This window comes from Acaryochloris sp. IP29b_bin.148 (assembly GCF_028285565.1).
In the GTDB taxonomy this organism is placed as follows: domain Bacteria; phylum Cyanobacteriota; class Cyanobacteriia; order Thermosynechococcales; family Thermosynechococcaceae; genus Acaryochloris.
Genome location: NZ_JANQOY010000157.1, coordinates 1 through 57,671, shown reverse-complemented (window position 1 = coordinate 57,671; position 57,671 = coordinate 1). Strand labels below are relative to the sequence as shown.

The following is a 57,671-nucleotide window of genomic DNA, read 5'->3' as shown; positions in this document are numbered from 1 at the left end:
GACCAGTGGGGTGGTTTTCTCAAAGGTATCGATCAATTTGATGCAGAACTCTTCGGGATTACACCCCGAGAAGCTGAAAAGATAGACCCACAGCATCGGCTGCTCTTAGAGGTTGCGTGGTCAGCCTTTGAAAGAGCTGGACAGACCCTGGACAGCTTAAAAGGAAGTCAAACCGGGGTTTTTGTTGGCATTAGTAGCAATGACTATGGTCGCAAACTCGCCCAAATCCCCCAAGCTTGGGATGCCTATATCGGCATTGGTAATGCCTTTAGCGTGGCAGCCAATCGGTTGTCCTATCACTTTAATCTGCACGGTCCCAGCATTGCGATTGATACGGCTTGTTCTTCGTCTCTGGTTGCAGTCCATCAAGCCTGCCAAAGTTTGCGGCAAGGGGAGTGCCAGCAAGCCATTGCTGGTGGCGTCAATACAATCTTGTCTCCAGAACTGACGACGGCCTTTACTCATGCCAATATGATGGCGGCAGATGGTCGATGTAAAACCTTTGATGACCAAGCTGATGGCTATGTGCGGGGGGAAGGCTGTGGCCTAGTGGTCTTAAAGCGCCTCACGGATGCTCAACAAGCGGGTGATCGGATTCTAGCGATTATCAAAGGTAGTGCCGTCAACCAAGATGGCCATAGCAACGGCATTACAGCCCCCAATGGACTGGCTCAGCAAGCGGTAATTCAGCAAGCGTTGCGGCAAGGGAAGGTAGAGCCGGAACAGATCCAATATGTTGAAACCCACGGCACAGGTACTCCCCTAGGGGACCCAATTGAGGTGGCGGCACTTCACTCGGTACTCCAGGGGCAACGCAGTCAGCCCTGCTGGCTGGGCTCCGTTAAAACCAATGTGGGACATTTGGAATCAGCCGCAGGCATTGCTGGCTTAATTAAGGTTGTGCTGGCCCTCCAACATCAGCAGATTCCTGCTCATCTGCATTGCCAAACCCTGAATTCTCATATCCAGTTAGATGCAGACCAGTTTGCGATCACAACCCAATCTCAGCCCTGGCCCACCCAAACACAACAACGACTAGCGGGGGTAAGTTCCTTTGGTTTTGGCGGCACGAATGCCCACGTTGTTCTGGCAGAAGCCCCTGCTGTAGCGGCAATTCCCTCTGTTACAGATAAGCGTCCGTCTCATTTACTGGCCTTATCGGCTCATACCTCTGAGGCCCTGCAAGCTAAGTGCCAGCAGTATGCACAGCTAGTCACCGATACTAATTTGGGCGATCTTTGCTATTCGGCTAATGCGTTGCGATCTCATTTGCAATACCGAGTTGCGATCGCAGCCTCCTCTGCTCAAGAATTGCGCGATCAACTCCAAACCCTGCCGACGCAGCGACAGCCCATTCCGGGAGCCAAAACCGTGGCTTTCTTATTTACGGGGCAGGGCTCGCAATATGTGGGCATGGGCAAGCAGCTCTATGACACCCAACCCACCTTCCGCCACGCACTGGATCATTGTGCTGATATTTTAAGGGCGGAACTCGATCAGCCCTTGCTAGAGGTGCTCTTTGCCCAATCGGAGTCATTCATTGATCAGACCGCATATACCCAGCCAGCTCTGTTTGCCTTAGAGTATTCCCTGGCTCAACTTTGGCAGTCTTGGGGGATTCGGCCTCATATTTTACTGGGACATAGCGTTGGTGAATATGTAGCAGCCTGTATCGCTGGAGTCTTTAGTCTGGAAGCAGGTCTAAAGCTGATTGCGGCACGGGGAAGGTTGATGCAGAGCCTGCCTGCTACCGGTGAGATGGTTGCGATCGCAGCGTCTCCAGATCAAGTTGCTCCCTTGCTGACTACCGACACTAATATTGCCGTTTTCAATGGTCCTAAAAGCCTGGTGGTGTCTGGCCGACGTGAATCAGTCCAGCAGATTTCTGCAACCCTGACCGCCCGAGGCATTCGCAACAAAGTTTTGACGGTGTCCCACGCGTTTCATTCCCCTTTGATGGAGCCGATTCTGGATGAATTTCGCCAAGTTGCCGAATCCGTCCAGTTTCACCAACCCAAAATTAAGCTAATCAGCAACCTAACCGGAGACCTAGCGACCTCTGAAATTGCATCTGCAGACTATTGGGTCAAGCATATTCGCGAACCCGTCCAGTTTGCAGCAGGCATTGCTAAAGGGGCTCAAAACTGCCAAGCCTGCTTAGAAGTTGGGCCAAAACCCACCCTCGTTAATCTAGGCCAGCAGTGTGTGGATAACCCTGAGATCCAATGGCTGCAAAGTTTAAACCCCAGGCAAACAGATTGGGATGCAATGCTACACAGCTTAGGGCAGCTCTACGAAGCGGGATTTGAAATTGACTGGCAAGGGTTTGACCAAGACTATGGTTGTCAGTCTATAGCGTTGCCTGCCTATCCCTTCCAACGCCAGCGATATTGGATTGATGAGCCCCAGTTTCCACAGCAATCAATAGGGCCTATCGATCATCCTCTATTAGGACATCGCCTGACACCCCCTGCTCACTGTTCAGATCATTGGTTATGGGAAGTCTCCTTAAGCCCAGATGAAACGCCTTACTTAAATGAACATCGGGTTTGGGATACGCCAGTGCTATTTATGGGCGCTTATCTAGAAATGGCCATGGCGGCCGCCCAAAGGGTTTGGGGAGAAGGTCAATATCCCATTAATGCCCTAGAACTCCATGCGCCACTTTTTCTGGCCCAGCCTAGAGTCGTACAGATTGCTTTAATTCCGGCTGATGGTTCCGCTAAGTTTCAGGTCCATAGCCGTTCCTCAGCCTCTGATCCGTGGACGCTCCATGCGACTGCCACCACCTACCGGGTACAGGTGACGGCATGATTGCAAACGCCCCCAACGCAAGGATCGGTTCGTCCCAGACCCTAGAGCCTCAGTCTCTAGAAGATTCAATGGGAATGAAATTTGGGCTAATGTTCTTTGCCAGTGGTGAAGATGATTTAGGGCATGATCGCTATCGTCTAGTCCTAGAAAGTGCAAAGTTTGCCGATCAACATGGTTTTTCGAGCATTTGGGTGCCGGAACGTCACTTCACGCCCTTAGGGTGTTTGTATCCGAATCCCGCTGTTCTCCAAGCTGCCCTAGCCCGCGAAACGCAACAGATCCGCCTCCAGGCAGGCAGCGTTGTTTTGCCTCTCCATGACCCCATTCGGGTCGCCGAAGAGTGGGCGATGGTGGATAACTTGTCGGATGGACGGGTTGGCATCTCCTTTGCCTCGGGCTGGAATCCGGGGGACTTTGCCTTTTTCCCGGATCACTACGCCCAGCGCTGGCAAATCATGGTAGATGGGATTCAAACCGTCCGTGAGTTGTGGCAGGGGAAGTCCATATCGGTCAAGGGTGGAGATGGTCAGCACCGACAGTTAAGGGTTTATCCCACGCCGATTCAACCTCAGCTCCCGATTTGGATGACGGCTGCCAGCAATCCCCAAACCTTTATTAAGGCTGGAGAAGTAGGGGCCAATCTGTTAACCCATCTCTTCGATCAAGATATCGCTGCCCTGGCAGAAAATATTGCCTTGTATCGGCAGGCGGGTGCTAAAAAGGGCCATCCTCCAGGTCAGGTCACGGTCACCTTACATGCTTATTTAGGGGCTGATTTAGAAACGGTCCGAGAGCAGGTTCGACATCCCTATTGCAACTACTTAAAAGCTAATCTCCCCCTTCTCAAGGGATTGAGCTACAGTCGCGGCTCGGCGGTTGATTTGGCGTCCCTATCCCCGACCGATCTGGATCAGATGACGGAGCGGATTTTTGAAAAATTCTTTAGTGAAGGGCGATCGCTGCTGGGGACACCAGAAAGTTGCCACAGTTTAGTGGAGCAACTCCATGTAAGTGGCGTTAATGAAATTGCCTGTCTGTTAGATTTTGGTCCTCACCCCGATTTGATTCTGCAGACCCTTCCCCATCTCAATCGGTTGCGAGAAGCTTGTTTGACCCTTACTCAACCGTCCCTTCGCGTTCCAGTGCACCTCCCCGATAGAACGGCGTCAAACCCTAGCCCATTTGACAACTCTGTTTCAGACGATTCTGTGGAGGCTATTCAGCACCGATGCCAAAAGGTCACTCGTGAAACGTTTTATCAAACCTTGGCTGCTCGTGGTGTTGCTCTAGATTCCAGTTTTCAAGGCATTGAACAGCTTTGGCGGCGCGAGGGAGAAGCCATTGCCACCCTCCAACTTCCTAAGCATCTGGAAACGACCTCCTACAAAACCCATCCGGCCCTCCTAGATGCTTGTCTGCAAGTTTTTTGGGCAACGTTGCCGGATGCCGAAACGGCTAGTTATCTGCCCGTCGGCTTAGGTGAACTAACCTCCTATGGCACCTTGGCGGGAGAACTCTATAGCCATGCAGTGACGACGTCCCAAAACGACCTGGCTGAATTTACGGGTGATGTCCGGGTTCTAGATGCCAAAGGCACTGTGCTGATGACCCTGAAAGGTATTCAGCTTCAGCAGATAAAGCCGACTCAATCCAGCCATTCAGATTGGTTTTATCAAGTCCAGTGGCAGCCCTACCTTCTACCTGCACCACTGGCTTTTGCGCCAATCGCTGATATTGCCCATCAAGTTCGTCAGCAAACGCCCTTAGAAAAGTTAGGCATCTATCCAGATCTGCTCCCTCAGCTCAATACCCTGAGTCGCGACTATATTCTTTGGGCATTTCAAGCCATGGGGGTTCAGTGTGATCAGCCCTTCGTGCCTCCCCGGATACAATCCCAACACCATCGATTGTTTGAGCGTTTATTGGAGATTCTGAGGGAACAAGATGTTCTTAATCTTCAGGGGCAGTGGCAGCTTCAACAGGCCATTCAAAATCCTGCCCACCAACTTCAGACCTTACAAAATACCTATCCCACCTGCGGCGCGGAACTCAAGCTTTTAGGACGCTGTGGCCAAAATCTGGCGGCTGTTCTCCAGGGCCAAGATCCCCTAGAGCTATTGTTTCCTGACGGTTCAGTCGCCGATGTGGAAGCGTTATATCAGGATTCCCCAGCAGCTCAGGTGGCGAATCAGTGGGTGATGGATGCTATTTCTACCGCCATTGAGTCTCTTCCGGCTCGCCCCATCCGCATTCTAGAAATTGGGGCCGGGACGGGCGGAACCACGGCCTATGTCTTACCCAAACTGCCTGCAGATCGCACCCAATACACCTTTACGGATGTTTCTGTGCTGTTCACCACGAAAGCGGAGCAGAAGTTCGCAGACTATCCCTTTATCAATTATCGACTGCTCGATATTGAACAGTCGCCCCAAGACCAGGGGTTTGAACCCCAGCAGTTTGACATTATCTTGGCGGCGAATGTTCTGCACGCCACCTCGGATCTGCAGCAAACCATTGGCCATATTCATCAACTGCTGGCACCCGGTGGTCTTTTAATTGCCCTGGAAGGTATGGAACCCCAGGCTTGGTTGGACTTGATTTTTGGCTTAACCCCTGGATGGTGGTTCTTTACTGATACTGATCTCAGGCCAAACTATCCTCTGATCAATGGGAAGCAATGGCAGCAGCTATTGCAGGCCAACCAGTTTGAAACTGAGCTTATTTCAGCCAATCGCGAAGGGTTATGCCAACAGGCGGTGATTGTAGCGGTCAAACAGCACAATCAGGATCAGGGAACCTGGATTATCTGTAGGGATCGCTCAGGCATTGGTGATGCCCTAGCCGTGGCCCTCGAATCCCAAGGGGATGTTTGTCATCTGCTGGGCTCATCAGATTCAGCCCTGCTTCCAGATTTGCTGGCTTCTATCAACGCAGATGGCTGTCGTGGCGTTGTGTACCTGTGGGGACTCAACAATCTAGAACAGACTCCCCTGGCAATGCCCTGGCAAACAACGGCTCCCATCGCGTTGATTCAGGCCATGGGGCAACACAAGCTTGACTGCCCCGTTTGGCTGGTGACTCAGGGAAGTCAGGCCGTTGAGCAGCGTCAGGTTGATGCATCTCAATCCATGTTATGGGGGTTGGGCCAAGTATTGGCTGTGGAGCAACCCCAACGGTATGGCGGTTTAATTGACTTGGATCCAACTGCCCCAGCCGACGAATCTGCCCAGGATCTGCTTTGGATTCTTCAGAACAGTGCTAAGCACTCTCCCCCCAGAATATGGCCTTCGGCATACAAGAAAGGGGGGCCGGGGGGGCTAATGCAGGATGGAATGCCTCTTACTCAGACTGTTAGCACTGGAACCTCGCAAGATGAATCTAAGGATGTTGATTTAACTCAGAGTCAAGCTCAAAAAGATTTCGCTGGCCCCCCTAGCCCCCCAATTCTGGGGGGAACACAGAGCAGTTCTAAGGTCTCCGCTACTGATGGTGGGAAGATGCAACGGCACGGGATGGATGCGATGGTCTCCGACCGGCCTATGTCCTATGGACAGCAAGCAACGGTCATCGCATTTCGTAACCACCAAAGCTGGTCTCCGTCCCTTTCTCCATTCACAGTCCCAACTCCACACTCAGCAAAAATCCAAGCCGATGCCAGCTACCTAATTACCGGAGGACTTGGAGATATCGGTTTACAGGTGGCAAATTGGCTGACAGAGCAAGGGGCTAAACATCTTATTCTGTTGGGCCGCACTGCCCTCCCACCTCGTCAGCAGTGGTTGTCTCTCACCGAAAGCGATCAGCGCTATGCTCAAACTCAGGCCATTCTGGCACTTGAGGCTAAAGCGGTTCAGGTCCATCTAGCAACAGCTGATGTTGCCGATCTGAGGCAGCTTACCCAGGCCATTCAATCCATTAATGGTCCCGCCATCCGGGGTGTGTTTCATTTAGCCGTGGTTCCACCTCAGTTTGCAGCCCTAGAGCAGGTAGACACGGATCACTTAGAACAAACATTACGTCCTAAGGTTCTGGGTGCTTGGAGTCTACATCAATATTTCCAAGACAAACCCCTCGACTTGTTTATTCTGTTTTCCTCCTGGGCAGGGCTACTGGGTGCAGTGGGGCAACAGCTCAGTGGGTATAGCATGGCGAATGCTTATCTCGATGGTTTGGCCCATCATCGACAAGCGTTAGGATTGCCCGCTCTAAGTTTGGATTGGGGCGATTGGGCTGAAATTGGATTAAGAACGCGCTCCGTACAGGCTGGACAGCGCCTGCTTCCTGAATCCTGGACACTGACGCCAGAGCAAGGACTCGCAGCCCTTAGCCAGGTTATTGATCAGCAGGGGCAACTGGCGGTTCTCCCCGTTCCCTGGCCGGACTTTTTTGAGCTGTTTCCCCAAGAAAAAGCACGGCCTTTCTTTAAAGACATAACGCCCCAAAGTACCACAGCCGAAAAGCTCTCCCCAACTTCCCTGACGCAAGACTGGGAAGCATTACCACCTTCCACTCGCCTGCAAGCCCTAAAAACGCATGTGCAAGAGCAGGTGGCTCAAGTGATGGGAGTTGCTGATCCTACCTCGATTGATCCAAATCGGGGGTTATTTGAAATGGGATGCGATTCGTTAATGGCTCTGGATATTAAAAGCCGATTGGAAACCAGCTTAGGAAAGACCATTCCTGCTGTTGTCGCTTTTGAACATCCCACGGTCGAAGCCCTGACCACCCATTTGGCTGAATCGATTTTGGATTGGGAGTTGCCCACTAGCGCTCCTGTCAATGAAACCCCCTTAGACAAAATTGCCCAATTATCAGACGACGACGTGGATCGTTTGTTTGAAGAAAAATTTTCAAGGTAAGCCCCACAGTGAGCGATTTTCTCGACCATATCAAAACCTTATCGCCCAAACGGCTGGCGTTGCTGGCCTATGAGCTGCATGAAGAACTAGAAGCACTCAAGCAGTCCGAACCGATTGCCATTATCGGTATGGGGTGTCGGTTCCCCGGTGGGGTGAATGATCCAGATGCCTATTGGCAACTCCTCCAGTCAGGGCAAGACCCGATTACGGAAGTTCCACCGGAACGCTGGGATGTGGAGGACTATTTCAACTCGGACCCCAGTGTGTCGGGTAAAACCTACACCCGCTACGGAGGGTTTATCGACAATGTGGACCAGTTTGACCCCAGCTTTTTTGGCATTAGTCCCCGAGAAGCCACGGCCATGGATCCTCAGCAGCGTTTGCTTTTAGAGGTGAGTTGGGAAGCCCTGGAGAGAGCCGGACATGTTCCCCAGCAGAACAATCAGACCGGTGTGTTTGTTGCCATTGGCACGGCTGACTATGCCAATCTTCAGGCGGGCAGCCCCACTGGGATCGATGCCTATACCGGAACCGGTAGTGGTTTTTGTTTTGCTGCTGGTCGATTGTCCTATGTCTTGGGACTACAGGGACCCAATATGGCTCTAGATGCCGCCTGCTCTTCCTCCCTGATGGCAGTTCACTTGGGATGTCAAAGCCTCAGAAATCGAGAGTGTGATCAGGTCTTGGCGGGTGGTGTCAACTTGATTTTGTCCCCCGAGTCTAATATTGCCTATGCAGCCACGCGGATGATGGCGGTGGACGGTCACTGCAAAACCTTTGATGCATCAGCCGATGGTTATGTACGGTCGGAAGGCTGTGCGGTGGTCGTACTGAAACGACTTAAAGATGCTTTGGTCAACAATGACAACGTCTTGGCTGTGATTAAAGGCAGCGCCTGTAACCATGGTGGCGCGAGTGGCGGACTCACCATTCCCAATGGCGCAGCCCAGCAGACGGTTGTCCGGGCTGCCTTAGCTCAGGCCAATGTCTCTGCCAGTGCGGTGCAGTATGTGGAAGCCCAAGGAACCGGTACCCCCCTTGGAGACACCATCGAGGTGCGGGCGCTCACTCAGGTGTTTAAAGAAGGGCGATCGCCCCAGTCGCCCCTGTATCTTGCTTCCGTCAAAACTAATATCGGCCATACGGAAACCGCCTCGGGAATGGCGAGCTTACTGAAGGTCGTTCTCTGCCTGCAGCATCAGCAACTGCCCCCTCATTTACATCTCAAGTCCCTGAATCCTGAGATTAATCTCGATCAAATTCCCGCTCGAATTCCCACTCAGTTGACGCCTTGGCCTGCGGGACCTCAACTAGCGGGCATTAATTCCTTTGGTATGAGTGGCACCAATGCCCATGCGGTGTTAGAGGCCGCGCCATCCGTCAGTCAGACTACCAGCCAAATCACATCAACTTTGGCCCTGCTGCCCCTCTCCGCCAAAACGCCAGCCGCACTAAAGGAATTAGTTCAGAGATATCTCAAGTTTTTGCAGGTGTATCCTCAAGTCGAGCTTGCCAATCTCTGTTTTACAGCAGGAGTGGGGCGATCGCATTTTCAATACCGCTATGCCTTTGTGGCTGATTCAGTTTCAGAACTGCAGAAAGCATTGGCACGCTATTTAGAATCCGATCGCCAGCCCCAATCGGTCTCTCCGGTTGCTGGTCGTGATACCTCTTCACTTGAGACGGATAGTGACTTGCTGCATTGCCCCCCAATCCTGGGAGGAGAGTGTCCTGAAACTGAGAGTTTTACCACATCAGCTCAAGGAGCACTGGAGCTAATTTTCTTTTTCCCTTCAGAGCAGAGACAAACCTTGGACTGGGGACCAACGCTGTATCAGACCTACTCAGTGTTCCGAGCAACAGTTGACGAAGCCAAAAAAATTCTATCTGTGCTGGGTGTGGAAGCGGCTGCAAGCCCAGATCCAAACGTTGATCATTTTGTGTGGCGCTATGCCTTAGCTCAGCTATGGCAGTCCTGGGGGATTCAACCGACTGGGGTGATGGGATGTCGTGCGATCGCAGCCTGTTACGCCGGATATTTCACCCTGGAAAGTGCACTCCAGTGGTTGGTCAACGGAACCCCCATTCAGCTACAGCCACCGACCACCCTTCTATACGGGGATACCCCCCAACAACTGGTTGATGCTGCAACGGTATCTAGCTGGATAAAAACACCAGAAGAGCCAGCCCTTAAGCCTCTCCAAGGGCCAGAACAGTATTTGATCCTGGGCGAACCCGGATGGGGAACCAGCCATTACTGGACCGCAGCCGCTCGGCCAGATGCGATAGTGCAGAGCTTGGCCCAGCTCTATCAGCGAGGGTATGGGATTGATTGGCAAGGCGTCTATCACGGTTGTCAACTACAGCGGATTGCCCTCCCTACATACCCTTTTCAGAGGCAGAGGTATTGGAGCGATTGGGCATCAGTGCAGCTTCAGCCCTCAAGCCGAAACGCCTCAGAAACGGGGCAATCGCTCCAGGACCTAAGACCCCTTGAACCAGAGCAGCGCCACACCGTATTAGTGGAAGATTTACGCGCTCGCTTTGCCCATGCCCTTGGCATTCGACTCAATCAACTGACAGCCACCACGCCCCTCCAGGACCTGGCTCTGGATTCGATGATGGCGACGGAGATCAAGTTTGATCTAGAGAAGCAATTGGGGTACTCCGTTCCTTTAATTGAGTTTCTAAATAGTCCTACTATTGCTGTCTTAGCGACTCAAATTTTAGTCAACCTGGATCAGCCCATAGCGGTGTTGCCAGAGTTGACGTTAGCCCCTAGCGATCGCCACCAGCCCTTTCCCCTCAATGAGATTCAAACGGCCTACTGGATTGGTCGCAGTGGTGCTTTTGAAATGGGCAATGTGGCGGCCCATGTTTATGCTGAGTTTGCAGGACAGGATTTGGATTGCCATCGCCTTCAGCAGGCCTTCCAAAAAGTCATTGATCGCCATCCGGTTTTAAGAACGGTGGTTTTACCTGATGGCAAACAGCAGGTTTTAGCCGACCTGCCGCCCTACGAGATGTCCTGTCTAGACTGGCGAGGTCTTAATCCAGAAGTGGAAGTGCAGCAGTTGCGCGATCGCATGTCGCATCAGATGCTCGATCCCCATTGCTGGCCCCTCTTTGAAGTGTGTGTTGCCCGGGTTGATCAGCAGAGCGTTCGTATCTTTCTTAGCATTGATAATTTGCTAGTGGATGGAGCCAGCCTGGGGATTATTTGTCGAGAATGGGGACAGTTTTACACGGATTTAGAGACCGCTCTTCCCTCTCTGGATCTAACCTTTAGGGATTATGTCCTTACCCTCCAATTTTTCGAGGCGTCCGAACGTTACCAGCAGTCCCGCGCTTACTGGCAAGATCGCCTGGATCATCTGCCCCCTGGCCCTGCTCTACCGGCGACGCCCAGCCACATTACTCGGCCCCGCTTTGTTCGCCATACTCAACGGTTGGCAGCTCAGCAGTGGCAAGCCCTGAAAGATCAAGCTTCTGGGCTAGGGCTCACCCCCTCGGGTCTTTTACTTGCTGCCTATACGGAAGTGCTAGCTACCTGGAGTCAATCCCGTCAGTTTTGCGTCAACCTCACCACCTTTAATCGGCTTCCCCTCCACCCTCAAGTTCAGGATTTGGTAGGCGACTTTACCGCCTTAACGCTACTCGCGGTGGATTATCGTCAATCTGCCCCCTTTGCCGATCGCGCCCGCCAGCTTCAACAGCAGCTCTGGCAAGATCTAGAGCATAGTTTGGTTAGTGGCGTTAGCGTCCTGCGGGAGATGATGGCCCAGCGGCAAGAGCAAGTCTCCATGCCTGTGGTGTTTACCAGTCTGCTGGCCAACCCCCAACTACAAGAACGCTCCACTTTTAATACGGATTGGCTCGGGGATCTAGTCCATAGCATTGCCCAAACCCCTCAGGTCTGGCTAGATCATCAAGTCTACGAAGAAGCCGGGGAGCTGGTTTACAACTGGGATGTGGTAGAAGGTCTATTTCCCCCAGGCATGATTGAGGCCATGTTTTCGGCTTACCATCAGCTTTTGGTAACGTTAGCGACTCATCCACAGCAATGGCAAAATCATCATCCCCTCCCCCTGGCTGAGCCCTCAGTCCCCTTTACGGAAGCGTCCTTACCGACTGACCTACTACAAGATGGTTTAACCTCCCAGGCCCAACGCCAACCCCAACATCTGGCGGTGATTACCCCAGAGCTGACCTTGACCTACGGAGAACTCTGTCAACGAGCCCAGCAGGTGGGGCAGCGATTGCGGCGGTTAGGCGTCAAGCCCCAAGAACTCGTCGCCATTTCCATGGAAAAGGGCTGGGAGCAGGTCGTAGCCGTTTACGGTGTGTTGATGGCGGGAGCTGCCTATGTTCCTATCGATCCGACTTTGCCTTTGGAGCGGCGCTACCACTTGGTCGAAGCAGGGAATATTCATTGGGTCCTCAATCAACGCCGACTGGTGGATGCCATTGCCTGGCCTGTGCAAGTTCAGATGATTCCTGTCGATGCCCCGGACCTGCTGCAAGAATATGATGCGCCTCTGCCATCGCAACAGCAGCCTACGGATTTGGCCTATGTGATTTACACCTCTGGTTCTACTGGAATCCCCAAAGGGGTGATGATTGACCACCAGGGAGCCATGAACACGATTGCCGATATCAATCAACGGTTTCAGGTGCAGCCCCAGGATCGGGTCTTGGCCCTATCTTCTCTAAGTTTTGACCTCTCGGTTTATGACATCTTTGGCACCCTCTCGGCGGGGGGCACCTTAGTGATTCCGGCAGATCGGGACCGCAAGGAGCCAGCCGCTTGGGTCCAGTTGATTGATGATCACCAGATCACGATTTGGAATAGCGTTCCTGCTTTGATGCAGATGCTGATCAATCATGGTGCCCCAGCCGAATCCTTGCGATTGATTTTGCTCAGTGGTGACTGGATTCCTTTAGGGCTGCCCCATCAGATTTGGAATACCTGTCCTCAAGCTCAACTGATGAGTCTGGGCGGGGCCACGGAAGCCTCCATCTGGTCCATTTTGTATCCCGTTGACGCCGTTGATCCGAGCTGGCGCAGTATTCCCTATGGCTATCCAATGACCAATCAGCGCTTCTATGTGCTGAATGAGCAACTTAATCCTTGTCCTGTTGGGGTGCCCGGACAGCTTTATATTGGCGGTGTGGGTTTGGCTCAGGGCTATTGGCAAGATCCTGAAAAAACTGATGCTAGCTTTCTGACCCATCCGGTATCGGGTGAGCGACTATATCGCACGGGCGACCTGGGGTGTTACCAGCCTGAAGGCTACATCGAATTTTTAGGTCGGAACGATCAGCAGATCCAACTGCGAGGCTACCGAATTGAACTAGGAGAAATTGAGACGGTTCTGGAAGAACATCCTGAGGTGCAACAAGCAGTCGTCACAGTGATGGGGGCAACGGGGCACAATCAGCAACTGGGTGCTCTGGTCGTCCCCTCCTTCATCGCACCTGATACAGCAAAGGTCATGCCTGCTTCGTCTTTGTCCACAGAAGATGATGCCTGGAATGATTTAGTAGAAGCCAGTAGAGTGTGTGCTCAAGCGAGCGTTGATTCCTCGGACTTACAGTGTTTTAAATCGTTTTCACATCATCTCCACCAGCTGTACACCCAGGGAATGAGCGTAGCACTTCATCGTTTGGAGGTATTCCCCTCAACAGGTCTAGGTCTAACAGTGGTGGAACTGCTGGAACGGGGTAGCATTCATCCCCGCTATCAATCATGGCTGCAACGGGCTTGTGATCAGCTGGTGAGTCAGGGCTGGTGCCAGCAGCAAGGGCAATCCTTTACGCTTTTGCGACCGCTACCCACCACTTTAGATGCTCAGCTCATCAGCCAAGTGCGTGAACAGGCTCCCGTTGCTATGGCCCTTACCCCAGCCATGATCACACTCCTGTTGCAAATCGTGGAGAATCTGCCGGACTTGTTAACAGAGCAACAGCATTCAGCAGAAATCTATGTGGGACAAGATATTCCTGAGGTTTACCAAACACAATTCGATAGCTGCAATACCCTGATGGCCAAGGTGGTTGCCCATCTTGCCCACTTGCAGCCCTCAAAGCAACTGCGGATGCTGGAAGTCGGGGCAGGGTTGGGCTCGACCACTCAGCATATTTTGCCCCTTTTATCTGCAACATCCCATATTTCCTATCACTTTACCGATATCTCGACGTATTTCTTGCAGCGGGCAAAGCAGCAGTTTAGTGCTTATCCGTTTTTAACAACTGGATTACTCGATCTAGAACAATCCCCTGAAGCGCAGGGCTACGAGCGCCATTCCTTTGATGTGATTATTGCCTCCAGCGTGCTCCACGCAACCCGTAATGTCAATGAAACCTTAACTCACCTGCGCCAAATGCTGAGTCCGGGTGGCGTTTTACTCTTTTTAGAGGAAACTCAGTTCCATCCCGCTTTTGATTTAACTATGGGACTGCAGCAGGGGTTTGATCGTCGGCAAGATCTGGATCTGCGTCCTAGCCATCCCTTGTTATCCCCACAACAGTGGCAGCAGTGTCTGCAAGCCAACGATTTCCTCCACTCTCAAATTTTGTCTCAACCCAACACGCTAGCGGACTGGCTTGGCTTTGAAGTTTTTGTGGCTCAAGGTCCCTTAAGCGTTCGGACGTTCCAGCCGCAAGTTCTCCAAGCATTTTTGGCTCAGAAACTGCCCGATTATATGGTGCCCTCTAGCCTGAAGACACTAGAAACACTGCCATTAACGGCGAACGGCAAGATCAATCGCCGCGCAGTCGAGTCGTTGTGGCCCCAAGCTGCACGACCTGCAGGACAAATGATTGCGCCTCGCAATGCCTTGGAAGAGGCCATTGTCCAAATCTGGGCTCAGGTGCTAGATACTCCCCATTTGGGCGTAGAGAATAGTTTCTTTGAGCAGGGTGGTGACTCTTTGTTAGCGACGCAGGTGATAGCCCGTGTGCGGGAGACCTTTGGTGTGGACATCTCTTTGCGAGCCCTTTTTCAAGAGCCCACAGTCGCAGCCCTAGCCCAGGAAGTGGCCCAGGCGCTGGCAGCCCAGGTAGACAGTGACCTCCTGGCAGCAATTGAGTCTGACCCCATAATCACAGAGGGAACAGAAAGATGAGTAATCTTACCAATCGGATTACCCAACTCTCCGCGGAGCAGTTAGCATTTCTCACCCAACGGGTAGAGCAGAAGTCTCTGTCAATCCCTGTCCAGCCGCGAGGGGAACAGCTACCCGTTTCCCTGGCTCAACAGCGGCTATGGCTCATCCATCAAATGCAGCCCGACAGTCCACTCTTAAATGTGGCTGCGGCCATTCGTCTGACAGGTCCCTTGTGCAGGTCAGATTTGCAAGATAGTTTTCGGATTCTGTGCGATCGGCATGAACCCTTGCGGACCGTCTTTACGTGCAATGCAATGGGTGAACCCCAGCAAATCATTCTGGCAACGGTAGATCTGCCGATGCCGCTCAGGGACCTCCAAGACTTAAGTCACACTACCCAACAGGCTGAGGTCGACCGATTGACCCAAGCCATGGTTTGTCAGCCCTTTGACCTCAGCCAAGGGCCATTGATGCGGACCACGCTCCTCAAACTGGGGCCACGGTCCCACCTGTTGCTGCTGAATATCCACCACATCATTGCCGATGGCTGGTCCTTGGGGATCTTGAGCCGCGAGTTTGCACGACTCTATGCGGCCCCACCACAATCACGTCGTCAGACCTTACCCTCACTAGCTGTTCAATATGCAGACTATGGGATTTGGCAACGTCAATGGTTACAGGGCTCCACCTTATCTAAGCTGCAAGCGTATTGGCAACGGCAACTCCAAGGCGTCTCCCAGTCACTAGAACTACCAGCGGACCATTTGCGTCCATCCAAACCGAGTGGTTGGGGAGCACGGGAGGCCATTGCTCTCTCTACTGAACTCACCCAACGCTTGCAGGCGCTCGGCCAGCAGGCCAATGCCACGTTATTTATGACGGTTTTAGCAGCCTATTTGATCCTGCTCTATCGCTACACTGGCCGCACCGATTTATTAGTGGGCACCCCCGTTGCCAATCGCAATCGTGTGCAAACAGAGGGGCTCATTGGGGCTTTGATCAACACCCTGGCCCTACGCGTTCCCCTTAACCCCCAGTGGACCTTTCGGCATCTTTTAGACCAAGTGCAAGCTGTGGTGACTGCGGCCCATGATCATCAGGATTATCCCTTCGAGAAACTGGTTGAAACCCTGGTCTCTGAACGTACCCTTAGCCATGCACCGCTAATACAAGTCATGTTTAGCCTGCAAGCAGATCCGAATCAACCCTTTACCAGTGGGGATCTGACGGTTGTGCCTCTGCCAGTTGCTCATCCCACAACCCCATTTGATCTTGTTTTAGATTTGGTCGTCAACGCTCAAGGATTGCACGGCGCTTTTGTCTATAACTGCGATTTGTTTGAGCCGACAACGGTCCAGCGCTGGGTCGGACATTTGCAAGCGATTTTGACGGACATTGTCGACCAACCCGATACTCCCATTGGCCAATTACAGCTGCTCACCCCACAGGAGCAGCAGCAAATACAGCAATGGAATCAAACGGATCTGGACTATCCGCGATTATGTATCCATCAGGTGTTTGAACGGCAGGTACAGGTGAGGCCCAACGCGGTTGCGATGGTCTCCGATCGGCCTATGTCCTATGGACAGCAAGCAACGGCCATCGCATTCCAAAACCAGCAATTAACCTATCAAACCCTCAATCAGCAGGCCAATGGATTAGCTCACCAATTGCAAACCTACGGTATTGGCCCAGGGCAAACGGTTGGGGTTTGTCTCGATCGCTCTCCCACCCTGATATTAGCGATCCTTGCGATTTGGAAAGCAGGGGGTGCTTATATTCCCCTTGACCCAACCTACCCGCCACAGCGACTGCAAATGATGGTGGCTGATACCCAGCCCCAGCTTATTCTCACGCAGCAAACTAATCAGCCGCTATTTCCCCATCAGCCCATCATCGATCTTGAAGCCGTTGAGTGGGACCCGCAGCCAGAGACACCACCTAGTCAGATCTCACCTGAACAGTTGGCTTACGTCATTTTTACCTCTGGTTCTACAGGACGCCCTAAAGGAGTGCCCCTCGCTCATCACGGTTTGGTCAGCCTCTGCGAGGCACAACCCGATCTATTCCCCGTCGATGCAGACAGTCAGATCCTGCAGTTTGCCTCTGTCAACTTTGATGCCTCAGTCTGGGAAATGATTGTCGCCTGGGGAGTGGGAGCAACCCTCCATTTAGGCACAAGCGATCAGCTGCTCCCAGGGCCACCGTTACAGACATTCCTCCAACAGCGGCAGATTACCCATGCCATTTTGCCGCCAACTGCCCTTATGCGGCTAGATCCACAGGCGCTACCTTGCCTGCACACGGTCATTACGGCGGGTGAAGCCTGCCCTGCGGATCTAGTGCGGGCTTGGCGTCCGGGGCGACAATTATTCAATGCCTATGGCCCCACGGAAATCACCATCGTTGCCACCGTCCATCCGATCCAGGAAGATACCCAGCCCCCTATTGGCACTCCCCTTGCCAACGTCACTGCCTATATCTTAGATACCCAACTTCAACCCTTACCCATCGGTATGCCAGGAGAACTCTGTGTGAGTGGCGTAGGCTTAACTCAGGGCTACCTGAATCGCCCTGGACAGACCGCAGCTCGATTTATCCCAAACCCCTTCAGCAAGGTCCCTGGAACACGACTCTATCGAACGGGGGATTTAGCCTGTTATCGGGCTGACGGTACCATCGAATTCTTGGGGCGTCTGGATCATCAGGTCAAGCTGCGCGGTCTCCGGATCGAATTAGGTGAAATCGAAGCTCAATTACGTCAACACCCTGCCATTTCTCAAGCGCTAGTGACCGATGGCTTACAGCCTAATCCTCAGCTAGTCGCCTACTGTATCATGCCTTTAGAAACACGGGTTACCGTGTCTGAACTACGGCAGTTCCTGGAACAAACGCTACTCACCTATATGGTTCCAGGTCAATTTGTCTTTTTAGACTCAATGCCCCTGTTGCCTAACGGTAAGGTGAATCGCCAGGCTCTTCCTGCGCCTGATCCACAACTCAGGGAACGCCAATGGGTGGCCCCTCGGAATGCCCTGGAATCCTCCTTAGTAAAAATTTGGCAGCAGGTTCTGCAACAGGAAGATATCAGTATTGAGGATCATTTCTTCGAGCGAGGGGGGCATTCCCTATTAGCAACTCAGCTAATGACGCAGGTGCAAGCAGAATTAGGCGTCTTACTCCCCCTAAGACAAATCTTCGAAACGCCAACCATTGCTGGGTTAGCGACCTATTTGCAGTCACAGTCTAATGCCGCTGCAGCGGGAACGATTCCTCGATACGATACCCTCCGCTCAGAGGAACGCGATCGCACCCGATCCTTTCCCCTTTCCTTTGCTCAGCAACGCTTATGGTTTTTAGCACAGCTAGAGGCCACTGGAGCGGCCTATCACGTTGCCACTCAACTCCATTTGCAAGGAACACTTAATCTCCCTGCACTCCAGCACAGTTTCGAGCAGATCGTGGCCCGGCACGACATCCTGCGGACTCGATTTGTGGCCGATGAGGGGCAACCCAGGGCCGAGATCGATCCCCCTCAACCGCTGGATTGGGGGGTAACTGATTTACAACAGTGTTCACCCGAAGTGCAAGCAGCAAGCTTAGATTCGCTGATTCAGCACACCGCGCAAGCCCCCTTTGATCTGGCTCAGGGACCGCTGCTCAGAATCAAGCTTGTGCACTTAGAGGTCGACGAAGCTATCCTCCTCGTCACCCTTCACCACATTATTGCCGATGGCCAATCGGCACAGATCTTTCTCCAGGAGTTAATCGTTCTGTATCAGGCTTTTGTTGCGGGACAAGTTCCCCAGCTACCGACTTTGCCAATACAGTACGTGGACTATGCCCACTGGCAACGCCAACTCCTCCAGGATTCTGTCTTACAACCTCAACTAGACTATTGGCGACAGCAGTTGACGCCACTGCCTCCAGTGCTGGAATTGCCGTGCGATTTCCCTCGCCCCGCCGCTCAGACCTATGCTGGAGCCTCTCAACAGTTCACGTTGCCCTCGTCGCTGACCCACTCCCTACGCCAGCTTGCACACTCTACAGACACGACCCTGTTTATGGTGCTGCTAGCAGCTTTTAAGGTCTTGCTCTATCGCTACTCTGGACAAACGGATTTAGCGGTGGGGTCGCCCATGGTTTATCGCAATCATCGTGATCTAGAGGGATTGATTGGTTTATTTACCAATACCTTAGTGTTACGTACCGATCTGGCTGGTGCTCCCAGCTTTCGGGTACTGCTGCAACGAGTTCAGAAAATGGCGATAGCTGCCTATGCTCACCAGGATTTGCCCTTTGATCAGCTGGTGGAAGAACTGCGGTTACCACGGGATCTGAGCCACTCTCCCTTATTCCAAGTGATGTTTGCTCACCAGACGGCTCCCCCCGCCTTGAATTTGCCGGACCTGTCGATTACGCCAGTCGCTTTGGCCACTGAAACCGCTAAGTTTGATTTAACCCTGACGATCACAGAAACAGATGATGGTCTGGCAGGGGTCTGGGCCTACAATACGGACCTCTTCACCCCCACAACAATGGAGCGGTGGATCGGTCATTTTCAGGTTCTTTTACAGGGCATTATTGATAACCCCGATCAACCCATCCAGCGCCTGCCGCTGCTCACATCCGCAGAACAAAACCAGATTCTGTCTTGGTGTCAACACAAGTCCGCGCTCCAGCCCTTAGGTGATCCAATGCTGGATGACCCGATACCTGTGTCTACGGTAGAGACTCAGCCGCTCTTGCTGCACCAGCGAATTGCAGCGCATGCCCAAGCCATTCCTGATGCAATTGCAGTCACTTGTTATCCCCCTGCAACAAACCCTGCATCGTTGACTTACCAGGAGCTAAACCAACGAGCCGATGATCTAGCGGCACACTTGCAGTCTCTCGGGGTGGGACCTGAAGTAATTGTGGGTCTGTGCGCACCTCGTTCTCCTGCAACCCTTGTGGGGCTTCTGGCTGTTCTGAAGGCAGGTGGGGCTTATTTACCGATTGATCCAACCTATCCTTGCGATCGCATCCATTACCTGCTTCAAAACGCTCAGGTTTCTGTCCTACTGACTCATCCCAGTATCGACCTGATCCCAGCCAATCCCCAAACCCACGTCATCAATTTAGAGACTGTATGGGAGGGCGATCTTGGAGATCCTCAGACTCTCTCGTTACCCACACCCCCTTCTCCTAGGCTGGACAGTTTGGCTTACGTGATTTATACCTCTGGGTCGACAGGACACCCAAAGGGGGTGCAAGTTCACCATCGAGCCCTCAGCCATTACCTGCAATGGTGTGAACACCAATATCCCATCATGCAAGGGGGGAGTATTCCGGTTCAGTCTTCTCTCAGTTTTGATGCCACCATTACTAGTTTGTGGGCACCGTTATGGGCGGGCCATACCATTACGCTCTTCCCCGATGGCGATGATATTGAAGCTCTGGGCACAGCCATGCAGCAGGGGTATGCCTTTGGTCTCCTCAAGATTACCCCTGCCCATCTGGACCTCCTCAATAACCAACTGGCCCAAACGCCTGCACTCTATTTACCGAAGGCCCTGATCATCGGGGGAGAAGCGCTTCGGAGTGATCAGGTGGAGTGGTGGCGAACCCATGCCCCTGAAACCCGCTTAATTAATGAATATGGACCCACTGAGACCGTCGTGGGCTGTGGTAACTATGACGTTGTATCCACAACCCCGCATATTGGCGATATCTCCATCGGACAGCCCATTCACAACATGCAAATGTACGTGTTAAATCCTGAGCTGGCCCTGATGCCGATCGGTGTGATCGGAGAGCTATACATTGGTGGCGCAGGTGTGGCTCGGGGATATCTTCACCAACCCGCTCTAACGGCAGATCGATTTATACCCAACCCCTTTTCAACCGTGGCTGGAACACGGCTATATCGGACAGGAGATTTAGCACGTTACTGTCCCGATGGCACCCTTGAATTTATCGGTCGGGCAGATGATCAAATCAAAATTCGCGGTTTCAGGATTGAACCTGGAGAAATTGAAGCCATTCTAAGTCAACATCCTCAGCTCCAATCGGTAGCAATCGTTGACCAGGCTACCCCCTCTGGCCTGCAACAGCTAATTGCGTATGGGGTCCCGGCTGCCGCCTCCCCCCTCACCACTGCCGAGATGCGAGCTTGGTTAAGGGAGCGACTCCCGGACTATATGCTCCCCCATCGGTTGATTGCCTTGGCACAGTTGCCGCTGACCTCGAATGGGAAAGTCGATCGTGCGGACCTCCGTTCGCGAGAGGTATCGCCTGCAACGCCAACACTGGAATATGTTGAACCTCGAACGCCCACCGAGATCCAACTGGCTCAAATTTGGTCCGAGCTTCTGGGCATCACTCCCATCGGCATCCAGGATAACTTCTTTGAGCTAGGCGGGCACTCACTGCTAGCAACCCAGTTGGTGTCACGAATTCGACGCCAGTTCAAGGTAGAACTCTCTTTGCCATCGATATTCCACACCCCCACAATTGCTGAGCTTGTGGTCCAACTCCACCAAACTGGCACATCTCAACCCCCAACGATTCCCGCCGCCACAGATCGTCAGCAACAGTTCCCGCTTTCCTTTGCTCAGGAGCGGCTGTGGTTGGTGGATCAAATGTCATCAGAACAGAGCGCTTACAACATGTCGGCGACGGTTAGACTAGACGGCCGCTTAGATCATGCTGCTTTGGAAGCCGCCCTTAATGCCGTGATCGAACGGCATGAAAGTCTGCGGACTACATTTCCGGTGAAACAGAACCAACCCGTACAAGAGATCGCTTCTGATCTGACTCTTTCCATTCCCATCGTTGATCTGCAAGGGCTACCCTCAAGGCAGCAAAAACAGGAATGGGAGCAGGCTGCAATCGCACATGCTCAGCATTCTTTTGATCTCTCTACTGGCCCTTTACTGCACGCAACCCTCCTGCAATTAGAACCCAAACAGTACATGCTGCTGCTGACAATGCACCACATCATTACTGATGGCTGGTCCAATGGTGTTCTGATTCAAGAGCTATCTCACTGTTATCGGGCCGTGATCACCCATCAGCCACCGTCATTGCCACCGCTGCCCATTCAGTATGCGGACTTTGCGCAATGGCAACGACAACAAGACTTTGAGCCGCAGCTCCATTATTGGAGACGCCAGCTCGGCGGGGATTTGCCCACGCTGCAATTACCGCTGGATGCTCCCCGACCCGAGGTGCGATCACCGAAGGTGGGCCAGAGGCCATCGCAACAGGGAGCCCTCTTCTCTTTTCCCCTATCACCTCAATTATCCGATGCCCTACAGCAGCTCAGTCAACAAGAATCTACAACTCTGTTTATGACGTTGCTGGCAGGATTCAAGCTTCTGCTCAGTTGCCACACCCAACAGCGAGACATAGTGGTGGGCACCGATGTGGCCAATCGCAATCACAGTGAGGTTGAAGGACTCATTGGCTTCTTTGTGAATTTGCTGGTCCTTAGAACCGATCTATCAGGTAATCCCAGTTTTAAGACGCTGCTACAGCGAATCAAAACCGTGGCCTTGGCCGCCTACAACCATCAAGATATTCCCTTTGCCAAGTTAGTCGATGTTCTCCAGCCCCAACGTCAGACGGGGGTCATGCCCTTATTTCAGGTGCTATTCGTTCTCCAGAATGCACCCATGCCTGCCATTGAACTACCGGATCTAACCCTCACCCCTATCCCACTGGATACGCAGACAGCAAAGTTTGACCTGGCTCTGTTTGTACAAGAAACTCCTGAGTCTCTGATCCTTCACTGGAATTACAGCACCGATGTCTTCCAGACTTCCACGATTGAACGGCTCGCCCAGCAATATGTTGACTTGCTCCAGCAAGTGGTGACGGCCCCCGAAACTGCCATTGAAACCATGACCCAGCCGTCAACGCCCAAGCGCAAACGATTTCAGCGGGTTAAGACTCAAGCCGTCGCCCCCACAGAAGTGGTGACCTTTAGCACCCTTGCTAACCAGATGGGTGTTTATCAACCCCAAGTTTTATCTGTGAATCTAGCGGTCTGGGCTAGTGCCCATCGTCAGCAGCTTAACCAGCAGCTAGAACAAAAGGGGGCCTTGCTATTTCGCGGTTTTGATCTGCCTGATGCTCATGCCTTTGAGCAAGTGGCGGGTGCGATCTGTCCCGAATTGTTCGGAGAATATGGCGATTTACCGCGCACGGGGGTGAGTGGCAAGGTCTATGGTTCCACTCCTTATCCCGAAGATCGAGCGATTCTATTCCATAACGAAAGCTCTCATCTGGAACAGTGGCCGATGAAGATTTGGTTTTTCTGTGTTCAGCCTGCTCAGGCTGGAGGAGAAACGCCGATTGTGGATTGTCGGCAGGTCTATCAACGGTTAAGTGCTGAGGTGCGCGATCGCATCTTTCAAAAGCGACTGATGTACGAGCGTCATTTTGTCCCCGGACTCGATGTGGACTGGCGTGATTTCTTCCAGACAGAGGATCCGACTGCCATTGAACAGCGATGCCAAGCCAACGGGGTGGAATGGACTTGGTTAGAGAATGATGGACTTCGAACTCGGCAAGTCAGAGATGCGATCGCACGACATCCCCATACCCAAGAATGGGTGTTCTTCAATCAGCTACAGCTTCATCACTTTTCTTATATTGATGCCGATACCCAAGCTTCAATTCGGTCACTACTAGGGGATAACTGCTTGCCGCGGCAGGTGTATTACGGGGATGGCTCCGAGATAGAACCTGAAGTACTAGCAGAAATTAACGCAGCCTATGATGCCTGTGCCCAGCAGTTTACCTGGCAACAGGGAGATTTATTGATGCTGGACAATATGCTGATGGCTCACGGTCGTCGAGCCTTTCAAGGGCCACGCAAGATTGTGGTGGCATTAGGGGAAATGATGCGCCAGGACCAACTTGAACAGTCCTGCATTGGCCCTCCCAACGCTGGTGGGAGAGTCGCGGAGGATATAGACAAATGTACCTAACACTCTTACAGCCTTTACCACCAACCCTTTGCCCGGTGTGGGTCCCATTGGCAAAATTTACGGCCAGATACATCAGGCAATTATGTCTACGATTTTTATCCTTGCACCCGCCCCCTAAATCCCCCACCCGTGAGGGACTTGACTAGCTTTGCTGCATAGATATTGCCATCAGATTTGAGAGAACCATGCTTAAGATTTTCGGCTCCACTATCCAGTCTGCATACAAGCTCAAAGTCCCCCAGGATGGGGGATTTAGGGGGCTGCGAGAGGCTTCGCAATGTCAACAAATACTGCTTTCAGCATCAGTGTTGACAGAAGGCCGGGAAGTGAGAGCCTTGCAGCGCTTAACCGGATAACCCATCCCTATCAAACCTTGCTCGATTAAGTTCCTACCTAAACCATGCAGTTCCCCACCCTCAGCGGATTTCAACTTTCAGCTCAACAGCGACATCTGTGGTCCTTGTCAGCACAGCAACCCATGCGCCAACTGCTGCTGTCCTTAAGTGGGCCACTCAATTCAGACAAGCTTCATCAGGCCCTACAGATCGTTGTGGAACGCCACGACAGCTTACGAACCCACTTTCGGCAACCGGAAACGCTGACAGTCCCTTTGCAGATGGTTGAGCCTCAAACCACTGTGAGTTGGCAAGTGGCTAATTGGGAAGGACAAGACTTAGAACAAATCATTGCCAGGGCGCAGGAAGGGCCTCAGGATGTAGATCAATTTCCGGTCTTACGAGCTGTTTTAGGACAGCAGGCCACCCAAAATTGGTTGCTGCTTACCGTGCCTGCGCTGTGTGCTGATCGCAAAAGCCTACATCTTTTGGTTGAAGAATTGGCTAAAGTCTACGGAGAGCAAACCTCGGCGCTTGACGATATTGTTCAATATTCTGAATACGAAGCCTGGCAGCGATCGCTCTCGGTAGACGAAGATGCCGCTACCGCCCAAGCCTTTTGGCAAAAGGACCTATCACCTATAGCTGCCCCTTTGCAGAAACGACATCAAACCGCAGCCTTCCAAACTGCTGTTTTCAATATTGATCTTACCGAAGAGGTACAAGCACAACTGAGCACCCTAGAGGACCCTGGAGCACTCTTGCTAGCCGCTTGGCAAGTTGTCCTCTGGAAACATACGGAGCAGACGGACTTCACCCTTGGCGTCGCTCCTCAGCATCGCTCTGATCCAGAACTCGAATCGGGTATCGGCGCTTACCAGCGTTTATTGCCATTTCCGGGAAATTTCTCAGCGTCCATGTCCTGGACTACCCTTATCCAACAGGTTCAGCAGAATTGGCAGCAGCTAGAAGAATGGCAGGACTACTTTGCCAGTGATAAACCTAGCTCAGTCAGTTATACCTATCAAACCTTTTATCCTCCTGTTGGTGGAGATGTTACGTTCAGAATTGAGCGGGAATGGGGGCAGCAGGATACATCGCCCCTTTGTCTAAGCTGTTTGGTACAGGACAAGCAGGTCCAGGCCGAGCTTGATTATGATGCCAGCTTGTTTGCTGAAACTGCAATGGCAACATTAGGCCAGCAATGGCGGACGGTCGTTTGCCATGCTCTATCTAACCCAGACCAACGGTTAGAGAACCTTACCTTGCAGGGAGAAAACCCACTTCAAATTCCCACTACTGCTTCAAGCTGCTGCTTCCATCAGCAATTTGCTCAACAAGCCCAACTGACTCCTGACCACATTGCGGTGGTCTGTGAATCGCAGCAACTCACCTATCAAGAACTTGATCAGCGGGCCAATCAGCTTGCCCATGCGCTGCAAAAGATGGGGGCAGGTCCAGATATCCCCATTGCCCTATACCTCAATCGATCGGTGGAGGCGATGGTGGCGATTCTCGCCATTCTAAAGGCTGGGAGTGCCTATTTACCCCTTGATCCAGCATTGCCCACCGCAGGGATTGCCTATCGTCTTCAGGATGCGCAAGTACCCCTGGTGATCACGCAAATTGAGCTAAGGGAACGGCTGCCTGAAAATGCGCCAGAGATTATCTACGTAGATGAAGGGGAAAAGTCTGGATACCCGACCACTGAGCCTAGCAATTCCGTTAAACCGGAGCATTTAGCTTACCTAATCTACACGTCAGGTTCTACAGGCAAACCTAAGCCTGTGGCAGTGGAACATCAGCAGCTAATGACCTATGTGGAAGGAGTTATCGAGGGGCTGGCATTACCTGCTGGCGGCAGCTATGCCTCTGTTTCTACCCTGGCGGCTGATTTAGGGCATACCATGCTGTTCCCCAGTCTCTGCCAAGGCGGAACGCTGCATTTAATGACAACGGAACAAGTTTGCGATCGCAAAGCCTTCACGGACTATTGCCAACAGCACCCGATCGACTGCCTAAAAATCGTTCCCTCCCATCTGCAAGCACTGCTTAAAGGGGCAAACTCTGGAGAAATATTGCCGCGTCAGCGATTAATCCTAGGTGGAGAAGTCTGTCGCTGGTCCCTAGTTGAAACCTTAATGAAGCTCAATCCTTCAACTGACCTGAAAATTTTCAATCACTACGGTCCAACCGAAACGACAGTAGGGGCGCTTACCTATCCAGTCACTTCAGATGTTTACCAGGAAACGACTGGTGCTACCGTGCCGATGGGCACACCGCTGAATGGGGTGCTGGTTTATCTATTGGATGGTCAGCTTCAACCTGTTGCCACTGGAGTACCGGGAGAAATCTATATTGGGGGGCACACCGTCAGTCGGGGATATCTCAATCGGCCAGATCTGAATGCAGAGCGATTTATTACCTATTCGCATCAACCCTGCATTAGCCCCCCCGGCCCCCCAATTTTGGGGGGAGATCGCGTACAGGCTGGTATGGGTGACCAGGATTTAGTTCCGTCTTCAGGGCAGACATCAATCAGATTGTATAAAACCGGGGACCGCGCCCGTCGGCTTCTCGATGGCTCCCTAGAATTTCTGGGACGGGTCGATCAGCAAGTGAAACTTCATGGCTTTCGGATTGAGCTAGGGGAAATTGAAACCGCCTTAATTCAGCATGACGCCATCAAGGAAGGGGTTGCCGTGGTTCGAGAGGATCAACCAGACAATCCAGTGCTGGTAGCTTATGTCGTCACGACAAATGAGTTACCTGTCGATAGCACTCAACTGCGGCAGTATCTACAAACCCAGTTTCCTGACTATATGATTCCTAGCCTTTTTGTCGGCTTAAAAGCGTTGCCCCTCACTCCCAATGGCAAGGTCAATCGGCAAGCCCTACCTGTTCCCGAAAAGGTGCGGCCTGAGTTAAGCCAGAATTTCGTAGCTCCCAGGACGGATACAGAAGTTGCGATCGCAACCATCTGGTGTGAAATACTCCAGCTCGAAACCGTTGGCGTCACCGATAACTTCTTTGACTTAGGCGGGCATTCTCTGCTGGCTACGCAAGTGCTGTCGCGGCTGCGAGAAGCATTTCAAATTGAGCTACCCCTGCGACGTCTCTTTGATGCGCGCACCATTGCCGATACTGCTGAGGTGATTGAAGAAATTTTAATCGCCGAGATTGAAGCCTTGAGCGATGAAGAAGCGGAGGAACAGCTCCATGCCAGCTAAACTCTCTCCCGCCAAGCAGGCTCTCCTAGCCCAACGCCTCAAGGGAAAGGCTGCCCCACGGATCACCATTCCACGCCGAGATCCCAAGGGACCTATTCCCCTCTCCTTTGCCCAACAGCGGCTCTGGTTCTTGACGCAGCTTGAACCAGACAACCCCTTTTACAACATCCCCACTGCTCTGCGCTTAGAGGGCGACCTTGATATCGGGGCGTTTCAGCAGGCCGTTGACCAGTTGGTGCAGCGTCACGAAACCCTACGCACCACATTCACCACTATTGATGACCAACCACAGCAGATTATTCATCCCAAAATTGCCATTCCTATTGAGCAGGTGGATTTATCAGTGTTGCCTGCTAACAAACAAGATCAGGAAGTGGAACGAGTGGCCATGGCAGCCGCCACCCAACCCTTTGATCTCACTCAAGGACCGCTTCTGCACATTAAGCTACTTCAACTCGCCCCATCCCAATTCGTCCTGCTTATTACGCTCCATCACATTATTTCCGACGCCTGGTCAACTGGCATTTTGATTCGCGAATTAGCTTATTTTTACCAAGCAGTCCTTCAGTCTAAGCCCGCTCATTTGCCAGAGCTACCCATTCAATATGCTGACTTTTCCCATTGGCAACGCCAGCAAACGGATCGCCTAGAACAACAGCTCAACTATTGGCAACAGCAGTTTGCCACCCTACCCCCTGTTCTAGCGCTACCCACTGATCGACCTCGACCAGCGGTACAGACCTATCGGGGCGATCGCTGCACCATTGAACTCTCCACAGTCCTCACGGCACAACTCAAACAACTCGCTCAGGACACCGACAGCACCCTGTTTATGGTCCTATTAGCAAGTTTTCAGGTTCTGCTGCATCGCTACACTCACCAAACCGACATCATCATCGGCACACCCATTGCTAATCGCAACCAAACCGCCGTTGAAGGCTTGATTGGCTTTTTTATCAATTCCCTGGCACTGCGAGCTGACCTATCGGACAACCCCACATTTAGGCAACTTCTCGCCCAAGTCCGAGAGCGAACCCTAGGGGCCTATGCCCATCAAGACCTCCCCTTTGAGAAACTCGTGGACACCCTAGACGTACCCCGCGATCTCAGCTATTCACCTCTGTTTCAAGTGATGCTGATTTTGCAAAATGCGCCGACGACAGCGCTAAATGTTCTGGGCCTAACGCTCACCCCTCTCCAGTTCAATGCCCAGATCACCAAGCTTGATCTAACTCTGATTTGCATCGAGCAGGCAGAGGGGCTGACGGCAGTGATGGAGTTCAACACGGATTTATTTGATGCCGTGACCATTGAGCGGATGATGGCCCACTGGCAAACCCTGCTCCAAGGTTTGAGCACCAAACCCAATACGCCCATTGATACCTTGCCCTTGTGGTCAACGGCATTACCCCCAGAACTTTATCAGTGGAATCAAACCGCGCAGGATGTGCCTCCACAGTTGATTCATCAGCTATTTGAGACCCAAGCCCATCACACCCCTACGGGGATAGCCCTGACCTGTCCACCCGAAACTTTCACCTACCAAGACCTCAACCACAAAGCGAATCAGCTAGCCCGATACCTCAAAACCCAAGGCGTTGGTCCTGAAACCTTTGTGGGCATTTATCTGCATCGGTCTCCAGCATTGCTGATTGCCCTACTGGCTGTTCTCAAAGCTGGGGGCACCTATATCCCGCTAGATCCCACCTATCCAACCTCTCGACTGGCCTATATGGTGGCAGACTCTGGCTTGCAACTGGTGCTCACCCATGGCGATTTATCCTCGCTTATCCCGAATATTCCTTGCCTAAACTTAGATCGCGAGTCCCATCTTTGGGCAGCAGCCTCTGAACAAAATCTTCCCGCTGAATCTCTGGCCGATCAATTGGCCTACGTTATCTATACCTCAGGATCAACGGGCCAACCCAAGGGCGTACAAATTACCCACCCAGCAGTGGTTAATTTTCTGCTGCATCATCGACAGGCACTCAAGATTAGCGCTACCGATCGTTTGTTAGCCGTGACCTCTGTCTCCTTTGATATCGCAGTGTTGGAGCTATTTCTACCGCTGATCGTAGGTGCCCAGGTTATTTTGGTCGATCGAGATAAAGCCACCAATGGATATCAACTGGCTCAACGACTGACCAACGCCACGCTGATGCAGGCAACCCCGTCCACATGGCGGTTGCTTCTCGCCACGGACTGGTCGGGGCAATCTAACCTTCAAATTCTGAGTGGGGGCGAAGCACTTCCCCCGGATTTAGCAGCTCAACTATTGCCGAAGTGTCAGACGCTTTGGAATATGTACGGCCCGACGGAGACCACCATTTGGTCAACCCATGCTCAGATCAAAGCGTCTCTAGAGATTACGATTGGCCACCCCATTGCCAACACTGACATCTATGTACTCGATCACCACCTCAATTCCGTTCCCATCGGGGTTGTGGGTGAACTTTATATTGGTGGTATGGGCCTGGCACGGGGCTATTTAAACCGCCCCAGCTTAACAGCAGAGCGATTTATCCCCCATCCCTTTAGCACGGTACCTGGAGCCCGCCTCTATCGAACAGGGGACCTAGCTCGCTATAGACCGGACGGAACCCTGCAACATCTAGGTCGTGCCGATCACCAACTCAAGGTTCGGGGCGTTCGGATCGAGCTGAGTGAAATTGAATTCCACCTGCATCAGCATCCCCAGGTGCAAGCCGCTGTAGTGGTCGCTCAGGGCCAAGATAACCAGTTAGTGGCCTATTGCGTTCCTAATGCGAACCAATCTCTCACTCCAGAATCTCTGCGGCAGTTCCTGCAGCAACACCTGCCCCTGGCCATGGTGCCCACGCTGTATGTGTCGCTATCGGAGCTTCCCCTGACCCCCAACGGCAAGATTGACCGTCGAGCCTTGCCTGCCCCTACCGCAGAGGTGATTACCCGAGGTCATGCCTTTGTTGCACCTCAATCCACGACGGAACAAGCCCTTGTGGACATTTGGACTCAAATTTTAGGCATCGAAGCGATTGGCATTGACGACAATTTCTTTAATCTGGGGGGAGACTCCATTCGGAGCTTGCAAGTGGTAAGTCGTGCCCATGCCGCCCAAATTCTCCTGACGCCCAAAGATATTTTCCAGCATCAGACAATTCGGGCCTTGGCCCATGCCGCAAAGCCGTTCAGCCCTGAAACACCCCTAACCCTTCACCAACCTTCCCTGCCTCAGCGACAAATTTTACAACAGTTGATTGAGCAACAGTCGATTGAGCAGGAACTGGAAGACATCTATCCCTTAGCACCGATGCAGCAGGGCATGTTATTCCACACCCTCTACCACTCCCAGGGCTTATATGTGGCTCAGTTTTGCTATCGCTTACAAGGCCCTCTCAATATTCCAGCTCTCCAGCAGGCGTGGCAGACCGTCATTCGCCACTACCCTGCCCTGAGAACCGCCTTTGGCTGGGAGGGGCTCGATCATCCATGGCAATGGGTTGCAGCAGAAGTCACCTTCCCCTGGAAAACCCTAGATTGGCGAGGAGAATCAGCAGAACCACATCGCCTTGATGATTTCCTCTACCAAGATCGCGTCCGAGGGTTTGCTGTCCAACAGCCCCCCTTGATGCGCCTAACGCTAATCCAGCTTCAAGACTCGGTCTTTGAGTTTATTTGGAGTGTTCATCATTTGGTTCTAGATGGCTGGTCCTTATCCTTAGTTTTGCAAAATGTGTTTCAGCAATATGCTGCCCTAGAACAAGGACAAGTTGCTCCCCTATCGCCTACCGCGCCCTATCGAAACTATATCGCTTGGCAACAACAGCAGTCTGCCGCCGCCGCCACCCAGTTCTGGCAAGACTATCTGCAAGGCTTTACAGCGCCCCAGCCCATCGCTGCGATGGGGCAGGACCAGGCTGGTAGCCGTGCCGATCGGCAGCAGAGTTATATTCATCTGCGTCATCCCCTCTCTGCCGCTGTGACTTCAGCTTTACAGCAACAGTGCCATCACCATCGCCTAACCCTCAACTCCTTGATTCAAGGGGCCTGGGCTCTTGTCTTAAGCCATATCACCCAAACGAGTGACGTGGTGTTTGGGGCAACCACAGCGGGTCGTCCCCCCCAACTCCTCAAGGCAGAGCAAATGGTAGGTGTCTTTATCAACACTCTGCCCGTGCGGGTGCAGATTGATTCAGACACTGAACTGATGCCATGGTTACAAACTCTGCAAGAGCAGCAAATCACGGCTCGACAATTTGAGTACAGTTCCCTAACCACTATTCAACAGGCCAGTGACGTGCCCCAGGGGACTGCCCTGTTTGACACTGTCGTCGTATTTGAGAACTATCCGGTAGATTTGGCTGCGGTGCAAACCTTACAAACAGCGGTGCAAATTAAAGCGTTTCGCTCCTTCGTCAATAACAGCTATCCCCTAACTATCCGGGCTATTCCTGGAGAGGTGCTGAGCTTAGAGATGATGGCTGACCTCGTTTGTTTACAGCGATCCAAAGTTGAGTGCTGGCTCCAGCTCTTCGCTCACACCTTGGAATCGATGGTCATCGCGTCGTCCTCAAAAATCGGTGAACAACTGACTAACATTGCCAAGCATCAACTGACCTGGCAATCTCAGCAAGCCGAGACCTTGAAAACCAATAGTCTTGGAAAACTCAAACGTTCCCAACGGAAAGCCGTTGTGTCTCAGAATCAGGAGGGTTCGTCTTGACCTCAATGGATAAACCTTCCCTCAAATCCTTAAAAACCCGCCGTCGTCTAGTGCAGGTTTCTGATGCCGCATTGGTACAAGAGACGCTATTAGCAGCGGCTCAATCCCTGCCCTTGATGATTCAACCGATCGTCAACGGGCTCAGTTTACTGACTTGGGTGGAGCAGAATTTACCGCGCCTCCAGACCCATCTCCACACGCACGGAGGCATCCTCTTTCGTGGCTTTGCCCTGAGCGGTAGCCAGGAGTTTGGGGAATTTATGGCAGCCGTGTCCACTACCCCTATGTCCTATAGCTACCGTTCTACTCCCCGCACCCAGGTAGAAGGCAACGTCTACACTTCCACGGAATACCCCGCTGACCGAACGATTCCGCTCCATAACGAAATGGCCTATGCCCGGCAGTGGCCCCTGACCCTAGCCTTCTATTGTCAACAGCCTGCCCTAGAACAGGGTGAAACGCCCATTGCCGATAGCCGCCGCGTTCTCGCTCGCATCCCGGAGGATATCCGCCAAAAATTTGCTGACTTAGGGGTGCTGTACGTTCGCAATTATGGTGGAGGACTCGATCTGCCTTGGCAGGAGGTCTTTCAAACAGAAGATCGGCAGGAGGTCGAAACCTTTTGCCGCCAAGCCGACATTGAGTTTGAATGGTGGGGCACGGATCAGCTGCGGACTCGGCAAGTTTGTGATGCGATCGCAACTCATCCTCACACCCACGATACCGTCTGGTTTAATCAAGCCCATCTGTTCCATGCCTCGAATCTAGGCGAAGCCCAGCAACATCTAGAACATTGGCCTCGCAATGCCTACTTTGGCGACGGCAGCGAAATAACAAAAGCAGTCTTGGCCGAAATTCGAGCCGCCTTTGCCCAAGAAACGATTCTCTTTCCCTGGCAATCCGGAGATGTCTTGCTTCTCGACAATATGCTGACTGCCCATGGCCGTCGCCCCTTTACTGGCCCTCGTCGCGTACTCGCAGGAATGGCAGATCCCTACAGTTCTCAAGACGTTCAAGCAGCCAAGGAGGTCAGCTAAGGTGATCGCTACCCTGACCAATACCTTTCGGCCTCGCCATATTGAACGGGCCTTCCTTCACCCTTGCCCAACCCGTCAAACTCACAATACTTTCCCCCCAGAATATAGCCTTTGGCATTCAAGGAAGGGGGGCCGGGGGGGCCAATGCAGAGTCACGCGTTTGTATCTAAAGCACTTTTTGTGCATCGAACAGTATTTTGCACTTGCCCCCCTAGCCCCCCAATTCTGGGGGGAATCTAGCCAATACTTCGGCCTCTGCCAACTCACCGCACTCCAGGAGATGCCGTCATGACCCAACAGATTGCCGGATTTAGGCTTTCTCCTCAACAACAGCAGCACTTATCTCTGCGCCAGGAGAACCCTCAACTGCCTCATTGGAGTCACTGTATCCTTCTCTGCAATGGAGCCATCAAATCCCAGAGATTGATCAAAGCTCTGAACCAACTGATTAGTCGCCATGAAGTTCTCCATACCAGTTACCAGTCCCTAGAAGGGATGACTGTCCCTCTACAAGTGATTGAGGAACCCAATCCTCTACCCCTGAGAAACTGGCATGTGCCCGATCTAACGATTGATCGCACCGAGCTTCACCAATTTTGTCAGACCTGGCCCTCTGAGACTCCCCACCTCGCTACGGGTGACTGTTTACAGGCCGCTCTACTTCCCTGTGAGCATCAAGCCCTGCTGGTCTTGGCTCTCCCCGCCCCTTGTACCGATGCCGCTACCTGGCAGCTCTTAGCCCAAGAGCTAGCCAGCCTGTTACAAGATCAAGCGCTGCCCTCAGAACCCATGCAGTATGCAGATTTTGCTGAGTGGCAGAATGAGCTGCTTGAATCTGAGGATACTGCTACAGGTCGCCTGTTCTGGGAGCAGCCGTCTATCCCCACCAGGCTCAAACTCCCCTTTGCCATTCAGGATTTAAAAGCTGAGGACGTTACACCGCAGTGCTTAGCTCGAACCCTTGCACCTGATCTATCCACCCAGTTGCTCCAAGGGGCTGAGACTCTCGCTACCTCACCGAGAAACCTTTGCTTTGCCACCTTCCAACTCCTTCTCTCTCGTCTAACCTCTACGTCAGAGTTTGAATTGGCTTTGACTCTACATGGCCGTAAGTATGCCGAACTCGAAGAAGTCGCTGGCCCTGTAGCCAAAGCGGTGCCTTTTCAGGTTCGTCTCGATACCCACCTGCCTTTTTCGGAATGGCTCCAAACGGTAGCTACTCAACTGCAAGAACTAGAGCAATATCAGGAATATTTCACGCCTACGCTTGCACTTTCTCCCGTCAGTTTCGACTTTATCGATGGAGCGACAGATACTAAAGCTAACCTGCAACCCCTTTTATTCACCCACTATCTCAATCCCTTTGAGCTCAAGCTGACCTGCATCCAGCAAGGGCAGGATCTTCACCTGGAATGGCATCACGATTTACAGGGGTTCACGGATCAGGGCATTGAACAGATTGCCGTTTTATTTGAAACCCTTTTGCAGGCTGTTTTGGCTGCCCCCCAAACACCCATCAAAGATCTGGTCATCACGGGTCATCCCCCGAACCCTGCACCTCAGCCATCACCTCCCCCCGTCCCCCTCATTCATCAATGGGTCTCTGCTCAAGCCCAGCGAACACCACAACAGCTAGCTGTCATTGATGCCACCCAGTCCCTGACTTATCAGGAATTTGACCAGCGCACCAATCAGCTGGCCCATCTGCTTGTTAGCAAAGGAATTGGGCCAGAACAGCGGGTAATGATTTATGGAGATCGCAATCTTGATCTGATTGTCGCCATCTTCGCCATTCTGAAGGCTGGAGCTGCTTATGTTCCTATAGATGCGGGTGTGCCTGCCATTGCCCTGGAACAGCGCATCGAAATAGTCAAACCTAGCCTGATCTTGACCCTGCATCAGTATGCAAATCGCATCCCCGCTACCGCAGATGTTCTTTATCTTGATCAAAAACAAGCCTTAATTGCGAACCAACCCCATACCCCTCCTACCATCACCCTTGCGCCAGAAAATCTGGCCTATATTATCTTCACTTCTGGCTCCACTGGACAACCTAAAGGGGTGGGCGTAGAGCATCGCCACCTTACCCACTATATTCACGACATCACTTCCAAAATTCACAGTCCCCAGGCAGGTCACTGGGCTTTGGCCTCTACCCTAGCCGCAGACTTAGGCCATACCATTCTGTTCCCCTGTCTCTGTAATGGTCATAGCCTCCATATCCTGGCCCCAGAACGCTGTCTAGATGCGGTGGCCTTTGCGGAAGAGATGCAGCTTATCGATGTTCTTAAAATTGTGCCCGCTCATCTCCGTAGCCTGATGTCGGGCTCCCAACCAGTTCTGCCTCAACAGCAGATTATTTTGGGTGGCGAAGCCCTCGACTGGTTTTTAGTGGATCAGATTCAGGCGCTTGCTCCCCACTGTCAAATTCTCAATCACTATGGTCCGACCGAAACCACGGTAGGGGTCCTCACATACCCCGCAGACGAGATCGAGGATCATCCCCGCGATACCGTCACCGTCCCTATTGGTCAGGGGATGCCTTATGCCCATGTGCTGGATGCAAACCTACAGCCCCTGCCGCCTGGTCTGCCTGGCACCCTTTATGTGGGTGGGCACAGCGTATCGCGGGGCTATTGGCAGCAGCCTCAACTTACGGCGGCCTCGTTTATCCCAGATCCCTTTAGTCAACAACCTGGAGCGAGACTCTATAACACGGGCGATCGGGCTCGCTATCGGTATGATGGCTCAATTGAATTCCTCGGTCGCCAAGACCATCAGGTCAAAATTCGAGGTTTTCGAGTCGAACTGGCTGAAATAGAATTTATTTTGCTGCAGCATCAGTCCATCCAAGAAGGAGTGGTGTTAGCGCTTCAAAACCAGGACCATGACCAACTCATGGCTTATATAGTGCCCAAATCTTGGCCCGGACCCGAGAGTAGCGAGTTACGGGACTATCTGTCCAGTCAGCTACCGGAACAGATGGTGCCGACGCAATTTGTCCAGTTGAAAACGCTACCGAGATTGGCGAACGGAAAATGCGATCGCAAATCCCTAGCGACCCAACCTCTCCCAACCGAAAAACGACCCTTCACAGCTCCCCGAACGGAGGAAGAGCAGACCCTAGCTCAACTCTGGAGCCAAGTGCTAGGCCAAGATTCCATCAGCATCCACGACAACTTTTTTGAGTTAGGTGGAGACTCTATCCTCTGTATACAGATGGTAGGTCGGGCGACGCAAGTCGGTCTCAGGTTTACGCCGAAGCAGCTGTTTGAGCACCCTACTATTGCTGAACTTGCTACAGTCGTCGAAACCGCCATTACCATCACCGCTGAGCAAGGACTAGTGACGGGTCCTGTGACCCTTACGCCTATCCAACACTGGTTTTTTAACCAACAAAATCCTGATCTTCACCATTGGAATCAAGCTGTATTTTTGCAGAGCGGGCAGCCCGTAACTCTCCAGTATTTGGAGGCCGCTCTCGATTCAGTGTTGCTGCACCATGACGGATTGCGGTCTCGCTACACGCTGACTAGTGAAGGTTGGCAACAAGAAGTGATGGCTACTTCGCCTAACGCTGTTTTATCTGTGGTGGAACTGCCCGATTTAAACCCCCAAGATCTTGCTTCTACTCTTGAGGCTCAAGCTAGTCAGATCCAGGCCAGCCTGGATTTAACCAAAGGACTCTTATTCCGAGTGGTGCTCTTTAATCTGGGGCCTCAGCATCCACAATATCTACTGTTGGTCTGTCATCATCTGGTTATTGATGGCGTGTCATGGCAAATTCTCTTAGCAGATTTACGCTTGGCATACCAGCAACTCCAACAGGAACAGCCGATCAATCTACCGCCGAAAACCACATCCTTTCAAACCTGGGCAACTCGCTTACAAGACCTTGCCCAATCCTCTGCGCTGGCGCAAGAACTGGAGTATTGGCAGGGGCAATCTATGGCTCCTGTGCTACCACAAGATTTTGACTGTGAAGATCCTGATCTATCCCACCCATGCACCTGGGAATGTGCCCTGTCTAAGGAACTCACCCAAGCGCTTCTGCATGAGGTGCCCGCTACCTATCAAACTCAGATTAATGATTTGCTGCTAACGGCGTTGGTCCTTGCAGTTGGCCAATGGACGGGACATCCTCACCTTCATCTGGATCTAGAAGGATTTGGCCGTCAAGATTTATTCTCCGATTTGGATATCTCGCGGACCGTAGGTTGGTTCACCACCCTATATCCTGTGATTCTCAAAGGGGACAATCCCGCTGACATCGGAGGTGTGATTAAAGAGATCAAGGAAACGCTGAGGCAGGTGCCTCAGCAAGGGATTGGCTTTGGACTACTGCGCTATCTCTGCACAGATGTCAACGTTCAGAAGCAACTCCAGGCCATACCCTCGGCAGAGGTTCGCTTCAACTATTTGGGACAAACCGATCAGCTGATAGATGAAATCGATACTCTCACCCTTGCCCCTTTCTCGACCGGAGTGGGTCGGGCAGCGTCCAGCCGTCGCTTGTATCTCCTAGATATCAGTGGTGTCATCCAGGCAGGCCAGCTCAGGCTGAGCTGGCGCTATAGTGATCAGCTTTATCGTCCTACTACGATTGAATCCCTAGCCCAGAAATACCTACAGCAACTAGAACAAGTGATTCACCACTGTCAATCCCCCGATGCAGGGGGCTTTACGCCTTCGGATTTCCCTGATGCCGATCTCGATCAGGGAGAACTCGATCAATTAATGGCCCAGTTTTGTTAATTCACCCATGAAAGCAGACAATATTACCGATATTTATGACCTTTCTCCATTGCAACAGGGGCTGTTATTCCATAGTCTCTATGAGCCAACAACGGGTGTTTATGTAGATCAGCATAGTATCCGGCTTCAGGGGCCTTTGCAGCTCAATACTTTCCAGCAAGCCTGGCAACAGGCCATGGATCGTCATGGCGTCCTACGGACGTCCTTCCATTGGCAAAAACTCAAACAGCCCGTGCAGGTGGTTCATCGTCAGTTACCCCTGCCGTGGCACCAGGAAGACTGGACAGAAATTCAACCTGCAGCACAGCCCCAAGCCCTGCAGGAATGGCTTGAGCAAGATCGCGTTCAAGGGTTTGATTTAGGCCATGCTCCTCTGTTTCGTATCAGCGTTCTCCAGCGTGCCCCCCAAGACTTTCAAGTGGTCTTTAGTCGCCACCATATTCTGATGGATGGTTGGTCACGTATGCTCCTCTATCAAGAGATTTTTACCATCTATCAGGCATTGATCCATCATCAATCCCCTGTCCTCTCAGATGCCCCAGCCTTTCGCTCCTATATTCGCTGGATTCGCCAGCAGGACTCAGCCCAGGATTATTGGCAAACCCACTTGCAGGGTATCACTGCACCGACGCGGATACCCGGGGATGCAGAGCAGAAGACAACGGTTCAATTTCAATCTCTACAGCATTGTCTATCGACCGATCACACTCATAAACTGCAAGCCTTTGTTCGTCAACATCACCTGACTCTAAATACCTTAGTCTTGGCGGCCTGGAGCATCCTCCTTAGCCGAATGTCTGGAGAAGCAGATGTCATATTTGGGGTTACTTCTTCGGGACGGCCACCCCAGTTAGCTCAGGCTGAGCAGATTATTGGGCCTCTGATTAATACGCTGCCTCTCCGGGTTAAGGTACTGGGGTGTCAGTCCGTGATCGAGTGGTTGCAGACGTTTCAGGCGAGTCAAGTCGAAATGCGTCAGTATGAATACTGTGCATTGACGGAAATTCAAGCTTGGAGCGAAGTCCCTCCGGGGCTGCCTTTATTTGAAAGTCTCGCCATCTTTGAAAACTATCCAGTGGATGCATCCCTAGGGACCGCCAATGATGAATTACAGATCTTAGACACTGAGACCATCAGCTATACCCACTATCCCCTTACCCTTTATGCATCAGGTGGACCTCAACTCAAGCTAGATTTGGGGTATCGATGCGATCGCTACTCAGAAAGCCAAGTTCAGCAGTATCTCCACATCCTGCAAACCTTGATAACTCAGATGATGGTCGATACCAATCGGCCCCTATATCACCTCACGGGTCTAAGTGAATCTGCCGCTAACCCAATTCTCCATCAGTGGAATCAAACTCGGCAAGACTATCCCAAAGACTGCATCCACCATCTCTTTGAACGGCAGGTTGTGAAAACACCGGATGCGATCGCACTTCGGGATTTATCCCAATCCCTCACCTACACTGACCTCAATGAAATGGCCAATCGCCTCAGCCACTACCTCCAAAGGGTAGGTCTGGGGCCTGAAGTGAAAATAGGACTGGCCCTAGAACGCAGTACTGATTTAGTGGTGGCGATGTTAGCGGTTCTCAAAGCAGGGGGAGCTTATATTCCCCTCGATCCTGCCTATCCTCCCTCTCGTTTGGCTTTTATGTTGGAGGATAGCCAAGCCGAGCTGCTACTGACAAGCTCCCACCTGAAATCATCATTCACAGCCTTTACGGGCACATTTCTCTACCTGGATGAAATCGCGCCAGATATTGCTCGTCAGCCTAGCCATAATCCTGCTGTGAAGACGGCTCCCCTCAATTTGGCTTACATCATCTATACATCGGGGTCTACTGGTCAGCCCAAGGGGGTAGCCATCTCCCATCAATCCGTAGTTAACTTCCTCTGCAGCCATCAGCAATCACCTGGGCTAATAGCGGAAGATGTACTGCTGGCCGTGACCTCCCTGTCTTTTGATATTGCCGTTCTAGAATTGTTGTTGCCTTTAACGGTTGGCGCTCAAGTTCTTGTTGCCCCGGCTGCTGTTATCCAAGATGGCTCGCAATTGGCTTCATTGATGGAACAAGCGACCGTGATGCAGGCCACCCCTGCCACCTGGCGGCTGCTTTTAGCCGCAGGTTGGGCCGGACAACCCCATCTCAAAATTCTTTGTGGCGGTGAAGCATTAACGGTTGATCTGGCGGAGCGGCTACTGACCAAGGGCAGCAGCCTTTGGAATTTGTATGGTCCGACTGAGACGACAATCTGGTCTACTCAACGACAAATTCAAACAGGGGAAGTTGATATTGGGGGTGCGATCGCAAATACAGAACTCTACCTCCTCGATCCCTTTTTCCAACCTGTACCCTTAGGGGCTCCCGGTGAACTATATATTGGCGGCGAGGGACTGGCGCGAGGCTACTTCAATCGACCAGGATTAACGGCTGAACGGTTTATCCCTAACCCTTTCAGTCATCAAGCAGGGGCCAGACTGTATCGCACGGGTGACCTGGCCCGCTATCAACCCGACGGTTCCTTACAACATTTAGGGCGATTGGATACTCAGGTCAAGGTCAGAGGCTTCCGGATCGAGTTAGGTGAAGTGGAGGCCCTCTTGAATCGACAGCCTACCATTGAGCAGGCCGTGGTGGGTATCCCTCAAGATGGACAATTGATCGCTTACTGCCAACCCCAAGCAGGTCAAAAATTATCTGTCGAAAAGCTCAGAACGGCATTGCAGCAGCAGTTGCCTGCTCACATGATACCGAGTCGTTTTGTGGCGATTGCATCGATGCCTTTGACGCCCAATGGCAAAATCGATCGACGATCATTACCTCAACCTGATCAAGCCGCCCCGTTACGCACAACCCCCTTTCTCCCTCCCCAAACAGATTTAGAAAAACAGGTAGCGGACCGATGGGCCACGCTACTTAAAGTGGAGCGAGTCGGTCTGCAGGATAACTTTTTTGAGCTAGGAGGGCATTCGATTTTGATTGTTCAGCTCTTGACCCAAATGCAAGAAGCCTTTGGGATTATGATTCCCCTACGAAGTTTGTTTGCTCGCCCCACTCTGGAAGCCCAAGTAGAGCTGGTTCGTGCTGCCCAAGCTGGTACCGATTTGGCTGCTCTGGATGCTAAACCTGATTTGCACCAAGAAGCCGTCCTCGATTCTGCCTTATTTCCACCCACTAATTGGCATGAAGAACCCCTTCAGACCCTTTTACTGACGGGCGCGACGGGTTTTCTCGGGGGCTATTTATTAGCGGAGCTACTGGATAAAACCTCCGCCCAAATTTATTGTTTGGTCCGAGCTGAGAACGAGGCCCAAGGCGCAGCAAAACTGAAAGCGAATCTAGAGTCTTACGGCCTCTGGGACCGAGAATCAGGGAAGCGTATTATTCCTGTTTTGGGTGACCTTGCTAAACCACGACTCGGCTTAAGTTCTGAACAGTTCCAAAGCCTGTCGACCCAAGTTCAGGTGATTTATCACAATGGTGCTTGGGTCAATTTCTTGGCTGACTACCAGACCCTAAAGGCAGCTAACGTATTGGGGACTCAAGAAGTACTGCGATTAGCCTGTACAATCCGCACCAAGCCAGTTCATTTGGTGTCCACCTTTAGTGTGTTTTCTGTGGGCGATCGCAAACACAAATCCATCCTTCTCGAAACGGACGTTCCACGCCACGGCGACCAACTTCAAAGTGGCTATGCTCAGAGTAAATGGGTCGCAGAACAACTCGCCTGCCAAGCCAGAGAACGAGGGTTACCCGTTGCTATCTATCGACCCGGCCGCGTCACGGGTCATAGCCAGACAGGGCAAGGTAATACCGGAGATTTCATCACCAGCTTTGTTAAGGGTTGCATTCAATTGGGCAGTATTTTTACCTCACCGACCGATCCGCTGATGGATTTCACTCCCGTTGACTATGTTAGCCAAGCACTGGTTCATATTTCGCTTCAGCCCGACGCTCTGGGGCAAATCTTTCATCTCGTCAATCCGGCCCCCATGTCCGTAGCCCATCTTCAACAATGGCTAATTTCAGACTCAGGGTATGACTTGCAGACCTTAACCTATGAGATTTGGCATCAACAACTGCACCAAGCGACTAAAGAGACAAAAACGAACGCCCTTTATCCTTTTATGGCGCGCTTCCCCAGCACCATACAAGCACACAATGCTCCTGAACTAGCCAGTCAGTTTTGCAGTAGCCACACCCTTGCAGCCTTAACAAACTCTGCTATCCATTGCCCACCCGTGGATGCCACTTTGTTGAACACTTACTTCCAATTTTTTATTGACAGCGGCTTCCTTCCAGCCCCCCACTCCAGCTCTACAATCCCTGACTGATCGTTATTGATACACACTGAGGAGAATCACATGTATTCTGATGAAGCCAACGATACCCAACGCTATAAGGTGGTCATCAACCACGAGGAACAATATTCAATTTGGCCTGAAGAACGAGACAATGCCCTGGGTTGGACAGATGAGGGGTTTAGCGGTGATAAGCAAGCATGCCTAGACCATATCGAAGAAGTTTGGACCGATATGCGCCCCTTAAGTCTTCGCCAAAAAATGGCTGAACAGCAATCGTCCGCATCGTCATGACCAGTGGCATCCCAACTTCACAGGAGGTGAGTTCCATTTATCCTTGGCTATCTGAACAACCGCATCCACAAACCATCCACCTCTTTTGCTTTCCCTTTGCTGGGGGAAGTGCAAGGATGTATCGCTCTTGGCCGACTCATCTTCCCCCCACTATTCAAGTTTGTCCCCTAGAACTTCCCGGGAGGGGGCAGCGCTTTACTCACCCCCCCTTTCGGCACTTGCCCAATTTGATTGCCACCCTGGGTCCCCTCTTATTACCCCACCTCGATCAACCGTTTGCCTTTTTTGGCCATAGTCTGGGAGCCCTGATTAGCTTCGAATTGGCTCGCTGGTTACGGCGACAACAAGCCCCGTTTCCCCAATATCTATTTGTATCAGGACGGTCTGCCCCGCAAATCCCACACCCTGTTCCAGCTCTACATCCACTCTCCGACCCCGACTTTATTACTGGACTCCAAACCTATAACGGCACTCCCGAAAGTATCATCAACCATCCAGAGTTAATGGAAGTTTTACTGCCCACCTTGCGAGCAGACTTCGAACTCTTTGAAACTTATCAATATTGTCATGAGGCTCCACTCCCCTGCCCGATTTATGCCTTTGCTGGGCAAACTGATCCTCTAACGTCGTCTCCAGCCGTTAACGCATGGCAATCTCAAACCAGTAAGTTTTTCGAAGATTACTGGTTCCCAGGGGCTCACTTTTTTCTTCAGGATTATGAACAGCAGATCATTCACACCTGCGCTCAGGCTCTGAGTGAGGATAGGCCATAGTGTGATAGTTTCAAAGGCTATTACTATTCCAGGGGGCAATGGTTCTGACTATTGCTTTTGCAGGATGGGGAGGTGAGTCTTGGCAAGATCCACCTCCCCCGGCAGCCCAAGAGATTCCGGCATCAGCAGAGGTCGTTGCTTGGAGAAACATTATCCCTTAGGGGGATGTTATCAAACTGTCCGTTCCCAATGCTGAAGATAGTCGTGTGAACCGCTTGCTTGTCCAAAAATGGGGATCGAGTTCGACTAAACCAGGTGATTGCAACGCTTCAGGGTGCCAACCGCAGAAAGAACTATTGCTCTTCTCTGGATAAGGACTTAGGTGGTGGAGTGATGTTGCGATCGCACAAAAACTGATCCAACTCGCGCAAAAAGCTCAAGTCCGCCTCTGACAAACGAGTGAAGATTGGCTTGCTGGCAAAGAGTCCTCGCTTGAGGGGTTCTGACCGCAGGAAGTCAAAGGCCTGACTAAATTGTCGAGGGGTTGCCGTAACGGGGGCATCGAAGTGGCAGGGAATCACCCGGCGGAAGTTCCATTGGGTGACCTGATCAACCCAAGTCAACACCCGTTCTGGCTCTCGATTGAAAATCAGTGTTTGCAGAATAGGGGCCACAATCAAGTTGCCGCCTTGGCGAAGCGCCTCAAAGGAGCGTTTCCAGTCTGAATTCCAGTGGGCAGGGAATAATCCAAAGTAAGCTCTCTTAGAACGATCAGGAGCTTGGTAAGCTTCTTTAAAGGTTTGTTGGGTGCTGAGGACCGTTAAGACACTGGGACGAAAATACAAGGCAAATAAGGCCGTCCGCTGCCAACCTTTGCGGCGCACAGTAGGGGTATCCTCCACCACATCACCGGCCTTGTCCTTGGCATGAAACAGCATGTGATAGGGATCGAGCTGCACAATTTTAGGTGGATTAATGGGAATAGAAACGATGGAATCGGTCAGAAGCAGAGTGCGCGATCGCTTATGAAAAAACGCCACCTCTTCAAAGGGACCGAGTCCCAAATTAATCGGTCCCAAAATCGCATAGTCAAACTCATCTGCAAAGGGAGCATCAGCACTATCCTTGGGCAGAACTTGAGTCTGACGGCGGGATAGCCCCAACCAGCTCAAGGGGATATTCAGGGGAAACGTCCACTGGCTAGGCGAAACAAACACTTGTGCCTGGGGAAAGCGTTTCGCAAAAGGCCCCGTAAACACCTTATGCTCAATGCCGGAAGCCGTCGGCAAAATGATGTATTTGATATCGCCATGCTGGTGAATCAATTCTTGGACTAACCGAATGCATTCTCGGGTGGGCGCTACAGGAGCATAGACCAACAAGCCCCCCGTTGCCAGCTTAATCACCGTCATCCTCACCGGAATGATGACATGGAGGATGCCTTGCAATTGGTCAAAGATCCATATTCTGCCCTTGACAATCTCTTGGCAGAGGGTCTGTCGCTGGCCGTAGGGGTACAAGGGCACGGCTGGCCAGTACCGCCATGACCATTCTCTGGATCGTTTAGGCTGTTGTTGGGAAGATTCCTTAACGCTATATTCTGTCTTTACCACTGACTCGCATCCGTCCTAACATGATGGCGACAAAGGATGACTCCTGTCTCAACTTAAAAGTTTAGACAAATCCTCGGCAAAAATGTTTATCCGTTGTGATTCAGGACACTTCAACACAAAAAGATCGACATTGCGTGTCCCTAGGGGGTGAACGGCTTCACCAGGAAATTTTGCTCTTGCATGGGCCATGAGGACCCCGAATCCAGGCTGGTCCAAGAATTAGAAACCCACAGTAGGGCAATCATCAACACAACAATCATCGCGGCGTGGCTAAAGACGATGAGGGTTCTGTGCTGACTATCCATAATCGAGCCTCATAGGGAGGTGTTCTGCATGGCACGTTAAAGCCATAGAACTAATGTGACATATAGAGCCGTCTCATTGACTGTTCTGTTATATAAATCAAACAAAAAAGGCCCTAAAAGTAGATTCTAGAGCCATTAGCAGGTGATATCTGCATTAGAGGATTTATAGAAGTAAGAACTCCTATACTTATATATCTGAGTCGCCTCTGGTTTTTACGCAGATTTCTGAAAAAAGTTGCAAGTTTTTTCTGGAATCTCTGAAGAAGCGCTCTTGTCGAGGTTCCAGATCGGCAAAATGCTGTTCCCCTCAGCCAGATGATCGCCAACGAGGTCTCGGCAGACTTTGGCATTTCTAGTGGGTATTCCAAGGTAGGATCTAAAAAGCTTCTGTACTCATGAACGGACAACAATGCCCAAATCTGCAAACGCTTCCCCCGAAACACCTGCTGCCGAAGAACAGGAATACACCAATGTGATGCGGGTATTTGGAGGTATTGGGTGGGCCAGCGTTCTGTCTTTTATCATTGCCGTTGTCCTCGTTTTGGTGCCTCAAGTCCCTAGACCTTGGTTGTGGTATGTGATTCCTCTATGGGTCGCGTTATCGGGGTTAGGGGTCTTTTTACAATGGTCCGTGGCCAGAGGGCCATGCCCCAAATGTGGCTTTGTTCAATCCGTTCCACCGACCCTGAAACGCTGTCCCAATTGTCGCAGCTACATTAAGGCGATTGATCGGGAAATTGTCAAAGTAGGCTAAAACAGCTCCCACTCTGGGGAGGAAAGCATTTTGAGCTGTTGGATTCGATGATTGAAATAGCTCTTGTCTAATCGACAATTGTCATGGATCTTGGCGGACTTGAGGCTAATGGACCACTGCCAAATATGAGCGGTTTGAGAAAAGGGCTGCATGGAGTCTTCTTCCTTGGAGGTGACGGGTTGAATGGCCTTATAGCCCTCTAAGAAAGCGTCGCGAACCGTTTTTTGCATCCCCGTTCGAGCGGAAACCTGCAAAAACTTGGCGAGTTCAAACGCCCGCCAACCATAGCCACATTGGTCAAAGTCAAATAAGGTGACGTGGTTGTCGTCTGTGAAGTGAACATTGCCACTATGGGGATCTCCCCAACAAACACTCCAAAAGGGCGGGTCTTTGGGCATCCCTTGCAGCTTATGCTTGACTTCAGAAATGACTTCCACGAGATATTTATGGTCCTGAGGTCGATTCTGGAGGAAGGGCGTAATCACTTCCAGGGAGTCATCCAGCAAATAATCTAACGTTAACGGTTGACGATAGGCTTGGCTATGAAAATCGGTGGCCACTTGATGGAGGCGACCAATCGTTTCTCCCAGTTTTTGACCTTGCAGTTGACTTAAATCGCCTAGCGGAACTTGACCCGGGGCAAAATCAAAGAGTGCCGCGTAGCGCTTGCCTTCGGGGGCCTGAATTTCAATGGAAAGTTGCCCTTCTCTGGTTCGTAACGGTCGGGCAACGGGAATATGTCGCTGCTGCAAGAACACCAATAGCTCTAGCTCAAAATCGATCTCTGATTTGGTTCGCCAGTGAGCATGGGACACACGCAAAACGTACATCTTTGTGGCTGTTTCGACCAAGTACACATCACTCAGTCCTCGATGCCAAAGCTTGCAATTCGCGACATCCTTAATGGCAAAGTGAGGCAAAATCCTTGAAACTAATGCATCACAAGCCAGTGTTGAGTAAGTAACTGGGAAAAAAGGTGTGGTCATAGTGAGTTCCTGGCTGTCCCCCATAATCAACAAAGCGATTAAGTCGGTCCGTTACGAGGTCTCAATCAATCTGCTAAAGCTGCCCAGAGACAAATGTCAAGTCAATCCTTGAGTACGAAGTCAGTATTGTTTCATCCTTTGCTAGAACAGCAGAAAAAAAAGTGTTGATCGTTACAAGTTATAAAAATTCAAAATAATCAATGCAATACCTTTATACAGAGGGAATTGCGAGGGGAGAAATGTTGAATTCCTTGCTTCTCAGCAGACTCAACCGACTTGGGAGTGTTTGATGATGCATTATTTTGGGAAGACTCACAATCAGAAGAACCGATTATATTGTGTAGATTTCATGACTATGGCTTGGTTGAAGAATAGATATGTTGCTTGTCTGGCTGCGAGTCTACTTATAAGCTGTTCAGGCTCTGAACCTCAATCCCAGTCTCCGAGTCCCAATCTAAATTCTCCCACACCTCAGAGTTCTAATCGTCCTCAGTCTAACGCTTCGCCCCAGCCTTCCCCTACTGCTAAATCTACGGCTAAACCCACAGCCACTAAACCCGCAGCCAGCCCTCAGCCCAACCCGGTAACCACAAAGCCTGCTGCCCCACCGCCTGTCGAACTGTCTAAGTCGGAGAAACAGTTGGTGAGCAAGGTTCAGAAAGAGGTGGAGAAGAAAGGGGCCATTGCCAAGCAAGATGTGGGTAAAACATATTTAGCGAATGCCCTTAGATCGCAGCAAGCGACCCAATTAGTGAATGGTCAATTTACGTCGAGCCTTGAAGCGCTACAAATTGACCTGCCAGATACGACCAGTGAGTATCAGCTGAAAGTTCTGGAAGCGAATGCAGAAAAAGCAGTTGTCGTTGCGATCGCAAAACAAAGCGGCATCTTTAGCTATACGGGTGCCGTCTATGCCCAAGAAGCGAGCATTCCCATCTCCACCATTTGCAAATCGAATGAGCCGACTCAAACCCCACCCAGTGCACCCAAGCTCAAAGGCACCACCATCGTCTGTGCTCAAGGTTCAACGGCCGTTGAATAGGGATGTTTTCTATCGATGGTCTTGCCAGGGAGAATCCAGGAAGATTCTCTGTTGATAGAGACAAGAACTAGATAGCAGACCGCCCTTTCCGATGAAGAGTCCGCCAAACGGGGATCGATCTATGGCAAGCTAGGGGGTGGAGCAGCGATGCTCCTGGAGTTTCCTTATCGTGGCCTTAACCCCTTCACCATGCAGACTTTACCTACCCCTGTCAAAGATGCTGACGAGCAGTCCACCCCTGTTTCGACCTCGATTGTTCGACGCAAGACTCGCCCGGTTCCCGTTGGGGATGTGACGATTGGTGGAGGCCACCCTGTGGTGGTTCAGTCCATGATCAATGAAGATACCCTCGATATCGAGGGCTCCGTTGCAGCCATTCGCCGTCTGCATGAGTTGGGGTGCGAAATTGTGCGCGTCACCGTGCCCAGCATGGCCCATGCCAAGGCCCTAGCCAAAATCAAAGCGCAATTAGCAGCAACGTATCAATCGGTCCCACTGGTGGCGGATGTTCACCATAACGGCATGAAAATTGCCCTAGAAGTCGCCAAGCATGTCGATAAGGTGCGGATTAATCCTGGCCTGTACGTTTTTGAAAAGGCGAAGGATGATCGAACCGAGTTTTCGCAATCTGAGTTTGACAATATTGGCGATAAAATTCGTGAAACCCTGGAGCCTTTAGTGGTTTCCTTGCGAGACCAGAACAAGGCCATGCGGATTGGGGTGAATCATGGCTCTTTGGCAGAGCGGATGTTATTTACCTACGGAGATACGCCCGAAGGCATGGTGGAGTCGGCGTTGGAGTTTATTCGCATCTGCCAATCTCTAGATTTCAATAATCTGGTGATTTCCATGAAAGCCTCTCGGGTGCCTGTCATGCTGGCTGCCTATCGATTAATGGCTCAACGAATGGATGAATCGGGGATGGACTATCCCCTGCATTTGGGCGTAACGGAGGCCGGAGATGGTGAATATGGCCGGATTAAGTCAACGGCTGGCATCGCCACCCTGCTAGCAGACGGCATTGGCGATACCCTTAGGGTGTCCCTCACCGAATCTCCAGAGAAGGAAATTCCTGTTTGTTATAGCATTCTCCAAGCCTTGGGACTCCGCAAAACTATGGTGGAATATGTGGCTTGTCCCTCCTGTGGCCGCACCCTCTTTAATCTGGAAGATGTCTTGCATCAGGTGCGGTCTGCGACCAATCATCTGACGGGATTAGATATTGCCGTGATGGGCTGTATCGTCAATGGTCCCGGTGAAATGGCTGATGCAGACTATGGCTATGTCGGCAAACAACCGGGCTATATTTCCCTTTATCGAGGTCGAGAAGAGGTGAAGAAAGTGCCAGAGACCGAAGGCGTCGCCGAATTGATCAATCTGATTAAGGCTGACGGCCGTTGGGTTGATCCCGAATAGGCTTTTGGGGTTTACCCTCCACTGGCGTTGAGGTTAGGCTTGTGGGTGATCCAGTCGCTTGACCAACGAAAGGTGCACCTGTATCAAATTTAAACAAGTCTCCTGTGCCGCCATCGAGTACTAAGGTGAGACGGTACTTGCGATCGCCCAGCGAAACGAAACGAGATATCAGACCTGGGGCCACTTCCTCAGTCCATCCGGCTTGGATCGCTTCGACGTTGCCTGTCTCTCGACTAAGACGCTGTAAGCCCGTAATCCCACTATCACCAAAGTCAAACTCGACGGTGAGTTTTTGACGAGTCTGCTCAATGGAGTGCCGCTTACCTGCCAACCCATTGGTGAGCATAAAATAGTGTTGATTCTTTGCAGGACCATCAAAGCTTTCTAAGAGCGGCTTAAAATAGCCCACTAACACATCTCCTCTGCGTCCACCATAAATCGTGCCTAAATTCTGAGCCTCCAGTCGAGTCATATAGGGATCGGCTTGCGGATTCCACAGCGGAATCTTGGGCGTAATCAAATCGGATAAAGCTGGAGGCCCGGGCACGATCCGAATATCCGTGCTGAGTAAGCGCACTAACGTCGGTCCTAAATTAAGGCTTTGTCGATTAATCTCTGCTATTTGGCGAAAGGCGGGTGTGGGGCCTTTACCAAGGGGGCGGCTGAAAAATGGGGACTCCCATGTGCCAAAACTGCGATTGCCATTATAGGTATAGGCACTAATAAATTTATATCCAAGGGTTAAGGCAGAAAATTGCTGTTGCCGCAACTCAGATTCAGAGGGAAATCGGGACCATGTTCCAATCGCAGAGCTGCCTCTAAACGCTTGGACCCACAAGCCATAAGGAATGGGTTTACGCCCCGAACCATCATGCCCTGCTAGCGCAAATTTCCGATACCTGACCATGGCGTACAGTAACTGGGCGGGGCGTCCACCTTGGTTGCCTAAATCATTCCAAACACCATAGGGATAGGTATCCTGCATCAGCATATCGGGCTGGACTCGGCGGAGGTACCGCCGCAAGCTGGCATCTTCGTAACTACCAGAGCCGCCGAACCGCTCATCACCATGTTGATTGGTATACAGAAGGGTATTGGGCAGTAAGGGGCGATGATGCTTGATCCATGTTTCTAAGGCTTTCAATTCTGTCGGATCGCCAATATCTTGCTCATCTTTATATTGCCAACCCACTAGCGTTTGGCCCTGACCTGAGGCAAAGAAACTGTCGCTAAAGCTCTGGGTGGGATCTTGTTTGTTTGATCGCCAAGTAACCCAACGCACGTTCTCTCGGTCGGCTTCTAATCGGGGCGTCCATCCCCCCACATCGATAGCTGTAAAATTGCTGGCCTGCCAATCAGTCCAAAATTCATCATCATTGGGACGACTTTCAGCATTGATACCGTACACTCGCGCCGAAAGTTGAAGCCCTCGCTGAATCAGAATTCGATGTCCACGATCTAAGCGGTTCAGTTCTAGTGATGAAGCGTGAGCAGGTAGACCTGAGAGGCCGAACAGTAATGACGCTGTCCCGAAGGTCGTCGTTGCCAAGCTCATTCTTGGACTCATCATGACATTAGATCTCTAGGCGACAAAGAAGGGGATTTGGGGGATTTATTAGACAGTAAATGGACCTGAGCATCCTCGCATATATTGAGACAAATGTGCTGAATAAAGAGCAGATTTGCGATGAATCTCTGCGTAGAAACCAGAGCTTATAGCAATCGTTGAGTTCAGCAGATAGCGCTATGCTCTGTATTACACCAGCAAAACGGGAATGGTACTCGTTGCTAACACCGCTTGAGAAACCGATCCCACATCGGCTGGCTGCCAGCGATGTCCCCGTTTACCCATAATGATTTCGCTCGCTTGATGGTGCTGGGCTGCAGTCAAGATTGCCTCCGCTGTGCTCCCGTTGACAACCCTAAACTGATGGGGAACATCTAGTAACAACCGACGGGTATGAGATTGCAGTGTCTCGATCAATGCGGGTTGTTCCTGTGAAGCGTGAAGAACGATCACATCAGACTGACTGCGGCGAGCTAGTTCAGCCGCCTTTTCTAGGACTGGAATGGCGAAGTCAGACGTATCAACGGCTGCTAGTAAGACCGTCTTGGGATTAACGATCACTTTAGTGGGGTCTACAGGAGATTGAGTCAGCAGTTTAGGGGCAAAGGTGGGAATAGCCCAGGCCCCTAAGGGGGCCGTCACCAAGATCGACAGGGCAGCCACCGCTAATATGATGTCGCCGCCCTCAATATTCAAACTTAAGGGAACAGCCCCAATCGCGGCTTGGACCGTCGCTTTGGCTGAATTGCCAGGTAAGAGGAAGAGCCGTTCCTTCCAATGCCAATTACTCCGATACGTCGATAAGGCCCAACCCATCATTCGCCCTCCCACCAAGCCAATTCCTAGCAATAGCAAGCCCGGCAAGACTGCTTTGCCCAGAATATTGAGTTGGATACTAGCACCCATCAACACAAACAGGACAATTTCTGCCACGACCCAGAGGGTATTAAAGCCAATGCGTAGCCGCCGGGCTAAGGGGGGATCAAATTTGATTAAGAAGAATCCAAAGGCCATAACGGCTAAATACCCAGAAAAATAGGGGATGGATGCAGCAACAATGGCGAGCAGTAGGGCAAGACAGGCGGCAACCATCACTTCATGCACTAGAGTTTGCATCCAAGTGGTTATTGCAAGGAGCGTCAATAACCGGGCGGCGAGATAGCCACCTAATCCCCCTAGCCCAATTTGTAGAATCACTTGTAGGAACAGCAGATGGATGGCCCAAGAATGGCCTGAGTCTTGAGTGATGAAATTGAGCAGTAAGCCAAACACGGACAGTATCAAGACATCCGATAAGGCACTACCTGTGAGAATGGCATCGGCAATCCCTTTGTCTACGCCCCACCCTAAACGCTTGAGACGCAGCATACCTGGAACGATGACCGCAGGAGATTCTGCACTGAGGATGCAACCTAACAGTAAGCCTGTGATCCAATCAAATTGAAACAGGAATTTGGCTGATAGTGCAATTGCGATCGCTTCACAGAGGGCGGGCAAAAAGCCCAAGCGTAAGGCCACGCTCCCCTGCTGTTTAAGTTTGTCCCGATCGAGTCCTAAGCCTGCACGCATCAGGATAACAACGACGGCTAGAGTGCGTAACTCAGCGGCATTGGCTAGGACAGCTGGGCTAATGCGATTCAATCCTTCAGGCCCCAGTAAGATACCTGCCAAGATCATGCCAATCAGACCAGGGGCGGCCATCCGTTGTGCGACCTGGCTAGCCCCAAACCCGAGTAGCAAAATCCAAAGGGTACTTTCCAGCATATTCAGCCCTAAACTCAGTCTGTCTGAGAATAGTATGCCGGAAACCCAAGCTGAACTCTTTTGTGAATGACCACCAAACTGTAGGCTGCGCAATCTTGGTGCCCATCAGTATCTCGGCGCGGCGTAATACTTCGGGTTCTATACGCTTAACTGTGACATTCATCAAATCTTTTGCGATCGCATTGTGCCTCCAAATGAGGCAGATCTGAAAGCGGAACAGAAACGGATAGACCGATTCAATTGTGTAAATGGCTATGACCCATCCTGTTCGATAGAAGAGTTAACTAAAAGGCAACATGAAGGCCGTTAAACTCCCCCCGATATGCAAAAATGCAGCGGTATACTGGGATTAGAGCGCCTGCCGTGGATAGCGGTCCCGCAGGCTGTAACTAAGGAGCTAGTCACATGTCTAATGTACAGAATTTTTTGGGCGAAACAGGAGGACAGCACTAATGTCTATCCTGCAATTCATCAAAGAGTACGGAGCTGGGGTGGGCGGAACAGTAGTTGCCCTTGGTTCACTATTGGGTCTGGTCTGGTTTCTGTTTCGCTCTGCTGTGGCCGCTGCGACCAAGCATCAGTTTGTCACCATCAACCAAAAATTAGATGCCATCACAAGTGAGCTGCAAGACATTGCGGGGTCGGTTAGTACTATCTCAAGCCAACACCCGGCACAATGAGAAGGAAATCGACTTGCTGCTCGAAGACTTAAAGGGACGTCAGCAAGTCACATGAGCCAACGCACCAAACCTCCCGGCTGATCGGGTTGGCAGGCTAAAATCCTATCCCTTGATTGGCGATGCGGATCCAAGAAAAATTGTGATCTTATCCTTCCCTAATCAGAAGAGGCGATAGATTGTTGAATAGGTGTCCTCTCTTGACTTTAGCGAGGGGTAGAGAAAAAAATAAGAATCTTGGCTTCTTTCGTTTGAACGAAAGGGTGAAAGCTAAGATCTCGATGGCGCTGATTTGGCTCAAGACTACTAACTGAAGACACAACTATGGGTAAACCGACTGGTTTCATTGAATTTGTCCGCGAAATTCCAACGGATCGTCCGCCATTAGAGCGGATTAAGAATTGGGATGAATTCCATCAGCATTTACCCGAAGATCGGCTCCGCAACCAAGGGGCTCGGTGCATGGATTGTGGGACGCCGTTTTGCCATACGGGCACCGTGATCAGCAATATGGCCAGTGGGTGCCCCATCAATAACTTGATTCCAGAATGGAATGATTTGGTCTATCGAGGATTATGGAGAGAAGCCCTCGATCGGCTGCATAAAACCAATAATTTCCCTGAATTTACGGGGCGAGTCTGCCCCGCGCCCTGTGAAGGCTCCTGTGTACTGGGAATTACGAATCCGCCCGTAACCATCAAAAACATTGAGCAAACCATTGTTGATCGAGGTTGGGAAGAGGGCTGGATTACTCCCCAACCGCCTGAAAAACGCACGGGCAAAAAGGTTGCTGTTGTCGGTTCTGGCCCCGCTGGACTCTGTGCTGCTGCCCAGCTCAACAAGGCAGGCCATTGGGTGACGGTGCTGGAGCGGGCCGATCGCCCCGGCGGTTTGTTGACCTACGGCATCCCCAATATGAAGTTGGAGAAAGAGCAGGTGGTGATGCGTCGTCTCCAGCTTTTAGAAGAAGAAGGCGTGAAGTTTGTTTGTAATACCGAAGTGGGTAAAGACCTACCCGCTGAATCCTTACTCAAAGATTTTGATGCCGTGGTCCTCTGCACGGGAGCTACCCGTCCCCGCGATTTGCCAATTGAAGGTCGGGAGTTGGAGGGGATTCACTTTGCTATGGACTTTCTAACGGCGAATACCAAGGCGGTGATGGATGCCAGCCTCAACGACCAGGTGATTTCAGCCCAAGGTAAAGATGTTGTCGTTATCGGTGGTGGTGACACGGGAACAGATTGCGTGGGCACCTCCATCCGCCATAACTGTAAGAGTTTGGTACAGCTAGAAATTATGCCCAAGCCGCCCTTAGAACGGGCCGCTAATAATCCTTGGCCGGAATGGCCCAAGGTCTATCGGCTCGACTATGGTCAAGAAGAGGCGGCTGCGGTGTTTGGTGATGATCCTCGGGGGTATTTAACAATGACCACCCGATTCGAAGGGGATGAGCAGGGCCATGTGAAGGCCCTGCATACGGTGCAGGTGGCCTGGGAAAAGGATGACCAAGGCCGATTCACCCCTGTTCATGTGCCGGGTTCAGAAAAAGTGATTCCCGCTCAATTGGTACTGCTGGCGATGGGCTTTTTGGGGCCAGAACAGCCGCTGTTAGATTCCTTGGGTTTAGACCTGGATCCGCGTGGCAATGTCAAAGCTGAATATGAACAATACACGACCAGTATCCCAGGTGTGTTTGCGGCGGGAGATTGCCGTCGGGGCCAAAGTCTGGTGGTCTGGGCCTTTAATGAAGGTCGAGGGGCAGCTCGGGAATGCGATCGCTACCTGATGGGTCAAACGGATTTACCGTAGCTATAATATTTGCTCTAGAGAATGCAAGTCTTCAACTCTTTAAGGAATGGAACGACATGAAACCTTCTCCAAAAACTGTTTATGACAACCTCAACCTGCTTGAGAAAGTCGATAAGGTTAGTAGCGCTCACTATCGGCAGATGGCCCAGGAAGTGCTAGCGGACCCTGAGGTGAGTTTGCAATGGCGGGAAGCGATCGCAGAGCGTCTCAACCAGGCGAATCGCCAGCTAGGTCTACAAACTGCTGGTGATAATGATAGCTACTAAGTTACTGCCCAGGCTTAAAACATAGTGCCAGAAAGAGTCATGCCTTCATTCTCAACACAATGATTTAAGCCTGAGTAGTAACACCAAATGTAAACCTGAGCTGCTTTTTTGCGCAATAACAGATACATTCTGGCAGGCGAGGAGGGCTTGTATCACTGAATTCAGTGACTATGCAGGCGTCAAATTCATCCGATCCTCGCTCAGATCCAAATACTCCACATTATCCCTGCACACCCATTTGAGCAGAATTCCTGGAGGGTGTGGCTTTGCTGCAAACTTCAGCATCGTCTGATGGTATTGGTCCTCCGTTGTGTTGGAATCCTGAATCCGCTCCCAGTTTTCCGTCAAGCTTAGTAAAGTGTCATCCTCAATCTGACTCCGAAAAGCTGTTGCAATCCCCGTCTCTTCATCAATGGCAAAGAAAAAGTAGTCCCTAGTTTTGATCATGAGTTGCAATACCGTTTTCGTGATCGCATTATTGGGGTTGATCAGAACATTGAACGTTTGGAACCCATAGAATTCAAAGGCAAAGTGGATGACTTCATAGGTGCTAGTTCCGAAAAGGGTATGCCAAAAATTGAAACCCAGATCCGTTGCGCCTGGGGGAATCATTGGCTCAGGTCGTAGAGCCACAAACCCACATTGCTGCTCCTCGACTTCTACTATTCCCAAAGCACAGCAGGGTTTCTCCGCTTCAATGAACTCTGCCATGAAGGAACGATTGACGGTCAGGGAGGGTAGAGGTTGGCTCATGGCTGTCCTGTACTCTAATCAGAGGGAACCTTGTTTTGATACATCTCACCTACTGATCTTGGGGTGAGGAACTGACGGGTTGCTATGTGTTTCACGAATAAACAGAAAATTTCTCTCAAAGTTTCAATGATTTCCTGATATTCCAGGATAAGGACGGCTAGGGCAACAGTAACAGCACTAGAACAGGTCAATCGTTGGAAAATTCGCTTGTTCTTGCAGACAGTCCCACAGATACACCGCTAGACCAAGGTCTCCTGTCCAAAGTGGATAGCGTAACTGACCATAGAGTTCCTGAGAGAGGCGATACTGTTTGATTGCATGCATTGCAAAGGCTCTAGCGCGATCAAGCCACATCTGGTTTCCTGTTCGCATAAATAGCTTCAGGAACGCATAGCCATTGCCTCCAGTACCGTGACACAGATTTGACCCCTTCTTCAACGGACCTGCTTGCCAAGTCAGTTCTCCACCTTGCTCCAAAATGAGATCGAACTCCTCATTGATGCCCTTCGGTAACATTGCCAAAGATGTCACCATTCCAGGTGCACCATGACAATACTGCACCAATTGTGGAGTCTGACTTGGATTGGCAACATCATAAACGGCTGACCAGTTTGCACCACCATCCTCGGTGATTGCCGTCTGAACTACCGTTATCATGGCTTTGGCTGAGATGTCTTGAAATTCCTGATCTGTCAGTAAAGACTGCCCAATCAGCAATGGCGTTAAGTTACTGGCAAAGCCATGTACAGGTCCCAGCCATTGCTGCTGACTACCGTACAAGTCAATCATCCACAAATACCCAACTTCACCAACAAGTTGCCACTCATTTAGCAGTAGATCTGCCTGCAATTTAAAGACCTCTTGCCATATTGATTCATGTGTCCACTGATACATAAAGTAAGCAGCTAGCATCGAGCCTGCAATGCCCCACATTAGCTCTCGAATGGGCTGAGAGTCGTTCTTGTGAATCGAACGTAAGATTTGAGTGGCTTTGGTTTCAGAGGGAGAGAGTTTGTATTGCAACAGCAGTAGCGGTAGTTCTCCAAACAAATAAGATGACTGCTCTGGATAAGGACTGACTTGCGAATAGCGCTGGTGGTTTTGTTCTAGCGTTGCATCGAGATGGGTAGTAACATCAAAGGTCGAGTCAACCGCCCCAACAGTTTGTAGATAATTAATTGCCCACAGTACTCCCGCTTTACCAAAATACAAGTCGCTGCCAAATGCTTGATCGTCCATCGGATGCCTAGACAATAACGGTGTAGTTTCCAGTTGAGTGATGGTCTTGTGGGTGATCGCTGCTATTGCTTGTTGAGCTGTATTGCGGTCCCACTCTAGTTGCACGAGTGGACAGTGTCGGGTTGGATCAAAAAGTGTCATCTTTTAATCGTCCTTGGCTCTTTGCTCCTTGGCCTCCAAGGTCCCTAGTCCATAGATCTGTAAATAGTTCATCAGTTATCCGTACGGAGTGAATCCCTTAACTTGCCACTGGAAAGGTTTGGCCATTGTGTGATTGCAATATTCAATAAATTCGAGGATGCGCTGTTGCAAATCATCCGTGGAAGTGAAATTTCCTCGACGAAT

Annotated in this window: 26 protein-coding genes (1 of these 26 running past the window's edge); 19 read left to right on the top strand and 7 right to left on the bottom strand. The window is 51.5% G+C overall.

The genetic code is table 11. The features are described from left to right. The 13 genes from Q0986_RS14980 to Q0986_RS14920 all read left to right on the top strand — a co-directional run. A protein-coding gene (locus Q0986_RS14980; protein ID WP_299411722.1) for a type I polyketide synthase crosses the window boundary here: on the top strand, window positions 1–2,814 show its 3' portion. The gene continues 2,271 nt to the left of window position 1, outside the view; the window shows 2,814 of its 5,085 coding nt (coding positions 2,272–5,085); its start codon lies off the left edge, out of view; it ends in the stop codon at window positions 2,812–2,814. Continuing rightward, the gene (locus tag Q0986_RS14975) at window positions 2,811–7,673 is read left to right on the top strand and encodes a MupA/Atu3671 family FMN-dependent luciferase-like monooxygenase (protein ID WP_299411719.1); all 4,863 of its coding nucleotides are present in this window, start codon (window positions 2,811–2,813) and stop codon (window positions 7,671–7,673) included. The genes Q0986_RS14980 and Q0986_RS14975 overlap by 4 nt, the downstream gene beginning before the upstream one ends. A gap of 8 nt (window positions 7,674–7,681) precedes the next feature. After that, complete coding sequence (locus Q0986_RS14970; RefSeq protein WP_299411716.1) at window positions 7,682–14,800, top strand: non-ribosomal peptide synthetase; 7,119 nt, start codon at window positions 7,682–7,684, stop codon at window positions 14,798–14,800. Further along, window positions 14,797–23,760 (top strand): non-ribosomal peptide synthetase, encoded by an 8,964-nt coding sequence (locus Q0986_RS14965; RefSeq protein WP_299411712.1) that lies wholly within the window; start codon window positions 14,797–14,799, stop codon window positions 23,758–23,760. The genes Q0986_RS14970 and Q0986_RS14965 overlap by 4 nt, the downstream gene beginning before the upstream one ends. 185 nt (window positions 23,761–23,945) lie before the next feature. Further along, on the top strand, window positions 23,946–24,116 hold the full coding sequence (locus Q0986_RS14960; RefSeq protein WP_299411709.1) for a hypothetical protein: 171 nt from the start codon (window positions 23,946–23,948) through the stop codon (window positions 24,114–24,116). A gap of 44 nt (window positions 24,117–24,160) precedes the next feature. Further along, entirely contained in the window at window positions 24,161–27,325 is a 3,165-nt protein-coding gene (locus Q0986_RS14955; protein WP_299411705.1) for an amino acid adenylation domain-containing protein, read from the top strand. Further along, window positions 27,315–32,027 carry a non-ribosomal peptide synthetase gene (locus Q0986_RS14950; protein ID WP_299411700.1) on the top strand — a complete coding sequence of 1,571 codons (4,713 nt, stop codon included), beginning with the start codon at window positions 27,315–27,317 and terminating at the stop codon, window positions 32,025–32,027. Before Q0986_RS14955 ends, Q0986_RS14950 begins: the two co-directional genes overlap by 11 nt. 5 nt (window positions 32,028–32,032) lie before the next feature. Continuing rightward, complete coding sequence (locus tag Q0986_RS14945; protein WP_299411698.1) at window positions 32,033–33,064, top strand: TauD/TfdA family dioxygenase; 1,032 nt, start codon at window positions 32,033–32,035, stop codon at window positions 33,062–33,064. 288 nt (window positions 33,065–33,352) lie between these two features. Further along, window positions 33,353–37,819, top strand: coding sequence for an amino acid adenylation domain-containing protein (locus Q0986_RS14940; protein ID WP_299411695.1), 4,467 nt, complete (start codon window positions 33,353–33,355; stop codon window positions 37,817–37,819). Between the two features lie 7 nt (window positions 37,820–37,826). Then, window positions 37,827–42,161 (top strand): non-ribosomal peptide synthetase, encoded by a 4,335-nt coding sequence (locus tag Q0986_RS14935; protein ID WP_299411693.1) that lies wholly within the window; start codon window positions 37,827–37,829, stop codon window positions 42,159–42,161. A 30-nt stretch (window positions 42,162–42,191) separates the two neighbouring features. Beyond that, a complete protein-coding gene (locus Q0986_RS14930; protein WP_299411691.1) occupies window positions 42,192–42,422 on the top strand; it encodes an MbtH family protein in 231 nt (76 codons plus the stop codon). Next, window positions 42,419–43,195 carry an alpha/beta fold hydrolase gene (locus tag Q0986_RS14925; RefSeq protein WP_299411690.1) on the top strand — a complete coding sequence of 259 codons (777 nt, stop codon included), beginning with the start codon at window positions 42,419–42,421 and terminating at the stop codon, window positions 43,193–43,195. The genes Q0986_RS14930 and Q0986_RS14925 overlap by 4 nt, the downstream gene beginning before the upstream one ends. A 38-nt stretch (window positions 43,196–43,233) precedes the next feature. Further along, the gene (locus tag Q0986_RS14920; RefSeq protein WP_299411688.1) at window positions 43,234–43,356 is read left to right on the top strand and encodes a hypothetical protein; all 123 of its coding nucleotides are present in this window, start codon (window positions 43,234–43,236) and stop codon (window positions 43,354–43,356) included. 132 nt (window positions 43,357–43,488) lie between these two features. Here Q0986_RS14920 and Q0986_RS14915 read toward each other — a convergent pair whose 3' ends face one another. Both Q0986_RS14915 and Q0986_RS14910 read right to left on the bottom strand, forming a co-directional pair. Next, window positions 43,489–44,748 carry a DUF4336 domain-containing protein gene (locus Q0986_RS14915; RefSeq protein WP_299411686.1) on the bottom strand — a complete coding sequence of 420 codons (1,260 nt, stop codon included), beginning with the start codon at window positions 44,746–44,748 and terminating at the stop codon, window positions 43,489–43,491. Between the two features lie 140 nt (window positions 44,749–44,888). Further along, complete coding sequence (locus Q0986_RS14910) at window positions 44,889–45,053, bottom strand: hypothetical protein (protein WP_299411685.1); 165 nt, start codon at window positions 45,051–45,053, stop codon at window positions 44,889–44,891. Between the two features lie 409 nt (window positions 45,054–45,462). Between Q0986_RS14910 and Q0986_RS14905 the strand changes: the two genes are divergently transcribed. Continuing rightward, complete coding sequence (locus tag Q0986_RS14905; protein ID WP_299411684.1) at window positions 45,463–45,807, top strand: hypothetical protein; 345 nt, start codon at window positions 45,463–45,465, stop codon at window positions 45,805–45,807. Here the strand turns inward: Q0986_RS14905 and Q0986_RS14900 are convergent. Beyond that, window positions 45,804–46,793: a phosphotransferase gene (locus Q0986_RS14900; protein WP_299411683.1), complete on the bottom strand. Its 990-nt coding sequence runs from the start codon at window positions 46,791–46,793 to the stop codon at window positions 45,804–45,806. The genes Q0986_RS14905 and Q0986_RS14900 overlap by 4 nt on opposite strands. A 355-nt stretch (window positions 46,794–47,148) precedes the next feature. Here Q0986_RS14900 and Q0986_RS14895 point away from each other — a divergent pair, with 355 nt between their 5' ends. Further along, window positions 47,149–47,835 (top strand): type IV pilin-like G/H family protein, encoded by a 687-nt coding sequence (locus tag Q0986_RS14895; RefSeq protein WP_299411682.1) that lies wholly within the window; start codon window positions 47,149–47,151, stop codon window positions 47,833–47,835. Window positions 47,836–48,024: 189 nt separating this feature from the next. Next, window positions 48,025–49,251 carry a (E)-4-hydroxy-3-methylbut-2-enyl-diphosphate synthase gene (ispG, locus tag Q0986_RS14890; protein ID WP_299411741.1) on the top strand — a complete coding sequence of 409 codons (1,227 nt, stop codon included), beginning with the start codon at window positions 48,025–48,027 and terminating at the stop codon, window positions 49,249–49,251. Here ispG and Q0986_RS14885 read toward each other — a convergent pair. Both Q0986_RS14885 and Q0986_RS14880 read right to left on the bottom strand, forming a co-directional pair. Beyond that, on the bottom strand, window positions 49,217–50,806 hold the full coding sequence (locus Q0986_RS14885; protein ID WP_299411679.1) for a hypothetical protein: 1,590 nt from the start codon (window positions 50,804–50,806) through the stop codon (window positions 49,217–49,219). The genes ispG and Q0986_RS14885 overlap by 35 nt on opposite strands. Window positions 50,807–51,007: 201 nt before the next feature. Next, window positions 51,008–52,582, bottom strand: a complete 1,575-nt coding sequence (locus Q0986_RS14880; protein ID WP_299411677.1) for a cation:proton antiporter — start codon at window positions 52,580–52,582, stop codon at window positions 51,008–51,010. 452 nt (window positions 52,583–53,034) lie between these two features. Here Q0986_RS14880 and Q0986_RS14875 point away from each other — a divergent pair, with 452 nt between their 5' ends. From Q0986_RS14875 to Q0986_RS14865, 3 genes are all read left to right on the top strand, one after another. Further along, window positions 53,035–53,262: a hypothetical protein gene (locus tag Q0986_RS14875; protein WP_299411675.1), complete on the top strand. Its 228-nt coding sequence runs from the start codon at window positions 53,035–53,037 to the stop codon at window positions 53,260–53,262. Window positions 53,263–53,583: 321 nt separating this feature from the next. Beyond that, on the top strand, window positions 53,584–55,068 hold the full coding sequence (gene gltD, locus Q0986_RS14870; RefSeq protein WP_299411673.1) for a glutamate synthase small subunit: 1,485 nt from the start codon (window positions 53,584–53,586) through the stop codon (window positions 55,066–55,068). 56 nt (window positions 55,069–55,124) lie between these two features. Further along, entirely contained in the window at window positions 55,125–55,334 is a 210-nt protein-coding gene (locus tag Q0986_RS14865) for a hypothetical protein (RefSeq protein WP_299411671.1), read from the top strand. Window positions 55,335–55,502: 168 nt separating this feature from the next. On the opposite strand, the gene Q0986_RS14860 is transcribed toward Q0986_RS14865, so the two are convergent. Both Q0986_RS14860 and Q0986_RS14855 read right to left on the bottom strand, forming a co-directional pair. Continuing rightward, entirely contained in the window at window positions 55,503–56,087 is a 585-nt protein-coding gene (locus Q0986_RS14860; RefSeq protein ID WP_299411669.1) for a hypothetical protein, read from the bottom strand. 177 nt (window positions 56,088–56,264) lie between these two features. After that, complete coding sequence (locus tag Q0986_RS14855; RefSeq protein ID WP_299411667.1) at window positions 56,265–57,467, bottom strand: LanC-like protein; 1,203 nt, start codon at window positions 57,465–57,467, stop codon at window positions 56,265–56,267. Between the last annotated feature and the right edge of the window lie 204 nt (window positions 57,468–57,671).

Bases quoted from the DNA above. Each gene is read 5' to 3' on its own strand.
- Q0986_RS14975 (WP_299411719.1), top strand. From the start codon at position 2,811: ATGATTGCAAACGCCCCCAACGCAAGGATCGGTTCGTCCCAGACCCTA.
- Q0986_RS14965 (WP_299411712.1), top strand. From the start codon at position 14,797: ATGAGTAATCTTACCAATCGGATTACCCAACTCTCCGCGGAGCAGTTA.
- Q0986_RS14960 (WP_299411709.1), top strand. From the start codon at position 23,946: ATGCTTAAGATTTTCGGCTCCACTATCCAGTCTGCATACAAGCTCAAA.
- Q0986_RS14955 (WP_299411705.1), top strand. From the start codon at position 24,161: ATGCAGTTCCCCACCCTCAGCGGATTTCAACTTTCAGCTCAACAGCGA.
- Q0986_RS14950 (WP_299411700.1), top strand. From the start codon at position 27,315: ATGCCAGCTAAACTCTCTCCCGCCAAGCAGGCTCTCCTAGCCCAACGC.
- Q0986_RS14945 (WP_299411698.1), top strand. From the start codon at position 32,033: ATGGATAAACCTTCCCTCAAATCCTTAAAAACCCGCCGTCGTCTAGTG.
- Q0986_RS14940 (WP_299411695.1), top strand. From the start codon at position 33,353: ATGACCCAACAGATTGCCGGATTTAGGCTTTCTCCTCAACAACAGCAG.
- Q0986_RS14935 (WP_299411693.1), top strand. From the start codon at position 37,827: ATGAAAGCAGACAATATTACCGATATTTATGACCTTTCTCCATTGCAA.
- Q0986_RS14930 (WP_299411691.1), top strand. From the start codon at position 42,192: ATGTATTCTGATGAAGCCAACGATACCCAACGCTATAAGGTGGTCATC.
- Q0986_RS14925 (WP_299411690.1), top strand. From the start codon at position 42,419: ATGACCAGTGGCATCCCAACTTCACAGGAGGTGAGTTCCATTTATCCT.
- Q0986_RS14920 (WP_299411688.1), top strand. From the start codon at position 43,234: ATGGTTCTGACTATTGCTTTTGCAGGATGGGGAGGTGAGTCTTGGCAA.
- Q0986_RS14910 (WP_299411685.1), bottom strand. From the start codon at position 45,053: ATGGATAGTCAGCACAGAACCCTCATCGTCTTTAGCCACGCCGCGATG.
- Q0986_RS14905 (WP_299411684.1), top strand. From the start codon at position 45,463: ATGCCCAAATCTGCAAACGCTTCCCCCGAAACACCTGCTGCCGAAGAA.
- Q0986_RS14900 (WP_299411683.1), bottom strand. From the start codon at position 46,793: ATGACCACACCTTTTTTCCCAGTTACTTACTCAACACTGGCTTGTGAT.
- Q0986_RS14895 (WP_299411682.1), top strand. From the start codon at position 47,149: ATGGCTTGGTTGAAGAATAGATATGTTGCTTGTCTGGCTGCGAGTCTA.
- ispG (WP_299411741.1), top strand. From the start codon at position 48,025: ATGCAGACTTTACCTACCCCTGTCAAAGATGCTGACGAGCAGTCCACC.
- Q0986_RS14885 (WP_299411679.1), bottom strand. From the start codon at position 50,806: ATGAGCTTGGCAACGACGACCTTCGGGACAGCGTCATTACTGTTCGGC.
- Q0986_RS14880 (WP_299411677.1), bottom strand. From the start codon at position 52,582: ATGCTGGAAAGTACCCTTTGGATTTTGCTACTCGGGTTTGGGGCTAGC.
- Q0986_RS14875 (WP_299411675.1), top strand. From the start codon at position 53,035: ATGTCTATCCTGCAATTCATCAAAGAGTACGGAGCTGGGGTGGGCGGA.
- gltD (WP_299411673.1), top strand. From the start codon at position 53,584: ATGGGTAAACCGACTGGTTTCATTGAATTTGTCCGCGAAATTCCAACG.
- Q0986_RS14865 (WP_299411671.1), top strand. From the start codon at position 55,125: ATGAAACCTTCTCCAAAAACTGTTTATGACAACCTCAACCTGCTTGAG.
- Q0986_RS14860 (WP_299411669.1), bottom strand. From the start codon at position 56,087: ATGAGCCAACCTCTACCCTCCCTGACCGTCAATCGTTCCTTCATGGCA.
- Q0986_RS14855 (WP_299411667.1), bottom strand. From the start codon at position 57,467: ATGACACTTTTTGATCCAACCCGACACTGTCCACTCGTGCAACTAGAG.